The organism is Thalassospira mesophila (assembly GCF_002115755.1).
Lineage (GTDB): Bacteria > Pseudomonadota > Alphaproteobacteria > Rhodospirillales > Thalassospiraceae > Thalassospira > Thalassospira mesophila.
In genome coordinates this window covers 57,672-115,342 of the sequence record NZ_JFKA01000013.1, presented here as the reverse complement: position 1 = coordinate 115,342, position 57,671 = coordinate 57,672, and the positions used below count along the sequence as shown (strand labels likewise).

At 51.9% G+C, this 57,671-nt stretch carries 42 protein-coding genes and 1 pseudogene (2 of these 43 cut by a window edge); 19 read left to right on the top strand and 24 right to left on the bottom strand.

The window, feature by feature from the left end:
- The 4 genes and pseudogenes from TMES_RS19645 to TMES_RS19635 all read right to left on the bottom strand — a co-directional run.
- Nucleotides 1-8,258 carry the 5' portion of a non-ribosomal peptide synthetase gene (locus tag TMES_RS19645; RefSeq protein WP_085585741.1) on the bottom strand. 2,026 nt of this gene lie to the left of the window's left edge, so 8,258 of the gene's 10,284 nt are visible here — the first part of the coding sequence; it begins with the start codon at nucleotides 8,256-8,258; the stop codon falls past the left edge of the window.
- A 54-nt stretch (nucleotides 8,259-8,312) separates the two neighbouring features.
- Complete coding sequence (locus TMES_RS19640; RefSeq protein ID WP_085585739.1) at nucleotides 8,313-8,957, bottom strand: GNAT family N-acetyltransferase; 645 nt, start codon at nucleotides 8,955-8,957, stop codon at nucleotides 8,313-8,315.
- Nucleotides 8,958-9,022: 65 nt separating this feature from the next.
- Nucleotides 9,023-9,180 (bottom strand): annotated as a pseudogene (locus TMES_RS23505) (integrase core domain-containing protein); the annotation flags it as partial.
- Nucleotides 9,181-9,302: 122 nt separating this feature from the next.
- The gene (locus tag TMES_RS19635) at nucleotides 9,303-10,910 is read right to left on the bottom strand and encodes a pyridoxal phosphate-dependent decarboxylase family protein (RefSeq protein WP_085585737.1); all 1,608 of its coding nucleotides are present in this window, start codon (nucleotides 10,908-10,910) and stop codon (nucleotides 9,303-9,305) included.
- Between the two features lie 516 nt (nucleotides 10,911-11,426).
- Between TMES_RS19635 and TMES_RS19630 the strand changes: the two genes are divergently transcribed.
- Nucleotides 11,427-12,962, top strand: coding sequence for a phenylacetate--CoA ligase family protein (locus TMES_RS19630; protein WP_143589743.1), 1,536 nt, complete (start codon nucleotides 11,427-11,429; stop codon nucleotides 12,960-12,962).
- Between the two features lie 117 nt (nucleotides 12,963-13,079).
- Here the strand turns inward: TMES_RS19630 and TMES_RS19625 are convergent, their stop codons facing one another.
- The 4 genes from TMES_RS19625 to TMES_RS19610 form a co-directional block, all read right to left on the bottom strand.
- On the bottom strand, nucleotides 13,080-16,193 hold the full coding sequence (locus TMES_RS19625) for an efflux RND transporter permease subunit (RefSeq protein ID WP_085585733.1): 3,114 nt from the start codon (nucleotides 16,191-16,193) through the stop codon (nucleotides 13,080-13,082).
- Nucleotides 16,186-17,358, bottom strand: coding sequence for an efflux RND transporter periplasmic adaptor subunit (locus tag TMES_RS19620; protein ID WP_211275968.1), 1,173 nt, complete (start codon nucleotides 17,356-17,358; stop codon nucleotides 16,186-16,188). The genes TMES_RS19625 and TMES_RS19620 overlap by 8 nt, the downstream gene beginning before the upstream one ends.
- A 60-nt stretch (nucleotides 17,359-17,418) precedes the next feature.
- Nucleotides 17,419-17,808: a MarR family winged helix-turn-helix transcriptional regulator gene (locus TMES_RS19615; protein ID WP_158091279.1), complete on the bottom strand. Its 390-nt coding sequence runs from the start codon at nucleotides 17,806-17,808 to the stop codon at nucleotides 17,419-17,421.
- A 619-nt stretch (nucleotides 17,809-18,427) separates the two neighbouring features.
- Nucleotides 18,428-19,345 carry a LysR family transcriptional regulator gene (locus TMES_RS19610; RefSeq protein ID WP_158091278.1) on the bottom strand — a complete coding sequence of 306 codons (918 nt, stop codon included), beginning with the start codon at nucleotides 19,343-19,345 and terminating at the stop codon, nucleotides 18,428-18,430.
- Nucleotides 19,346-19,398: 53 nt separating this feature from the next.
- On the opposite strand from TMES_RS19610, the gene TMES_RS19605 reads away from it, so the two are divergent.
- From TMES_RS19605 to TMES_RS19580, 6 genes are all read left to right on the top strand, one after another.
- Nucleotides 19,399-20,835: an ABC transporter substrate-binding protein gene (locus TMES_RS19605; RefSeq protein WP_085585727.1), complete on the top strand. Its 1,437-nt coding sequence runs from the start codon at nucleotides 19,399-19,401 to the stop codon at nucleotides 20,833-20,835.
- Between the two features lie 72 nt (nucleotides 20,836-20,907).
- Nucleotides 20,908-22,485 carry an argininosuccinate lyase gene (gene argH, locus TMES_RS19600; RefSeq protein ID WP_085585725.1) on the top strand — a complete coding sequence of 526 codons (1,578 nt, stop codon included), beginning with the start codon at nucleotides 20,908-20,910 and terminating at the stop codon, nucleotides 22,483-22,485.
- Nucleotides 22,472-23,536 carry an ABC transporter ATP-binding protein gene (locus TMES_RS19595; protein ID WP_085585723.1) on the top strand — a complete coding sequence of 355 codons (1,065 nt, stop codon included), beginning with the start codon at nucleotides 22,472-22,474 and terminating at the stop codon, nucleotides 23,534-23,536. The genes argH and TMES_RS19595 overlap by 14 nt, the downstream gene beginning before the upstream one ends.
- Nucleotides 23,529-24,425 carry a carbohydrate ABC transporter permease gene (locus tag TMES_RS19590; protein WP_085585721.1) on the top strand — a complete coding sequence of 299 codons (897 nt, stop codon included), beginning with the start codon at nucleotides 23,529-23,531 and terminating at the stop codon, nucleotides 24,423-24,425. The genes TMES_RS19595 and TMES_RS19590 overlap by 8 nt, the downstream gene beginning before the upstream one ends.
- On the top strand, nucleotides 24,422-25,321 hold the full coding sequence (locus TMES_RS19585) for a carbohydrate ABC transporter permease (RefSeq protein ID WP_085585719.1): 900 nt from the start codon (nucleotides 24,422-24,424) through the stop codon (nucleotides 25,319-25,321). The genes TMES_RS19590 and TMES_RS19585 overlap by 4 nt, the downstream gene beginning before the upstream one ends.
- A gap of 31 nt (nucleotides 25,322-25,352) precedes the next feature.
- On the top strand, nucleotides 25,353-26,459 hold the full coding sequence (locus tag TMES_RS19580) for a mandelate racemase/muconate lactonizing enzyme family protein (RefSeq protein WP_085585717.1): 1,107 nt from the start codon (nucleotides 25,353-25,355) through the stop codon (nucleotides 26,457-26,459).
- 313 nt (nucleotides 26,460-26,772) lie between these two features.
- Here TMES_RS19580 and TMES_RS19575 read toward each other — a convergent pair whose 3' ends face one another.
- The 8 genes from TMES_RS19575 to TMES_RS19540 are packed head-to-tail and all read right to left on the bottom strand — an operon-like array spanning nucleotide 26,773 to nucleotide 37,680.
- Nucleotides 26,773-27,294, bottom strand: a complete 522-nt coding sequence (locus TMES_RS19575; RefSeq protein WP_085585715.1) for a DUF2478 domain-containing protein — start codon at nucleotides 27,292-27,294, stop codon at nucleotides 26,773-26,775.
- A gap of 25 nt (nucleotides 27,295-27,319) precedes the next feature.
- Entirely contained in the window at nucleotides 27,320-28,114 is a 795-nt protein-coding gene (locus TMES_RS19570) for a peptidylprolyl isomerase (RefSeq protein WP_085585713.1), read from the bottom strand.
- 4 nt (nucleotides 28,115-28,118) lie between these two features.
- Entirely contained in the window at nucleotides 28,119-28,865 is a 747-nt protein-coding gene (gene narI, locus TMES_RS19565; RefSeq protein WP_085585711.1) for a respiratory nitrate reductase subunit gamma, read from the bottom strand.
- Nucleotides 28,866-28,876: 11 nt separating this feature from the next.
- Nucleotides 28,877-29,584 (bottom strand): nitrate reductase molybdenum cofactor assembly chaperone, encoded by a 708-nt coding sequence (gene narJ, locus TMES_RS19560; RefSeq protein WP_085585709.1) that lies wholly within the window; start codon nucleotides 29,582-29,584, stop codon nucleotides 28,877-28,879.
- Complete coding sequence (gene narH / locus TMES_RS19555; protein ID WP_085585707.1) at nucleotides 29,584-31,110, bottom strand: nitrate reductase subunit beta; 1,527 nt, start codon at nucleotides 31,108-31,110, stop codon at nucleotides 29,584-29,586. The genes narJ and narH overlap by 1 nt, the downstream gene beginning before the upstream one ends.
- Nucleotides 31,107-34,844, bottom strand: coding sequence for a nitrate reductase subunit alpha (locus tag TMES_RS19550; RefSeq protein WP_085585705.1), 3,738 nt, complete (start codon nucleotides 34,842-34,844; stop codon nucleotides 31,107-31,109). Before TMES_RS19550 ends, narH begins: the two co-directional genes overlap by 4 nt.
- A 57-nt stretch (nucleotides 34,845-34,901) precedes the next feature.
- Nucleotides 34,902-36,287 (bottom strand): NarK family nitrate/nitrite MFS transporter, encoded by a 1,386-nt coding sequence (locus TMES_RS19545; protein WP_085585703.1) that lies wholly within the window; start codon nucleotides 36,285-36,287, stop codon nucleotides 34,902-34,904.
- 13 nt (nucleotides 36,288-36,300) lie between these two features.
- On the bottom strand, nucleotides 36,301-37,680 hold the full coding sequence (locus TMES_RS19540) for an MFS transporter (RefSeq protein ID WP_085585701.1): 1,380 nt from the start codon (nucleotides 37,678-37,680) through the stop codon (nucleotides 36,301-36,303).
- Between the two features lie 211 nt (nucleotides 37,681-37,891).
- Between TMES_RS19540 and TMES_RS19535 the strand changes: the two genes are divergently transcribed.
- The 11 genes from TMES_RS19535 to TMES_RS19485 all read left to right on the top strand — a co-directional run bounded on the left by TMES_RS19535 (nucleotide 37,892) and on the right by TMES_RS19485 (nucleotide 49,649).
- Complete coding sequence (locus tag TMES_RS19535; protein ID WP_342746323.1) at nucleotides 37,892-38,641, top strand: cyclic nucleotide-binding domain-containing protein; 750 nt, start codon at nucleotides 37,892-37,894, stop codon at nucleotides 38,639-38,641.
- A gap of 252 nt (nucleotides 38,642-38,893) precedes the next feature.
- Nucleotides 38,894-41,194: a NosR/NirI family protein gene (locus tag TMES_RS19530; RefSeq protein WP_143589742.1), complete on the top strand. Its 2,301-nt coding sequence runs from the start codon at nucleotides 38,894-38,896 to the stop codon at nucleotides 41,192-41,194.
- A 1-nt stretch (nucleotide 41,195) separates the two neighbouring features.
- Nucleotides 41,196-43,124 carry a TAT-dependent nitrous-oxide reductase gene (gene nosZ / locus TMES_RS19525; protein WP_085585697.1) on the top strand — a complete coding sequence of 643 codons (1,929 nt, stop codon included), beginning with the start codon at nucleotides 41,196-41,198 and terminating at the stop codon, nucleotides 43,122-43,124.
- A gap of 50 nt (nucleotides 43,125-43,174) precedes the next feature.
- The gene (locus TMES_RS19520) at nucleotides 43,175-44,437 is read left to right on the top strand and encodes a nitrous oxide reductase family maturation protein NosD (RefSeq protein WP_143589741.1); all 1,263 of its coding nucleotides are present in this window, start codon (nucleotides 43,175-43,177) and stop codon (nucleotides 44,435-44,437) included.
- Nucleotides 44,427-45,356: an ABC transporter ATP-binding protein gene (locus TMES_RS19515; RefSeq protein WP_085585693.1), complete on the top strand. Its 930-nt coding sequence runs from the start codon at nucleotides 44,427-44,429 to the stop codon at nucleotides 45,354-45,356. The genes TMES_RS19520 and TMES_RS19515 overlap by 11 nt, the downstream gene beginning before the upstream one ends.
- Nucleotides 45,353-46,177: an ABC transporter permease gene (locus TMES_RS19510; protein WP_085585691.1), complete on the top strand. Its 825-nt coding sequence runs from the start codon at nucleotides 45,353-45,355 to the stop codon at nucleotides 46,175-46,177. The genes TMES_RS19515 and TMES_RS19510 overlap by 4 nt, the downstream gene beginning before the upstream one ends.
- Nucleotides 46,174-46,758: a nitrous oxide reductase accessory protein NosL gene (locus TMES_RS19505; protein WP_085585689.1), complete on the top strand. Its 585-nt coding sequence runs from the start codon at nucleotides 46,174-46,176 to the stop codon at nucleotides 46,756-46,758. The genes TMES_RS19510 and TMES_RS19505 overlap by 4 nt, the downstream gene beginning before the upstream one ends.
- A complete protein-coding gene (locus TMES_RS19500; RefSeq protein ID WP_085585687.1) occupies nucleotides 46,755-47,834 on the top strand; it encodes an FAD:protein FMN transferase in 1,080 nt (359 codons plus the stop codon). The genes TMES_RS19505 and TMES_RS19500 overlap by 4 nt, the downstream gene beginning before the upstream one ends.
- Before the next feature lie 377 nt (nucleotides 47,835-48,211).
- Nucleotides 48,212-48,898, top strand: coding sequence for an iron-sulfur cluster repair di-iron protein (gene ric / locus TMES_RS19495; RefSeq protein WP_085585757.1), 687 nt, complete (start codon nucleotides 48,212-48,214; stop codon nucleotides 48,896-48,898).
- A gap of 148 nt (nucleotides 48,899-49,046) precedes the next feature.
- Entirely contained in the window at nucleotides 49,047-49,250 is a 204-nt protein-coding gene (locus TMES_RS19490) for a hypothetical protein (RefSeq protein WP_085585685.1), read from the top strand.
- On the top strand, nucleotides 49,251-49,649 hold the full coding sequence (locus TMES_RS19485; RefSeq protein ID WP_085585683.1) for a response regulator: 399 nt from the start codon (nucleotides 49,251-49,253) through the stop codon (nucleotides 49,647-49,649).
- A 146-nt stretch (nucleotides 49,650-49,795) separates the two neighbouring features.
- Here the strand turns inward: TMES_RS19485 and TMES_RS19480 are convergent, their stop codons facing one another.
- From TMES_RS19480 to TMES_RS19445, 8 genes are all read right to left on the bottom strand, one after another.
- A complete protein-coding gene (locus TMES_RS19480) occupies nucleotides 49,796-50,116 on the bottom strand; it encodes a hypothetical protein (protein WP_085585681.1) in 321 nt (106 codons plus the stop codon).
- Between the two features lie 15 nt (nucleotides 50,117-50,131).
- Entirely contained in the window at nucleotides 50,132-50,827 is a 696-nt protein-coding gene (locus TMES_RS19475) for an orotate phosphoribosyltransferase (RefSeq protein WP_085585679.1), read from the bottom strand.
- Between the two features lie 64 nt (nucleotides 50,828-50,891).
- Nucleotides 50,892-52,175: a Zn-dependent hydrolase gene (locus TMES_RS19470; protein ID WP_085585677.1), complete on the bottom strand. Its 1,284-nt coding sequence runs from the start codon at nucleotides 52,173-52,175 to the stop codon at nucleotides 50,892-50,894.
- The gene (locus tag TMES_RS19465; protein ID WP_085585675.1) at nucleotides 52,172-53,116 is read right to left on the bottom strand and encodes a dihydroorotate dehydrogenase; all 945 of its coding nucleotides are present in this window, start codon (nucleotides 53,114-53,116) and stop codon (nucleotides 52,172-52,174) included. Before TMES_RS19465 ends, TMES_RS19470 begins: the two co-directional genes overlap by 4 nt.
- On the bottom strand, nucleotides 53,110-53,955 hold the full coding sequence (locus tag TMES_RS19460) for a dihydroorotate dehydrogenase electron transfer subunit (RefSeq protein WP_085585673.1): 846 nt from the start codon (nucleotides 53,953-53,955) through the stop codon (nucleotides 53,110-53,112). The genes TMES_RS19465 and TMES_RS19460 overlap by 7 nt, the downstream gene beginning before the upstream one ends.
- 11 nt (nucleotides 53,956-53,966) lie before the next feature.
- Nucleotides 53,967-55,247: a TRAP transporter large permease gene (locus TMES_RS19455; RefSeq protein ID WP_085585672.1), complete on the bottom strand. Its 1,281-nt coding sequence runs from the start codon at nucleotides 55,245-55,247 to the stop codon at nucleotides 53,967-53,969.
- A complete protein-coding gene (locus TMES_RS19450) occupies nucleotides 55,247-55,774 on the bottom strand; it encodes a TRAP transporter small permease (protein ID WP_169718856.1) in 528 nt (175 codons plus the stop codon). The genes TMES_RS19455 and TMES_RS19450 overlap by 1 nt, the downstream gene beginning before the upstream one ends.
- Before the next feature lie 100 nt (nucleotides 55,775-55,874).
- Entirely contained in the window at nucleotides 55,875-56,897 is a 1,023-nt protein-coding gene (locus tag TMES_RS19445; RefSeq protein WP_085585670.1) for a TRAP transporter substrate-binding protein, read from the bottom strand.
- Between the two features lie 184 nt (nucleotides 56,898-57,081).
- On the opposite strand from TMES_RS19445, the gene TMES_RS19440 reads away from it, so the two are divergent.
- A protein-coding gene (locus TMES_RS19440; protein WP_085585668.1) for a helix-turn-helix domain-containing protein crosses the window boundary here: on the top strand, nucleotides 57,082-57,671 show its 5' portion. Its footprint extends 301 nt past the window's final position; 590 of the gene's 891 nt are visible here — the first part of the coding sequence; its start codon is at nucleotides 57,082-57,084; its stop codon lies beyond the right edge, outside the window.

Below are 57,671 nucleotides of genomic sequence, written 5' to 3'. Positions count from 1 at the left end.
AGGTGGCCATTAACCTCCAGCAGTACCGCTTGGTTAAAATGCCAAGGTGCCAGGCTGTCATAGTTGAAAAATGCTCTTTGAACGGGCGTAAGTGGCACACTCCCGCTGATAAGTCCTTGTTCGGCCAGTGGTGTTTTGGCAGAGCCTAAAACCAGAGCCAGTGCCGCAATGTTTTGGTAACGGTACAGATCGCGCGGTGCCATTGACAACCCGGCCTGTCGTACGGCGGCAACAATCTGGATCAATAAAATCGAATCACCACCGCGTTCGAAAAAACTGTCATAAATGCCTATATCTTGCTGCTTCAAGACGCGTTGCCAGATGGTGACCAAAGTCCGTTCGACCTCGGTTCCGGGTTCCGCGTACCCTTTTGAAACAGACATTTCGGGATCTGGCAAAGCGTCTCGATCTATTTTCCCGTTGGCGGTCTGCGGAAAGGTATCAAGAATGGTTATCACCCCGGGCATCATATAACCGGGTAGTTTGGTGGCCAGGTATGCGTGCAATATTTCAGTACTGATCCGGGACCGATCCGGCACGGTCACATAAGCGCCCAAACTTTGACTGGCCTGGGTGTCATAAAGCTTCACGACGGCTTCTTTGACGTGATGATGGGAAGCCAACAGGGCTTCGATCTCGCCGAGCTCTATTCTAAAGCCCCGCAGTTTGATTTGCCTGTCAATACGGCCAAGGAATTCAATGCCCTGCTCGCCCCAGCGCACCAGGTCCCCGGTTTTATACAATCGTTGAGGTGTGCCAAAAATATCGACTTCAACAAACCGGTCTGCGGTCATTTCTGGTTGGTTCAGGTATTGTCGCGCTAAACCTACGCCGCCGATATAGAGCTCACCAGGAATACCCAAAGGCTGGTGTTGCCGTTGAGGATTGAGAATATAGGTCGTGTAGTTAGCCACCGGCAGACCAATGGGAACCGAGCCGGCACGATGCCGTTTTGTGTCATTCAAACGGTAAGCCGTGGCTCCTATTGTCGCCTCCGTCGGACCATAACCATTGACGACCAATGCAGCTTCAAGAAGCTGTTCGACATTGTTTAACTGAAGTGCTTCGCCACCGCTAAAAATCAGCCTGAGATGGGGCAGTTTTTCAACCTTCAGCCGTGACAACAATGTCGGGGTGGCGCCAAAAATGCTTATTTGATGCTCGGCGACAAACCTGGCAAAAGCATCCGGGTCCAGAATGACATCTCTCGCGGGGAGGTACAAGCTGCCGCCACAACAGATGATTGGTAATAACTCGCCGACCGAAACATCAAAACAGAATGATGCTTGCTGTAATACCCGGTCTTGAGCCGTAACATGATAGGTGCGGTTAAAGCCCACAATCATGTTAACCACACTGCGCTGCTCAATCATCACCCCTTTGGGTTTGCCGGTTGAACCCGAGGTGTAAATTACATATGCAAGATTTTCCGGGCCATTACGACGCGCGGGATTAGCGCTGTCATAAAGATCGGCACTGCGGTTGTCTATTTCGACAACGTCAATGTCGCGACAGGAGAACTGATCTCGCAGGCGTGACTGCGTGACCAGCAGTGCAATCCCCGAATCCTGGATCATATACGCCAGTCGGTCTTGCGGATAATCCGGGTCCAGCGGCAAATAACCTGCGCCTGTCTTGAATACCGCCAACATTGCAACGACCATATCGAGCGAGCGATGGACGCAGATACCGACCAAAGATTCCGGTCCGGCACCTTTGACGATCAAAGCATGGGCCAGACGATTGGCAGCTTTGTTGAGTTCATCATAGCTCATGTAACGTTGACTGATACCGCAATACACTGCCGTATCATCTGGGGTTTCGCGGACTTGCTGCTCGAACAGCCCCGCCACAGTCTGTTGTTGTGGAAAGGGTTGCCCGGTTTGATTGTATTGAATGATTTTCTGACGCTCTTCGGCCGTCAGCAAGTCAATGTTCGCTAACGGCTGGTCCGGGTTGGCAACAATAAAACCAAGCAGCTTTTCAAAGTGCTCATGCATTCTTGCAATGGTTTCAGGATTAAACAGTTCGCTGCTGTATTCCCAATTGAGCAGAAATTCGTCGTCGCTGGCAACCACGCTCAAAGTCAGTTCAAACTTGGTCTTTATCGGCTTGTCGGCTGATTCTTGCCCCAGGGCTTCCATCGAAATATCGCGAATGCCCATCCCGGGCAGATTAAAATTATTCTTCTGTCCGGTTTCCTGCCTGCAACCAAACATCACTTGAAACAAGGGTGAATGGCTTAAATCCCGGCTGGGATTAAGCTTCTCTACCAACATTTCAAATGGCATATCTTGATAGCGCTGAGCCATCAAAGTGGTTGACCGGACCTCGCTTAGTAACTGTGAAAAACTTTGGCTTGCATCGACACTGGTGCGCAGCACCAACGTATTGACAAACAAGCCGACCATTTCCTCACATTGATGATGTACCCGGTTGGCGACGGGCGCGCCCACCACGATATCGTCTTGGCCACTATAGCGGCTTAGCAATACGTTGAACGCTGCCAGCAGCGTCATAAACAGGGTGCTTTGATGACTGCTTGCCAGTTGTTCAACGGCCTTCCCCAATGCCTCGTCCAACCGGGTTTGTAGAAATTTGCCATCATAATTCATAACTGCTGGCCGGGGATGATCGGTTGGCAAGCTGATGAGCGCAGGAATACCCTTTAGCTGTTCACGCCAATAACCCAATTGACTCTCGAGCACGTCACCTTGCAACCAGTCTCGTTGCCATTTGGCAAAGTCACTGTATTGGGTCTCTGGCAACGGTATTGGCAGCGACGGCCTGATTTGTTTGGCATTGAGGCCGGCGTTATGTGCAATAGAATAAAAATGTGCCAGATCTTTCAGGAGAACATCAATAGACCCGCCATCACTGATGATATGGTGGATGTTAAACACCAGTATAAATTTGCCATTTTCTATTTTAAGCAAGTTCAAGCGAAACAGAGGGCCACAGGCCAAATCAAATGGTTGCTCTATTTTCTCTGCGACCCAAATCAGGGGGTCCTTCTCGGTTACGGTGCTAATAGTCAACGGGTCGTAGGCAGGGTTGACTTGCAGTCTTGCTTCTCCGCCTTCAGTCGGAAAACACATGCGCAAGCTTTCATGGCGCTCTACTAACCATTGTAGCGATTGACGCAAAGCAGCAATATCCAAATCACCTTCCAGTGAAAGTACCGCAGGGATATGATAACTGCTTGAATCACCACTGATTTGTAAAAGTGCCCACATGCGCTGTTGTGCGAAGGACAGTACTTTGGGCATGTCGGCGGGCTGCGCTTCTATGGCCGCCAAAGGATGGATGCGTTGTCGTTGCGTTAGATGTTTAGCCAAATCTTGTAATACAGGGTATTCAAATATCGTCGCTACCCGCAGTTCAATGCCAAAGCTTTCCCGGATGCGAAAAGCCAACTGGCTGGCCAGCAATGAATGCCCGCCGACTTCAAAGAAATCGCTGCGAATATCACGGACAAAACGACCCAGTACGTTCGACCACAACTGGCACAGCAACTGTTCGGTTTCGGTTTTTGCGTTACTGGCAAGGGCGCTGTCGTCTTCTCCCCACGCGCGTATCGGCAAAGCGCCTTTATTCACGTTTCCGTTGGCGCGGACCTGTGGACTGTTCAGGGCAACCCGGTCTCCAAACTCCATAACACCATTGAGGCCCCGCCGCGCACGATCATCATTCGGCGCAAAATGCAGGGATGCAAGAGCCAAAGGCGCCTCTGTCTTTGCCGTCGCGGCAAACTGGCCAAGCACATCACACAGAACATCAATCCACCGCGCAACCGTCGCTGGTGCAAAAAGATCCCCGTCATATTCCAGTCCGCCTTGCAGGCTTCCATCCACCGCTGGTACCAACGACAAGGTCAGGTCAAATTTCGCCTGACCCGATGGAACATCAACGCCTGCCAGTTCAACACTTTCCAGCTCAAGCTCTCCAAGCCGAAGATTCCCGCCCTCCTGGCTTTGCCATGCAAACATCACCTGGAATACCGGACTGTGCGACAGCGACCGCTCAACGCCAACCCGCTTCACAACACGTTCAAACGGGGCCGCCTCGTTTTCAAGGCCCTCGCGCACAAGGGCGCCCACTGCCGTCAGATAGCTCCCCAGATCTTCCGATGCACCCGGCGCAACACGCAGCGCAAGCGTGTTTACAAAGAACCCTAGCAACGCCTCACTGCCAACCTGCACACGCCCCGCACTCGGGCTCCCGATCACCACCTCGTCCTGGTTAGAAAGACGGCTCAGAACCAACCCGAACCCGGCAAGCACAACACCATAAAGCGTCGTCCCATGTCGAAGGGCAAGTGCCTCAAGACCCGAGCGAACCTCGGCAGGCACCACAACATCATGATACCTTGCGCCGCGCGACCGATCCGTTCGCCGTTCGTAATCCGTTGGAAGGGTCAAAACGGGCGGCGCGCCCGCAAGATGCCTCTCCCAATATCCAAGCGCACCTTCAAGGCCCCCGGCATCAAGCCATCCCCGTTGCCAGGCCGCCCAATCCGCAAACTGCCAGCTCAGCGGCGCGAGCACTGTAGCGGGATCCATGCCAGCCCCCGAATGGATAGCGCTATAAACCGCAGAGATCTCGTCGAAAAATACCGGAACCGAACTGCCATCAAACGAGCTGTGATCTGCAACAAGGCCCAACAGCGCCTCATCTGTCCCAATATGAATCACCAGCGCTCGCAGTCGCAAATTCCGTTCAAGATCAAACGGCCGCTGCCCAAACGCCGCAAGGCGCGTTATTGCTTCCGCCTCGGCGTTCGGTCCAAACCCGCGCAGATCACTTTCTTCCAGAACAGACCCAAAAGACCCGGGCGGCAGCACACGACCCTGCGGCATCCCCTCAGGTGCCTCAATCACCGTTCGCAGTACGGCATGCCGCTCAACAAGCGTCTCAAACGCACGCCGCAAAGCACCAACATTCAGTTTGCCCCGAAGACGCAAGCCCATCGCCATGTTGTACTGACTGTTTGCCTCCGCCTCCAGCTGCGCTAAAAACCACAGGCGTTCCTGACCAAGAGACAGCACTGCTTTGCCGTCCCCCTCAAACCCGGAACCCGCAACGACCGGACCGAGGTTCTCGGCCTTGGCCATGGCGACCTCACGTGCCAGCCCCCGCACAGTGGGATGCGCAAACACCGATCGCAGCGGCAGCTCAACCCCGCGTTCCGCGCGCACCCGTGCCACAAGCTGCATCGCAAGAAGTGAATGCCCCCCAAGGACGAAGAAGCTATCTGCGACCGAGACATGGCTCGCGCCCGTCAGGTCGCCAAAGAGCCGGCAGAGCAAAGCCTCGTCGGGTGTATTGGGTGCTTCATAGCCGGCACTCCCTGTCACCTCAGGTGCAGGCAGCGCCCGACGGTCCAGCTTGCCATTCGGGGTAAGCGGTAGAGCATCCATAACAACAAAGGCAGACGGCACCATATAGTCAGGAATTTTATCCTGTAGCCACCCCCGTAGCGTAAGCCGTGTTAATTGCCGGCCTTCCTTCGTGGTGACGTAAGCGGCCAAACGTTTATCGTTGTTTTCCTCAACCACGACAACTGCAGCAGTCTCGACCAGGGGATGTTTACAAAGAACCGCTTCAATCTCGCCGAGCTCTATTCTAAAACCGCGCAGTTTAACTTGGTTGTCGATGCGGCCAAGATATTCCAGGTTGCCATCGTTTAGCCACCGTACTTTATCACCACTTTTATAGACGCGCTGTGGCTGACCGTTCACCACCAGTTCAACAAATTTTTCCGCTGTCAAATCGGGATTGTTCAGATATCCCCTGGCAACGCCAACCCCGCCTATGCACAGCTCACCAGGGGAGCCTATCGGCAACAACTGCATGTCATCATTTACGACATACATTTGATAATTTGGTACCGGTTTCCCAATGGGGACTGCCCCTTTAGGGAAATTGTTATCAGAACCCAGACGATAAGCTGTGGCACCTATGGTCGTTTCTGTCGGGCCGTAGCCGTTAACAAGCTGAGCACGGGCGAGCAGTTGCGCCACATTGTTGAGCGCCAGTGCTTCACCACCACTAAAAATCAACCGCAATTTGGGCATTTCGTCCAGCCGCAGCCTGGATAACACCGACGGCGTGCCACCAAATATCGTTATTTGATGCTCCGAAAGAAAATCGGCATAAAGGTCTGGATCCAGGATGACCGATTTGGTCGTCATCACCAAAGTGCCGCCGCGACAGATGATGGGGAATATTTCACCAACAGAAACATCAAAAGAAAATGACGCCTGCTGCAACACGCGATCAGATTCAGTGGTTTTGTATATGTGATTGAAAGCATGGATTGTGTTGACAACGCTGAATTGGTTGATCATCACACCCTTTGGTTTGCCTGTCGATCCGGATGTATAGATCACATAGGCCAAATGATCCGCTGTACTGGCAATTGCAGGATTATCCGCCAAACATTGATCAATGGCGTCTTGATTTTCCAAAAGGTCCAATACGCGACCATTAATCTGGACGTGCGGGCCTTTACAGATCAGCAACTCGATACCGGCATCCTGTATGATGTATTCCAGACGCGCCGGGGGATATTGCGGATCAAGTGGCACATAAGCGCCGCCAGCCTTGAGGACGGCCAACACGGCCACTAACTGTTCAACAGAACGGTCGAGGCAAATGCCCACCAAGGTATCTGGTTTGATGCCATAAGTTTGCAGATAATGCGCGAGTTGATTGGACCGGCAATTGAGTTCAGCATAGGTCAATGACCATTGCTTTTGTTGTTCGTCAACAAAGAGCACGGCTGGATTATGCGGCGTAATTGCCACTTGTTTTTCGAACAGTTTGGCCACTGTCGCGTGTTTGGGGAAATCAAGAAAGGTTTCGTTCCATTCCGCCAACTGTCGAATTTGGCTTTGATCTAACAGGTCAAATTCGCTGATCCGCTGGAAAGGATTTTCGAGCACCTGTTGCAAAACGCCGCAATATCCCGTTTGGATACGGTCGATTTGTGCAGCATCAAAATAATTCAAATTGTACACAAAATCGATATCAACAGCTTTGTCGGAATCAATCTCTCGAACATACAGCATCAAAGGCGTTTGTTCGCAACCATGCGACAACACATTGGGCTTAACCGGCAGGGCGCCAAAGGTTTGGTGTTTGCTCTGTTCAAAGGAAACGCCAATATCAAACAATCGCTCAAAACCGGGATATTGCAGAGCTAGTTGACGATTAAGGTAACTCACCGGAAAGCGTTGGTGACGGTAATCCTGCCTTAAAGTGCTGCTGATTTCTTTTAACAATTCGACAAAAGATAATTCTCGACCAAAACTGAAGCGCACCGCATTGACGCCGGCAAATAGGCCCGATGTGCGTTTAAATGCAGCGTTACCACGGTTAAGCACTGGTATTCCCAGCACGAGTTCCTGGCTAGACGTCGTTCTTGTGAAATACAGATAAATCGCAGAAAGTAGTAAATGAAAAATAGAAAACTTTTGATCGATGGCGAAAGATTCGAGCCGGTTATAAAGGTCCCGGGGCAGCTTTAATGTTTGTTTTTGACTGGGTTTTAATTCAGATATCAACCGGTCATTTGATTGTTGAGAAAGCTCTCGCGGAATGAATATCGGCTCTGGTGGTTGAATAAATTTGTCGGACCAGTACTTCTGGTCTTTATGATAACGATTACTCGATAAATATTGGGCATCATCTGCGATAAAATCGCTGTAGGAAGGAAAATGTTCATCGCCAACAACGTCATGCTGAGACTCAGTGCGCCCTAAAGCATCATATAAAACCCCCAGTTGCTTATGCAGGAGTCCGATGCTCCAGCCGTCAGCAATCAAGTGATGGTAAACAGCCAGAAACCCGAATTTTTCCGGTGCCTCTTTAATCAATACAAAGCGAAACAGCGGCCTTTTTTCAAAATCATTGGCCGCAAGATCAAAAGGTTCAACAAATTCTTTCTGCAATTCGAATGAAATGTCTGCATGTGCACTAAGATCAATTAGTTTAATATTTACAATTAATGATTCTGCAAAATATTGTAACGGCGTTAAACCATGTGCAATATGAATTTGAATCCGCAGCGCGTCATGCTGCTCTACAAGTTTATTAACCGCAGCAGTGAAACGAAGGTGATCGAGTACAGTATCGACCTGAGTATAGCCGCCGATATGATAAACAGGTTCATCAGGGTTGAGCATTTGATCAAACCAAATATCATGCTGCACGCTTGTCAGCGGCAGTAATTTGATTTTTTGTGGAATTTCCATTGATATTTGCCTGTGATTGTCTGTTTTTTATCGTATTAAACGTGCTGATCCGGCTCATCCAGACTTGGAGCAATCCCATTCTAAAACTGTGGCGCCGCCGAGATGGCCCAATTCTGAAAATGGCCGTTTGCCTTGATACTCAAAATCACAATAATTTATTTGACCAATTATCTCGTACCCCAGTTGCATAATGGGCCGTTGCGAAGCCGGGCTTGTCGTAATGGTTGTAATCCTGAGGTAACCATTCTGCCGAGCTTGCGCCTGAGAACGGCGAATTAATGTCTTAAGGATACCGCGGCGCTGATAGTCAGGACTGACGCAGGCAATAAAAACGTATAATAACTGGCCTGATCGCTGCGCAAGTGGTGCGACATGTTGCTGATATAGCGAGTTGATCATCGCACTGATCGGCAGATAATTTTCACAGGAAGGACAAGAAGAAGTTGCGGACGAACGCTCCGCACAAACATCATTGGCGATTAAGGTTGCGATTATGATGCCGTCCTGGTTCTGTACAACCTGACAAAATCCTTGAGACAGGATCGGCGTTATCTCAAATGAAACCATATCCCGGAAATCTTGATAACTGATCCCCGCAATAGCTTCCAAAGGCTCATTGCAGAAGGTGGCAGATAGTAGATCAAGCACAATGCTCAGATCGGATACTGCCATCGGCCGATAAGTGAAGGTTTCTTCCACTATGCTTTCAGTCCTGTCAATCTCTCGAAACAGCTTCGTGCTATCGAGAACTCGTTTTTACGGAGCTACGGTGAAATAGCGATTATCCCTGCACCGATACCCATACCGGGCCGTTGGTTGTTGTCGTCCAGAGCCATTGTGTGGCGAACTCTTGCACCTCTTCAATGTTTTCAATGATGTATTGGTCTCGCAATTCATGCTCGACAGTTCGGTTATATCGCTCGTTACCCCGCTATTTGGCGATCTAATCGTTCTCATCTTTTAGCAGGCGCTAGTAGCGATAGCAGGTTTCACAGAACCTGAAGCCGACATCTGGCTGACGCAGGATTGACAGGATGTGTGCCGCTAAATCTGCTCAGCTTCATTGGCACCATTTTTGATGTTATATTGAGTGCGCATCGCCACATTACGATCTTCTCGCCATTGGGTTGCAGTTTGGCGCAACTCATCCAGCAACATCGAAAAATGTACAAGCGTGGTTTCGTGGTTCATAAATACGACACGTAAAGCCGTAATGCCGTCAATATTAACTTTAGAGATGAAAAACTTACCAGCTGCTTTTATGTCGTTTCGCAACCTTAGTTGGAAATCCGATAATTCAGCATCTGTTACCTGACTTGGACAATATCGAAAACACAGAATATTCGCTTCGGGTCGATGCAAAGCAGTGAAATCCGGTTGTTGTTCCAAAAAGTGATATGCTGAGTCGGTCAGTTCGCACAACAAATCAATTTTTTTCTCAAACAGGGCCTTTCCGTACATTACCCAGCAAACCCACAAGTTCATAATCAGTGGCCGTTTTGTGCATTCAAAATTTCCTTGCGCACTATCATACTCGGTATAAATATCGTCTTCTTTTTCAAAGACATAGCTGGCCTCCTGGTTAAATGCCAGTCGGCGTTTGTTACCTTCTTTGTAGAACAACAACGTGCACATTGCCGGCATAAATAGCATTTTGTGTGCATCCCAGGCAAAAGAGTCTGCTTTCTCAATGCCTTTCAGTTTATGTTTTCGCTGCTCTGACAAAAGCAAACTGCCGCCGTGGGCCGCATCAACATGCAACCAAATATTGCGCTTCTGACAAACCTCGGCCAGCTCCTCAATCGGGTCGAAGGCACAAACAGAGGTGGTGCCGCTTGTGGCGACCAAACAAAACACATCAAGCCCACGGGCCTTTGCCGCATCCAGAGTTGCACCGACTTTGGACAGATCAATGCAGCCTTTACCGTCGATTGGCAATTTGACCAATTGCGCCTCGCCGATGCCCATTATTCCGGCAGCCCGGCTGACACTGTAATGAGAATCGCCACTAACAGCGATTGCTGGACGCTCCTGGTTTTTCGTAACCGGAGCACCTTCAGCCCAAAACTGGGGATACCGGCTGTTGCGCGCCGTTAGCAATGCGGTGAGATTGGCCAAGGAGGCACCTGAGGTCGTCACTAAAGCAAAGTTATCGTCGGGATAGCCAATAAATCGATTTAATTCGTTTGCCATAATGCGCTCGGCAACACTGGGTAATTGAGCAGCTTCGTAAAAAGACGAAGGTTGATTAATAATAGAATTAACCAGATCAACGATCCCGGCCATGGGGATCACCCCGGAAAACTGACGCCCCATGTAACCGGGTGAGTGAACCTGAATCCCGGTTTTAATGTATAACTCTAATATGGCTTTGAGCTTTTCCTGACGGGCAGCAGAATGGGGCTCACCCAGGTCGGAGGTCATCAATTGCCTTGCTTCATGCATGATATGTTGAGGCTCTGTTAGCGCCAAACCACGGAGTGTATCGTCTGCCAGATAGATGCTCAAAGAACCCAGTGCGACTTCCACAACTTGAAGGAACTCTTCAACAGAGAAGACCTCACTCAATTCTATTGTTTTCGGGTCCTCCACTTTTAGAGTATCGATAGTTTTCAATGCGTCATTGTCGTCTATCGAGTGCATCGCAAGCATCTATTCGTTTCCTGACTTTGATCGTTTTTCCAGCACTTTTTTACGTGCCGCTGTCGCCAACATCCGTGCCATAAGCCCACCTATGGAACCGTTCGACGGAGCAGGCGTTGTGCTCTGCCCTCCAACGTTGGGTCCCATAGCATAGCGCGGAAAACTCGAATTAAAAACGTTCCAATTTTTAACGAGCAGAGTATTGAACCAGGGGTCTCGTGTCATTTCATCCACAGTTTGCCGTTAAAGGCCCCGATGAAGCCATTAACCGTCGGTTTGCCCGGGGTGGGGCGGGGGAAGTCCCATGTGACGTGCCCCTTGATGTTCGCAAACACAAGTGAAAACGATCAACCTTTCGGGAAATAACTTTAGGTTTAACTGGCATGTCGTTCGAGTTCAGGTCAATAAGAGATGATCGGAGAAGCATGTCACAGTTCACTTTTCCGATTTTTCAATATGACGTATGAAGCGATCTGTACCTCTCGCTTTCACAAAACTTACAGCCACCGGCAAGAGAAATATAAAATGAACGCTGCTCAATTGGCCTGCTGGACGAAAACAGTGATTGACGACAGCGAAATGCAGCCCCAATCCATAGATGATGTGCTCTGCCTTCCTGATTTTATGAGCAAGATAAAAGCGAGTGAACAGCTTTTCGGGCGCGCATTCTCACAACTCGACGGCGCAATTCAGACCGCTCTCGTTCAGCGTCGCGCGATGCAATTGGTGCAAATACTTCGGGTCAACCCGTTGTGGCAGGAAAGATTATGCCAAGCCGGGATCAAGGGGAAACTTGAAAGTTTTGATGAATGGCAAAATTTGCCAATTATGGAGCGCGAAGACCTCGAAGAATTTTATATGGGCCAGCGTTCTGGCATGGTTGTCCCTTTACGTCATGGTCATTTTCAAATCATTGCAAGCGGTGGCACCAGCGGTGGACTGCCAATAGAGACTGTGTATTCTCTCTCCGAGTTGCGAGACACTTATGCCCTTGCGGGCAGTTTTTTCGACCGGCATATTCTGCCTGCTTATTTAACATCAGCAGATCCCAAATGGATGATCACCACGTTGAGTGATTATGAAATGTGGAGCAGTGGATCAATGTTGGGGGGAGTGTTGCAGAATATTCCCAGCGTCAACTTTATCCATGCCGGTCCAATGAGCCCGCCAATTTTTGATCATCTGATGAACTTTGCCGGGCCAAAGGCCATACTTGGTATGGCGCGTGAAATTTCAGGCTTGGTTGAACTGGGTAAACATCTTGGTGACGATGCTCGTGAGAGTTTTAAATTGGCGTTCTATGGCAGCGGTATTTTGCAACCAAAGCAGCAGGACAGGCTCAAGGAGTTTTATCCAAAGTTGCAAATCTTAAGCTATTTCGCTTCCAATCAGGCGGAAGCTATTGGTATCGAAATCAAACCAAACTCGCCTTTGGCCGCCGTTCCGGGCTTACATTTGATCGAAATTGTCGATCAACAGGGGCGGTGGGTCGCACAAGGTGAAGAAGGCGAACTCGTTATCACCCGTCTGCACGCCCAGCATGCCCCTATTCTGCGAATGAAATTAGGGGACAGAATGGTCCGCCGTGCACCGCTTGCCTGTGATGACCTGTCGGCTGAATGCTTTGATTTCGCGGGACGCAGTAGCGACATCATTCATTTGGGTGAATCCCATTATGCAGCGAAACTGGTTTTAAAAAATATTGGTGAAAAACTGATGAGCTACAGCGGTTGGTCGTTGCCGTTAAGTGCATATGAAATACAATTTCAAAATAATCGTAGAGATAAAGTACTTTCTCTAATTGTGAGTTCCGATGATCTCCCGGAAATTGCATTGCATAACAACAATAGCCAAATGCCAATGAGTAATGATGAAATCCGGGCCCTGTTTGTGACAGCACTACGTGCTGCTCTGTCATTATTTGATCAAACAGACCAACAATTTTCATCGCTGAAATCCAGTGATTATCAATTCAATATTGAAGTGGTGCCGCGAGGCTCGGACAAATTTTATCGCACCGGGGTAAACAAAACACCGTTAATCAAAGATTATTTCGGATGAGCCACCTGTTTTTCTATGCCGTTGATATGTAGCAATATTAATGAATTGATGTGTTTATTAAAAGCTGCTCTTAGCCCGATGGAAAAGGTCCACCGGGGCTTTGAGGTCTTTCAGATGTCAGATTTCTCGTCTACGAGATAAAAACGGAAAACGATCATTTCCACTTTTTCCGGGAGAGTTCCTGTCGTGCTTCACACCAAACCAGATGGCGTAAAGCGCAGGAAGAAAGAGAAGAATGAGGACGGTGCCGATCGCGGTGCCACCGATCAGAGTGTATGCCATCGAGCCCCAGAATACGGAATGTGTCAGGGGAATGAAGGCGAATACGGCGGCCAGAGCTGTCAGGATAACCGGGCGTGCCCGTTGGACTGTTGCTTCGACCAGCGCGTCGAAAGGTGACATGCCGGCCCTTTTATTGTCACTGATTTGTCCCATCAAAATGAGCGTATTCCGCATGAGGATACCGGCAAGGCCGATTAATCCCAGAATGGCGTTAAAGCCGAACGGTTGATGGAAAATCAGAAGTGCCGAAACAGCCCCTACCAAGCCAAGGGGGGCAGTCAGAATAACCATCAACATGCCCGGGATCGAGCGGACCTGAAAAATAGTCACGATAAGCATTAGTATAATCATAATCGGGAAAATGGCGGATAGCGCCTTGTTGGCTTTGACCGAATTCTCGATCGATCCGCCAAGCTCGATATGATAGCCCGCCGGTAGATCGGTAATGATGGGTTGCAAAGCCTTTAGCACGGCAAGAGAAACTTCTGGAGGTTGTGTGGTTTTGGAAATGTCCCCGCGAACCGTAATGGTTGGTATGCGGTCGCGACGCCGCATTACCGGATCTTCCATTTGTATTGTGGCATGGCCGATCTGATCAAGGGGAATGATCTTGCCGCTCTTGCTGGTCAGGGTGAAATCGGAAAGTTTGCTTGGGTCGAGGCGATCAGGGCCTGAACTTCGGGCAACGACATCGACGGTTCGAATGTTTTCACGCACCTGCGTGACGGTAATCCCCGACAACAGAAATTGTAATTGCCTGGCGGCGTCGTTTGGAGAAAGCCCAATTTGACGCAAGCGGTCCTGGTCAAAGGAGAAATGCACGGTTGGGGCACGCTGTCCCCAATCCTGATTAATCAAGCGCATATCGGAATTGCTGCGCATTGTGCGCTCCACCTTGTTGGCGAGGGCATGCAGAACGGTTAAATCCGGTCCCGAGACGCGGAATTCAACCGGAAACTGTGCATACGGACCAAAAACAAGCTGGGTGACGCGCAGACGTGCCTCGGGGGCAAGCCCGTTGGCAATTACCTCTTGCAGATTGTGTTTCAGGTGATCCCGAGCCTCGGCATTCGGCGTTAAAATGACGATTTTAGCAAAAGACGGGTCTGGTAGCTCAGGGTTATAAGACAGGAAAAAGCGTGGCGCGCCCTGACCTATGTAGCTTGTGACGATGTCCGCTTCGGGTTGCTTCTTTAGCCATTTTTCAACTTTGGCAGTTGCGGTACTCGTCGCTTTGATTGAGGTTCCTTCAGGCAGCTGAACATCGACAAAAAGTTCGGGACGGTCCGATGTCGGGAAGAATTGCTTTTTAACAAAACCCATGCCGACCCCGGAGGCAATGAAGATTGCGAGTGTCAGCGTTGCGACCAGAAATTTATGCCGGACTGCCCATTGCACTACTGCGCGCAAACGGCGGTAATTCTTCGTGTCATATATTGCGGCATGTCCGCCTTCGACAGTTTTGATCTTTGGTAGCAATTTTACGCCAAGATAGGGCGTGAACGTCACGGCGACCAACCAGGAAACAATCAGGGAAAATCCGACGATCCAGAAAATATTCCCGGCATATTCCCCCGCTGTGGAACGGGCGAATCCCACCGGCATCAATCCGATAATCGTCAGTAATGTTCCCGAAAGCATGGGGCCGGCTGTGTGGCTCCAGGCATAGGCCGCAGCGTGCACGCGCTCCATACCTTCTTCCATTTTCACCACCATCATTTCAATCGCGATAATGGCGTCGTCAACCAGAAGGCCCAGCGATAGAATTAGGGCCCCCAATGTGACTCTGTCGAAAAACCTGTCCGTCGCAAGCATGACAACGAAAACGCCCGCCAGTGTAAGTGGGACGGCTGCGGCAACAATGATGCCGACGCGCAACCCAAGGCTCAGCAGGCTGACCACCAGAACGACGAGCAGGGCGGCAAAGAATTTAATCATAAATTCGTCGACGGACGACGAGATATTGACCGATTGATCGGTGATTTTCGAAAGCGCAATACCGGCGGGCAATCCGTCAGAAATATTGGTGGTTTTGTTTTGCAGGGCGGTGCCAAGATCAAGGCCGTTCCAGCCTTCTTTCATAACGATGCCCAAAACCAGAGACGGCTGCCCCTGATGGCGGATTTCAAAGGTGGCGGGGTCTTGGTATCCCCGATGAACCGATGCAATGTCCGACAGTTTCAGCGTTCTGCCATTGGCTTCGATCGGGGTGTCCGAGATTTTATCGAGATCATTATAAGCGCCGTCAAGACGCAGGAAAATTTGCGGGCCGTTGCTGTCGATCGACCCGGCGGGGGTGACGGTGTTTTGCACCTGCAGGGCACTGAAAATGTTTTCAGGGGAAATTCCCAAATTGGCAAGTCGCGCCTGCGATAGCTCGATGAAAATGCGTTCAGGTTGCTCGCCAAGAATATTGACTTTTTTCACGCCGGGAACATGCAACATTTCCTGACGAACTTTTTCGGCCTCTCTTACCAGGAAACGATGTGGCAAGCCGGGTGCTTTAAGGGCATAAAGTGCGAAAATTACATCTGAATATTCATCGTTAATGAAGGGTCCCATTACGCCGGTGGGGAGGTTCCTTGCTTCGTCCCCCAGTTTCTTGCGGGCCTGATAAAATTGGTTCTCGACATCTCGTGGCGGCATGTTGTCCTTAAGGCTCAATCGCATAAAGGCGACGCCCGGACGTGCGATGGTTTCGACGTGATCGTACCAGCGCAGTTCTTGCATCCTTTTTTCCAGTGGCTCTGCCACCAGGTCCTGCATCTCCTTCGCGGTCGCGCCGGGCCAGGCGGTTGTTACCGTCAGAACCTTGACTGTAAAGGTTGGATCTTCCGCGCGGCCGAGCTTTAGAAAGGCAACTGTTCCCGAGACGATAATCGCCACAATCAGAAAAAGGGTTACCGCGCGTTCGCGGACAGCCAGCGCAGACAAATTGAGATTAGTCATTCGCGGCAACCTTTTCCTGATTGAAACGAATTGTTTCGCCTTCATGAAGGGTGTGTGCTCCAAGGGCGACAATCATAGTTCCGTTGGCAAGGCCGGTGACAAAGGCGTCCTCTGCGCCAAGCCCTTGCAAAATAATGTTTTTAAATGATATCTTCATGGATTTCTTGTCGATGATCCAGACGCCGGTTCTTTCACCATCGTCGTAAATTGCCCCCAAGGGAATCTTCGAGACAGGCTGACTTGAAGTATTTTTAAGCCAGACCCTGATCGTCGCCCCAAGCGGTGCGGTTGACGTATCACCGCTTAGTACGTAACGGGCTTCGTAGGTTCGGCTGATGGGGTCTGCCGCGTCCGAAAGCTGTCGTAGCTTGACCTGAATTGTGGTTTGGCTCCCATAAAGTTGTGCCATAGCCATGGACCCAATGTCTGGCCGCAAGGTTTCTGGCAAATGCAGAAGGGCCTCCCTTGGGCCACGTTCGGCCAACTCAATAACCGTTTGTCCCGCGGTAACAACTTGTCCCGGCTCGGCGAGAGTATTTACAACGGTTCCGTCGACATCGGCATGCAGAACGGAGTAATTTACCTCGTTTTGGGATACGGCGGCTTCGGCTTCGGCAGCCGAGAGTTTGGCATTGGCGGAATCAAGCTGAGCGACAATTTGGTCGTATTTTTGCTGGGTAGCCCAGCCATCTTTTGCCAGTTTACGGTATCGCACCTCGTCCGCTCTGGCCTGAACAGCGAGAGCCCTGGCTGCTGCGACGGTTTTTTGTTTGGCGACAAGTTGTAATTTCAGGTCTTTTGCGTCGAGCTGCATCATGGCTTGGCCGCGGGTGACTTTTTCACCAGCGTCGACAAAACGTTTGACGATCTTGCCCGATACGCGAAAGCCCAGATTGCTTTGGACACGAGCAGCAACGAGGCCGGTAAACCCTCGCGCCGCAGTTTCGGCCGGCGTGACAACTGCTGTTCGGACCAGCGTTGATTCTACGTGCGAGCTTTCCGGCCCCGCAGCCGACGCACGGTTGCAAAACAACACCGCGGCAACAGCGGTTGCTATCAAAAAGCGTGATATTTTTTTCATAAAGGGAATTCTCATCTGTCGGCGGTAAAAAAGAGGAAGATACTTTTTCTGTAATGCACCATGAGTAGGCCGTGATGATTTCATCGGTGCTTCGGTCCCCTCCCGCCAAATACATTGATATCAATGTATTTGGCGGGACAAGAACTAGCCCGAGGCGAGTTTCTCCAGTTCCTGATGCAGGTTTTCACCGCGAAAATCGCTCATACGAGTATTAATCTTTCGGTTAAGCTTGCGCCAGTGTGGCAGGGCCTCTACAACTAAATCTCTGCCCTGCTTAGTCAGGCCGACCAGTTTGACGCGGCGATCCGTGTTGCTGCGTTGGACTTGAAGGAATTCCCGACGTTCAAGCAGCTTGAGATTTGACGATAATGTCGTTTGGTCAATATCGAGTAGTTCAGCCAGCGCACCAATTGCTTTTGGCTCGGAATGTCCTACCGCTACAAGCAGCGAAAATTGCCAGTTGTTAATCCCAAGGTCGCGGAAGGCCTCGTCGAACTGACGGGCGACGACACGCGCCGCGCGCTGTACTGCCATACAAATACAGGTCGATCCTATTTCTTCTGCGATATCTCGAAGGTAAGGGTCAATGTTTTCCATACAGGATTAATATTGATATCAATGTATTTTGTCAACCCCATTTTGGATGAAACACAAGATGGCAGGTTTGCTATCAGCGAAGATGGGCCTGAAGGCTGCGCATACCACGACCAGTTCGCTGGCCCAAAAGAGTACCCAACGTGGCACCCTCAATGTAGTCCACTTCGGCGGCTGCGGAATTGAAGTCCAGCCCGCCCTGCAGGAGAGACAGGGCTGTGTTCAACACGCAAGTTCTGGGAGTAAAAGAGCGGCGACCTCCCCAATATTGCCTGGCACCAACGCTACAGTGAACGCGCACTCGTGCTCAAAGCAGCGTGTAGCGAAAAGCCTTCCTTCAGGTGTTCATGTGTTCTTCGCTCGAACCGCAATACAAGCGGGTCAGCCTGCGCGAGATGATTGGGAATGACATATTGTGCTCCGCCATACCAATGATCGATGATTTTTTGTTTAGTGTAGAGAAATATTGGAGATATTTTATATCGGTTCTGTTTAAAAAATTGTGATTCACATTAATATAAAATAATAAAAAGTAATATTTACGTGATGTTTTCCGAGGTTAGGGTTTCTTGTTTCGGGGGGAAATGGCGGGGAGTTGGCGTAATATTTTAGTGAGTCGTACCGCGACTTCTCGACCTGCCCGATTTAGGGGCTTTTCTCGCCCGGTGACCAGCACGACATGGCGGTTTATAAAAGGGTTGCGAATCACACTGCTACAAAATAAGCCTTGTTGCTGTTCAGCGGCAATCGTATGTGGTGCTTTGATCATGAAACATCCGCACCGTGCTGCCAGTTCCTTTTGGACGATTGTAGAATCAGCGTTTGCAATGACATTTAATCGGACTTTCATTCGACGCGCGATATTGTCGACGATGACGCGCAACCCATTGGTATGTGCAGGTAGGACAAGAGAGAATTCAGATAATTGTTCAAAATCTATTTCTTCGGGAAGGTTCCAGTCTTTTGATAAACCTGCCAGAACTAACTGTGACTCAAGTAAGAATTCCGTCTTGTCGTATAAACCCTCACGATATTTACTATAAATTCCAATATCGATAGTGCCTTCTGCTAACCATCTCTCAATTTGATCGCTAAATCCTTCGTAGATTTGTAGTTTGATACCAGGAAGGTCGGTCCTTAATTCATTGACAAGTTCGGAGACTGTTGGACCCACTATTGAAGGGGGTAAACCGACAGCGACATCTCCGCTTGGAAGGCGGCTGTGCGCTTTGATATCTTCGGTAATTTGTTCGGCTTCACGTAAAAGAAATCGTGCACGGGAAACGGCTTCCGTCCCCAGCTCCGACAAGGTAACACCCCGGCCGGTTCTGTAGAATAAGGAGCCGTCCCACTCCGCTTCGAGTTCACCAATGATGCGACTAACTGTAGGTTGCGTTAGCCCGAGGGACACTGCTGCTTTGCTGAAGCTCCTCATATCTGATGCGCGGACAAATACCCGCAATGCTGCGAGATCCATTATTTTCCTATTCGTGAAATGAATATCCGATATATATAACATATACTGGACGAATGACGGAAGAGCGGATTAGGATTTTATCTGCCGCACTTCGCGAAAGTCCTCCGCAAGAGAGGAAGTTGGGCGGCGACCAATTTCATTGGGAGGAAAACCAAATGTTTCTACGAAAAATACCTTGCGCCACCATTGTTGCTGGCGTTGCAGTGTGCCTGCTTTCATTGCCAGCCATGGCCCAAGTTAAAACAGTTCGTTTTTTGCATAACGAGACTGACCCACCCAGCATCGAATTTTACAATAAAGCGATCAACGAATTCGAGGCTCAAAACCCCGACATTAAAATCGCGATGGAGGCCGTTAGCACCGACGGCCGTCTGCAAAAGGTCCTGGCGGCTGTCAACAGCAAAACGATGCCGGAAATTTTCAAGATTCTGCCAGAAGAACGCTTTTTGTTTGCCAATAAGGGGTATCTGGTACCGCTTGATGACATGATTGATGAAATCGGGCGTGATGACTATCTCCCGGGTTCCCTGGTGCCGGTGGACGGCAAAGTCTATGACGTTCCCTATTCTCTAGGGAATTTCAGTGTTCTTTGGCAACGTGATGACTTGTTGAAAGCTAAGGGGTTATCGACCCCGAAAAACTGGACCGATCTGGAAGCGGATGCAAAAGCCTTAACGGGAGATGGTAATTACGGTTTTATTTTCCCGGCCGGGAAAAACCGGATGACCAGTATTTTCCTTTCACATCTGATATGGAGCGCCGGGGGAACCTATTTTGACAAGGATCTGAACGTTACCTTCGATAATCCCGGTACGATCAAGGCCTTGGCCTTTCTTAAAAGGATGGCACAATATTCCCCTAAAGGCATTGGTTCGTATTCCTATGGCGATATGATCAATGTCTATATGACCGGTAAAGTCGGGCTCGATATTTATGCATCCCGCCTGATAGCCAACGCGGCATTAACCACACCAAAGTTGTTTGACGAAACCAGTGCTGCTGCACTGCCAGCCGGGCCCAGTGGTGTTGGCGTCAAATTCGTTAATGCCAATAGCTTTGCGCTTTCTTCCGAGGCCGTAGGGGCGAAAAACATTGACGCGGCGCGCAAATTTCTAAAATTCATCGTTTCAGGTGATCGTTTGAAAGAGTTTTCACTAACGGTTCACCCGCATCTGATCCCGCCTCTTAAAGACGTACAGGAAGAGGTCATAAAAGACGGTGCGGCCAGCTTGAAGGGGCGCGAAGAAATTGCCCGTATCGCCTTTGATACGTCAAATTCGCTAGATTTTGAATCTGAAGCAGGTGCGCAGTTTAAGGATGGTAAAGTTATTCGGTCGGGTGTGATCAATCCCTATATCGGATCAATTGTTGCCCGTGGCATTCCGGCCGAAGTTGTTCAGCGCGTCGTTTTCCAGGACGAGACCCCGGAAGACGCCGCTGCGTGGGGCCAGAAACGCATGCAAGATATTGTAGATAATCTCAAAAAATAAAATGCAACGATACCAGTCCGCGTGCGCACAGGCGTATGTCTGTCCACGCGGACTTTTCTTCAGGAGAGGTTTATGTCCAAGGAACAACCGGCATCCCCGGTCGTGTCGATCCGCGAGCGCGTCAAGTCGCCCCCGGCCCAGGCTATGGTGGATTCTTATTTCCGTCCTTCGGTTGAGGCAGGGATCCGCTACCAGTTCGAAGCTGAAATGCGCATTCATGCCGCTCATGCGGTGATGTTGGCCGAATGCGGGATCGTTGATCGGCAAAGTATAGCTCGTATTCTTGCGGTTTTATGTGAGCTGAAGAAAACGGGTGTAACAGCCCTGAAAATTGATGATCAGCAGGAAGATCTTTATTCTTATATCGAACGTTATCTCGTTGAACAGCTTGGTCCTGAGATCGGTGGACGGCTCCATACCGGACGTAGTCGTAATGATCTTCATACGACCTCATGGCGACTGGCTCTTCGGGCCTATGTTTTAGAACTTCTTGATATTGTGGGGCAATTGCGTGCGACGCTGATTGATGTAGCCGCCCGGCATATTTATACGGTGATGCCCGGCTATACCCATACCCAACATGCCCAACCGATTTCATTCGGGTATTATTTACTGTCGGCAAGCGATTTGATCGGTCGTGATTTTCACCGCCTAAGTGAAGCTTTATCTTGCTGTGACAGAAGTCCGCTTGGATCAGGAGCATTATCGACAACCGGGTTTCCGATTGACCGAGAGAGGACAGCAAATTTGCTGGGCTTTGCCCAACTGGTTGAAATCGCCTATGACGGTGTATCCATTCGCGACGATTTGCACGAAGTTAACGCGGCCCTGGCGATTATGATGACTGGGGTCTCTCGGATGGCAACCGATTTACAAAACTGGAATACGATGGAGTTCGGTTTTATTGAACTGGATGATGCCTATTCCAGCGTGAGCAGCATTATGCCGCAAAAGAAAAATCCTCAAGCTTTGGAACACGTAAAAGCCGTGGCGGCTATGACCATTGGGACGCTGAATATGGCATTAGCTGCGTCAAAAAACACTGCCCTTGCAGATGTCAATGATGGGGTCACGGCTGCCAATGCACCGACCATGGATATCGTCGGCCGGACAACGCGTGCCTTGCGGGTTTTGGATGGGGCGATTCAGACTCTTACTGTAAAGGCGGAAGCCATGCGTCGGTCCGCCGAAATAGGTTTCGGCACAGCGACGGAGCTTGCCGACATTATCGTGCGGGAAACGGGTATGTCGTTTCGAATGGCACATAATGTCGTTGGCCGGGTGGTACGTGAAACCATCGAAGCCGGTCGCATTGCCACGGATATTTCATCGACCAACCTTGATGACGCGTGTGAGGCTTTGTTTGGCCATAAACTTTCCATTGCTGAAGTGGAAATTCGCAAGGCCCTTAATCCAATGGAAAATTTAAAAAGTCGCACGGTTACGGGTGGTCCTGCGCCGGTGAGGATGGAGGAAATGATCCTTCATCGTAAAGCGGCATTGAATGCGGATTTGACCGGAATTGGTTCCGTTCGAAAACGGATTTCAGATGCTCAGGAAAAGCTCAACGCAGAGGTCGAAAAGATTTTGACTGCGAGCGGCTTGAATGTTCTACCTCATTCGACAAGAGAGAATCATGGCGCGAGTTGAAATCAAAGATATCGGCAAGGTGTTTGCCGATCATACCGCCGTTTCCAATATTAATCTGACTGTTGAAGATGGCGAGTTTCTGGTTCTCCTTGGCCCGTCAGGCTGTGGGAAAAGTACGCTATTGCGGATGATCGCGGGGTTGGAACTTCCCACTTATGGCGATGTTTTTATTGGTGAGCGCAAGGCAACCCGGCTTCAACCCAAGGAACGCAATATTGCGATGGTGTTCCAGAATTATGCGCTTTATCCGCATTTGACGGTTTATGAAAACATCGCCTTTCCACTACGAGTGCGATCAGTTGAAAAAAAGTTAATTGATGAAAAAGTGAGAAGTGCAGCCGAACTGGTTGGCTTGACGCGGATGCTAAATCGCAAGCCTCGGCAGATGTCAGGCGGAGAACGACAACGGACCGCGTTGGCGCGCTCGCTGGTGCGTGATCCGGATGTCTTCTTGCTAGATGAACCTTTGTCGAACCTTGACGCGAAATTGCGTCATTCCGCGCGGGAGGAACTGCGGCAGTTCCAGGACCGGATTGGCGTTACCTCAATTTACGTAACCCATGACCAGGTCGAAGCAATGGGCTTGGGGGATCGCATCGTCGTCATGCATGCCGGTACTGTACGCCAGGTGGGCACGCCAGAGGAGGTTTATCTGTATCCAGCCGACACTTTCGTTGCCACTTTTATGGGGTCTCCTCCGATGAACCTGGTTAGTGTCGGCAATGTTACCTTGGGATTCCGCCCTGAAACGTTTCTGCCGGAAACTAATTTCCAGACTGATATTGCGACGACCCGTATTTCCTTTTTGGTGCATCGTGTCGAATATCTGGGGGGCGATCAACTGTTGTACGGGACCGTGGGGGGCACTTTACCTGAAACCGCAGCGATTGCCCGTATTCCGTCAAGTGTTCATTACTCGCCCACTGTCGGTACCGAGGCCAAATTTGCTGTGGCGAATGTTGATTTGCGTTATTTCGACAGCGGTAGTGGCAAGGCCCTGATTCCTACGGACGAAGAAGGTATCATGGCGAGGAGAGCAGCTCATGGCTGAGTCACACAACTCCCTCTCCGGGGATCGCTTTCTGGCTTATGCAACGCTCACACCGAGTGCCTTCGTTCTGTTTTTGTTGGCCGGCGTCCCTACTGTGACGGTGTTTCTGACCTCGATGCAAGATATCGGCATGGGTGAGACATCTGGTCCGTTTATCGGTCTGGACAATTTTATCTGGGCACTGAGCGACCCAACATTTTATTCAGCCCTTTGGCACACTTTCGTCTGGGTATTTGGTAGCGTGTCTATCGAGATGGTACTTGGGTTGGGCCTGGCATTATTGCTCAATAGAACTTTTGTGTTTCGCGGGGCGGCTCGCGCAATAATTTTGGCACCCTATCTGGTTCCCACCGTGGTTGCTGTAATGACATGGCGATATATGTTTCATGACATTGTAGGCATTATCAATGCTGTATTGATTGACGTTGGAATTATTGATGGGCCATTGCTGTGGCTTAGTAGTCAGTCTCTCGCGATGTTCTCGGTGATTATGGTTGGTGTTTGGAAATTCTTTCCTTTCGCCGTGATTGCTCTTTTGGGCATTTTGCAGTCGATCCCTCAAGAACAGTATGAAGCCGCCAGAATTGACGGGGCATCACCGTTTCAGCAGTTTATGAGAATTACCCTGCCTTATGTGATGCCGGTCTTTCTGTTAACAGCTTTGCTGCGTACGATTTGGAGTTTCCATAAATTCGAGATCATCTATTTGATGACCGGAGGCGGCCCACTGGACTCAACCACCACCTTGCCCATTCTCGTCTATCTTAAAGCCTTTTCCGATTTCGAATTCGGACGCGCTGCTGCTGTTGCGATTCTGACCTTTGGCATTCTGTGCATATTGCTTGGCGGATATTTCATTCTGATCAAACGCGCGGAGGCCCGCCAATGACTACAACGTTTACTGCCTCAACTACTGATGCGGCACCGCGTCGCAATCGTGAAATGGCGGATGTTCAATATCTGGCAACCCGCGCAATGACATATCTTTTGGTCCTTACTGCGGTTTCGGTAATCGGTTTCCCGTTGTTCTGGATGCTTTTGTGTTCATTTAAGCCAGGCGGCGAACTTTATGCTGTCCCCCCAACTTTTTTGCCCCAGATATGGACGTTACAGAATTACAGAGACCTGTTTGTTCAAACCAACTTCCTGACCTATTTCGCGAACAGTTTGATCGTGGCTGGGGGGGCGACTTTCGCGTCACTGGTGATCGGTGGGTTGGGGGCTTATAGCCTTAGCCGGTTTAAATTTTTCGGGATCGGAGCATTTTCCAATATCGCTCTGGTTTGCTACATGCTGCCAGAAGTATTGATCGTGCTACCGCTGTACATATACGTCGTAAAGCTTGGTCTGGCGGATACGCTGTTTTCTCTCATTGTCGCAAATACTGCATTCACCTTGCCGTTGGCATTGTGGTTCATGCGGTCTTATTTCAATGCAATCCCGGTCAGTCTTGAAGAAAGCGCCATGATCGATGGCTGTACCCGGCTCCAGGCCATGATGAAGATTACGGTTCCGTTGGCTTTGCCAGGGATCGTTTCGGTTGGTGTCTTCAGCTTCAATCACGCCTGGAACGAGTTTCTCTTTGCTCTCGTTTTCACGTCCTCCGAAACAAAAAAGACTCTGCCGCTCGGTTTGGCGACCTGGATCGGCCAGGACAATATCTATTCCTGGGGCATGCTTTTGGCGGGAGCCGTTCTGGTAACGATACCAGTGGTCCTTTTTTATCTTTTGGTACAGCGCAAGCTTGTCGTCGGCCTTTCGGAAGGTGGCACCAAGGGCGAATAATTCAATTATCTTATTTGACAGGGAGGATCTCGTGAAGATCACAAATGTAACCGTTATCGCCGTCGAAATCCCGCTTTCGCGCAATTTTGGGGGCAGTAAATATAACGTCACCAAACGGTGTACCATCATCACGCGGATGGAAACTGATACGGGCCTGATTAGCGAAGTTTACAATGGCGACAATCGCGATCATATGAGAGAGGTCGTTGATATCATAGAAAATGAATTGACGCAGCTGGTCGTTGGACAGGACGTTTTTGCCGTCGAGAATTTGTGGGAAAAAATGTTCAAAGTGGCCGAGTGGAATCGTGACCGCAAGTTAGTTATGGAAGCTATCGCCTGTATTGATAGCGCAATCTGGGATCTAATGGGGAAGGCGGCAGGTCTAAATGTATGTCGTCTGCTCGGCGGATACCGCCAGGAATTGCCCATTATTTGTATCGGTGGTTATTACGAAGAAGGTAAAACCTTGTCCGATTTGGGCGAGGAAATGGCGCGGCTTCGAGATTCAGGGCTTGCTGGCTGCAAGGTTAAAGTTGGTGGTTTAAGCGCAGAGGAGGACGCCAAGCGTGTAGAAGCGGCCCGAAAGGGCGCCGGGGATGATTTTTGGATTGCTGTGGACGCTAATCGTGGCTGGCCTGTTTCAGAGGCAATTCGGTTTGCTCGTTTGATCGAGAAATATAATATTTCCTGGTTCGAGGAACCGTGCCATTGGTATGACGATGCGCGTGCAATGGCACAGGTTCGTCGCTCGACTATGATACCGATTAATGCAGGACAAAGCGAGGTTTCCAGCGCAGGAGTGCGTCGACTGGTGGCAGCTGACGCGGTAGATATTGTTAACTTTGATGCCTCTGAAGCAGGCGGTATTACTGACTGGCGTCGTGCAGCCGCGTTGTGCACCTTGCATGATATCCGTGTGGGCCATCATGAAGAATCACAGATTGCCATGCAGATGATTGCTGCCATCCCGAACGGGCTGTGTGTCGAGTGCTTCGAGCCGGCACGTGATCCGATCTGGGCTGGAATGATCGCTAATCGCCCTGATCCTAAAGACGGTATCATTCAAATTCCGCAGGGTCCCGGGTTTGGCCTGGAACTTAATTGGGACATGGTCACACGCTATCGGGTTAACTAATGAATTTCTTGCTGAAATAGAAATTTAAGTGCAGCCCGTCAGAATTCTGGCCGTGAAAAAGATGTGACCAACGCGCCCGTGTGCTTAAGGCAGGGACGTGTTTCCATCGTTTGGACTTTTGGGAATAACGATGAAGAATGACGGGCTGTACTTTTCGAAAAAAATTCAAACTTACCAAGAAATTTTATCTCAGAGCAAGCAATGAACTGTAAACACTATAAATTCGTGTGGGTGGCGGAACTGTATTTGTTGAGATTTGTTGGTTAAGACACACTTTGTTTGTTCGGCTTAGGATGCTTTGGTGTTTGTCATTTCAGCCTGCTACCAATGCCCGCTTGTTTAGGCACCAGTCGAGAATATCATTCACATCATTCGCTAGTGGCTGGGCAATACCGTCGGTGAAGGTGTTAAAAGCGGCGCGGTTAAGTGTATTTACGCCGATTAATACCGGAATGCCGCGCATCATGGCTTCGCCGATCAGGGTCCGAAAACCCCGCCCTTCGGCTTCGTGCTTGCCAAATTTGTTGAGGATCAGAAAATCAATCGGCGATCCGTCATCGAACATGGTTTCAACACAGGCCACGGCCGTTTCCAAAGCATTGGGATCAAGGCGACACCCTTGCGATTCCGCACCAAGATTTTGCGAAATGCGAACGACCGGACCTTGGGGCAGGATACGGACATCCATGTCGCAATGGTGGGTGCCGGGTCGGTCAAAGTTGGTTTGAACAACGCCCGCCAGCCGGAAGCCCTGTTTTTCTAGCCGCGTGGCAACTTTGGCCAATAAACGGTCGGTGCCGCCGCGTTCGCTGGAACTTATGAATGCGATTTCCATAATATCATCCCTTTCCTGTGCCTGATTATTCCGGGCGCATGTCGATGCCCGAAATATCGGCATGGTTGACAAGGTCGGTGACAAAATCATTTGCCGCACGGGTCCATGCCGCTTTTTCGGTTGCTTCGGCAATGCGGGGTTTGGCATTTTCAAACGGCAATATTTCGCCTTGTGCGCGGGCATCAAGGCGCAATATGTGAAAACCGAACCGGGTTTCAATCGGCTCTGGTGCGATGGTGCCGGGGTCTAGCCGGTCAAGCATCTGATCAAATGCTTCAACAGTTTCCCCGCGGCTGATTTGCCCCAGGCGGCCATCTGACTGGCGCGAGGAACAGTCGCTTTCATTGCGGGCAAGGGTACGAAACTTCTCGGGGTCACGCTTGAGAATGCCAAGTGCAGCCAAGGCCCTAAGCCGGGCTTTTTCACGTGCCGCTGGAGTGTGGTCTGCCGTAAACAGAATATGCGAGGCCTCGTACAAGGAAGGTGCGCGAAACCGTTCCGGGTTGGCGTCGTAATAGGCGCGCAAGGTTGTTTCGTCGGGTGTGGTTTCGGGCAAGGCCTGTTCAAGCAAGGTCCGGATCAGCGCTTCGTCCCCGGTCTCGTTTTTACCGGGGCCGATATCGTGGGTGCTTGCGTCAAGATCGCGCTTTTTTGCTTCTTGTAGCAGCAAGGTGCGAATAGCAAGGGCGCGCGCGGCCCGACGCCATGCCAGGGCCTGTTTGCCCTCTGGGACGTTGTGGTTTTGCAGTTCGGCCGATACCTCACTTGTCGGAATCGTATCGCCATTGACCACGATGTCGGGGAAAAATGCGTCGCTCATGATTTTACTCCGCCGGTTTGGTCAGATTGGAACGCGAAGGCCGGGGTGCGGTCGCGCGGCGAGGCGGCAGGGGTGTTTGGCGACGCGACCGAACTACCTGATAACCGGGACGCCACAAAAACCGCACCGGCACCGATAGCATGTGCACCAGCCGGGTGAAGGGGAACAAAACAAAGATCGTCAGCCCCAGCACCAGATGAATTTTAAAGATCCACGCGACATCGGTAATATGGCTGGCCGCATCGGATTGCAGGGTGAAAATACCTTGTGCCCAAGCCATGAACTTGGTCATTTCATGGCCATCAAGATGTTGCAACGACACGAAAATCGTGCTGACCCCCAACACAAGCTGGGCTAGTAAAATGACCAGAATTCCCGTATCGGCAAAACTTGATGTCGCGCGAATGCGCGGGTCGGTCAGGCGGCGATGCAGCAGCATGGCGCCGCCGCTTAGCGCCATAATCCCGGCAATACCGCCTGCGGCAACCGCCAGGATTTGTTTGGCGCCATGACTGATCCCCAAGGCATCAAACAGGGCAATCGGGGTGAGCAAACCAACAAGATGGCCGGCAAAAATCGTCAGAACACCGACGTGAAACAGGATTGACCCGGCAATCAGTTGTTTGCGGCGCAATAACTGGCTGGAGGATGATTTCCAGGTGAAGGGATCACGTTCATACCGCGCAATGGAACCCACGATCAGCACGGTTAACGCGATGTAGGGATAAACACCAAAAAGAAAGTTGTGCATTGTGTTTTCCTTTACTTAAAACCGGTTGTCGCGGCCTGTGGCGAAGCGCGATCATCCATACGGTTCAATATGTCGCGGACCTGGGGGCAATCCCCGTTGGGATCCGGCCCAAAAACGACCTCGCTTTCTTCCCAAACCGCATCAAGGGCAGCCAGATCGTCAGGGTCGTCTTCGGCGACGGCTAAAAGTTCGGCAAGAGCGGTTTTGTTGGTTTCGCCCAGCGCCAATTCGCCAAGGGCTGCGAAAACCCCCGCATAGGTGCTGTCGCGCCGGGCAAGACGATCGCGCAGGGCCTCAAGGATATGGGCCGCATCGGCCAGGGTTTCGCGCCCTTCATTTAGCGGGCGGGTTGCCAGAAATTCCAGTAATACCGGCAAATGGTCGGGCAGCTCGGTGGTGGCGGGTTCAAACCCGCCCGCCCGATAGGTTTCAAGCAAATTGACCATCGCGCCACCACGGTCACGGCTTTCGCCGTGCACATGCTCAAACAGGTTAAGCGACAGCGTGCGGGAACGATCAAACAGGGTCACAAAACGTTCCTGCAGGTCATAGATATCTGATGTCGCAAGCTCGGCTAGCAGCGGCTCGATCTGGCTTATGGTTGCTGGCGACAGCAGTTTTTCAGTGCGCAAAACAGGCACAATTTCTGCGCATGCTTCCTGAAGCTCCTGACCGGGATATGTTAAAAGTGCTGATAGGACCTTGAATGTCATGATCATCAGAATGCCTCCGAGGGAAGAGTCATCGTTTTCTTTTTGCCGCCACCAAACAACGACGCTTCGCTGATCCCGCCCGAACATCCGTTGCCGTCGGTAAAGCCGCAGCCGCCGCGCAGGTCATAGGCTTCTTCAACAACTTCGCGATGGGTGGTTGGAATAACAAAACGGTCTTCGTAATTGGCCAAAGCCATGATTTTATACATGTCTTCGATCATTGCGGGGCTAAGGCCAACACGTTCGGCAACACCGGTATTAATAACGCCGTCAATGGTTTTGGACCGCATATAGGCCCGCATTGCCAGCATGCGTTCAAGGGCCGAAACAACCGGGGCCTCGTCGCCCGCGGTGAGCATATTGGCAAGGTAACGCACCGGAATACGCAGGCTGCGCACATCGGGCATTTCGCCGTCATGGCCAATCTGGCCGGCTTCAGCAGCATTTTGAATGGGAGAGAGCGGCGGAATATACCAAACCATCGGCAAGGTCCGGTATTCGGGATGAAGCGGGAAAGCAACTTTCCAGTCCATTGCCATTTTCCAGACTGGCGAGTTTTTGGCGGCTTCTACCCATGAAGCAGGGACGCCGTCGGCAATGGCCTGCTTTTGTACTTCGGGGTCATTCGGATCAAGGAAAATATCAAGCTGGGCCTGATACAGGTCCTTTTCGTTTTCGGTGTTTGCGGCCTGTTCAATGGCGTCGGCATCATAAAGCATGACGCCAAGATAGCGGATACGCCCGACACAGGTTTCCGAGCAAACAGTGGGATTGCCACTTTCAATGCGCGGATAACAAAAGGTGCATTTTTCAGACTTGCCCGTCGACCAGTTATAATAAACCTTTTTATAAGGGCAACCCGAAACGCACATGCGCCAGCCCCGGCATTTTTCCTGATCAATCAGGACAATGCCATCTTCTTCGCGTTTGTAAATGGCGCCAGAAGGGCATGATGCCGCGCAGGTGGGATTAAGGCAATGTTCGCACAACCGGGGTAGATACATCATGAAGGTATTTTCGTATTGCCCGTAGATTTCCTTCTGAATGCCTTCGAAATTGTAATCCTCCGACCGTTTGGAAAATTCGCCGCCAAGAAGTTCTTCCCAGTTCGGGCCTGCCGTAATTTTTTCCATCCGTTCGCCGGTGATTTTCGAACGCGGGCGTGCGGTTGGAAAGGCTTGCATTTCCGGGGCGGATTTCAAATGATCGTAGTCAAAATCAAACGGTTCATAATAATCGTCAATTTCGGGAAGCGAGGGATTGGCGAAAATATTGGCAAGGATGCGCCATTTTGCCCCCTGTTTGGGCTGAAGTTTGCCAGATTTTGTTCGTTCCCAGCCGCCGTTCCAGCGCTTCTGGTTTTCCCAGTCATGCGGGTAGCCCAGCCCAGGTTTGGTTTCAACATTGTTGAACCATGCGTATTCAACGCCGTCGCGGCTGGTCCAGACATTTTTACAGGTAACCGAACAGGTATGGCAGCCGATGCATTTATCAAGGTTCAGCACCATACCGATTTGTGCGCGAATTCTCATTGTGCTGCCTCCTCGGCGGCGGCGGGCTGGTCGAGCCAGTCCACGCGGTTCATTTTGCGAACGATTACAAATTCGTCGCGGTTCGAACCAACGGTGCCGTAATAGTTAAAACCGTAACTTTGATGGGCATAAGCGCCGATCATGTGGGTGGGTTTAAGTGTGGTGCGCGTCACTGAATTATGAATGCCGCCGCGCTTGCCGGTTTTTTCCGAACCTGGTGTGTTCACAATTTTTTCCTGGGCGTGATACATGAACAACGTGCCGTCCTTGATCCGCTGTGACACCACGGCACGGGCCGTTAGCGCCCCGTTGATATTGTAAACTTCCACCCAGTCATTATCGACAATACCGGCAATTGCGGCGTCGGTTTCACTGATCCAGACAACAGGGCCACCCCGGTTCAGGGTTAGCATCAGAAGGTTGTCGGAATAGGTTGAATGGATGCCCCATTTCTGGTGCGGGGTAATAAAGTTAAGCACCACATGGGGTTGCCCGTCGCGTGCGTCGGAATTCACTTCTTTGGTGACGCTCATGAGGTCGACCGGGGGGCGATAACAACAAAAACCTTCGCCAAATGCCCGCATCCATAAATGATCCTGATAAAGCTGCTGACGGCCCGTCAGGGTGCGCCACGGGATAAATTCATGAACATTGGTGTAACCGGCATTATAACAAACTTCTTCGCTTTCGATCCCCGACCAGGTGGGCGACGAAATAATTTTACGCGGCTGGGCGGCAATATCGCGGAAACGTATTTTTTCGTCTTCCTTGGCGCGTGCCAGATGGGTGTGATCGCGTCCGGTAAATTTACCCAGGGCTTCCCACGCCTTGATGGCAACTTCACCATTGGTTTCCGGGGCCAGCATCAGGATGACTTCGGTTGCGTCAATATCTGTGACGATTTTCGGGCACCCTTTGGCCGGGCCATCGGCCCATTCACCGTTCAGTTCGCGCAGGTGCTGTATTTCGGTTTTGGTGGGCCACGAAATACCTTTGCCACCATTCCCCAGTTTATCGAGCAACGGACCAACGGCAACGAACTGGTCGTAAAGGGCGGGGTAATTGCGTTCGACGGCAATATAATTGGGGGCTGTTTTGCCCGGGATGAGCTCGCACTCGCCTTTTTTCCAGTCACGAACCTGGTCCTGTGCAATTTCGGCCGGGGTATCGTGCAGGATCGGCAGGGCAACGACATCGTCCTCCACGCCGAGAATTTCCGGGGCAACTTCGGAAAACTTTTTGGCGATGGATTTAAAAATTTCCCAGTCCGATTTTGACTCATATGCCGGATCAACCGCTGCCTGAAGCGGATGGATAAACGGGTGCATATCCGATGTATTAAGGTCGTTCTTTTCGTACCAGCTGGCTGTCGGCAGGACGATATCGGAATAAACAGCGGTGGTGGACATGCGAAAGTCAATGCAGACCAGAAGGTCAAGTTTGCCTTCCGGGGCTTTGTCGTGCCAAATGGCTTCTTTGGTTTCAACCTCGCCTTCTCGTCCCAAATCCTTGCCCAGAACACCATGATCGGTGCCCAACAGGTGCTTGAGGAAATATTCGTGGCCCTTGCCCGACGACCCCAACAGGTTCGAGCGCCAGACAAACAGGTTGCGCGGCCAGTTTTCAGGGGCATCAGGGTCTTCGCATGACATTTGCAAATCGCCTGATTTCAGTTTTTTGACGATATAGTCTTTCACATCAACCCCGGCAGCCTTGGCCGATTTTGCGACGTCAAGCGGGTTGGTGCGCAATTGCGGGGCCGAGGGCAGCCATCCCATGCGTTCGGCACGGATGTTATAGTCAATCAGGCTAACATCCCAATCACCGGCAGGGGCGGTTGGCGACAGGATTTTGTCAGCTTTTAGGGTTTCATAACGCCACTGGTCGGTATGGGCATACCAGGCCGAGGTTGCGTTCATATGACGCGGTGGACGGGACCAGTCCAGCCCAAAGGCCAGCGGTTGCCAGCCGGTTTGCGGGCGCAGTTTTTCCTGGCCGACATAGTGGCTCCAGCCGCCGCCGGACTGCCCGACACAACCACACATCACCAACATGTTGATAATGCCGCGATAGTTCATATCCATGTGGTACCAGTGGTTCAGACCAGCCCCCAGAATGACCATCGATTTGCCACGGGTTTTTTCCGCATTCAGGGCAAATTCGCGAGCGACCATGGTGATTTTTGCTGCTGGAACCCCGGTAATTTTTTCGGCCCAGGCCGGGGTATAGGGCACATCGTCGTCATAGCTTTTGGCAACCCAGTTGCCGCCCAGACCACGATCCAGACCGTAATTGGCGCAAAACAGATCAAACACCGTGGTGACCTTGGCCGTGCCATCGGCAAGCGCAATGTTTTTGATCGGAATATTGCGCGTCAAAATGTCGGGATGTTCGCATTTGACAAAGCTGTCACTGGCAGCCCCGCCAAAATAGGGGAAATCAACCGCAACAACCTCGTCATGATCCTGTTCGAGGATCAACGACATTTTCAATTCGGTTTCGCGGCTGTCAGCCTTGTTTTCCAGGTTCCAGTTGCCGTCTTCGCCCCAGCGAAACCCGACCGAGCCATTGGGAGCAACAATGTTGCCCGACAGCTGGTCAATCGCCAGGGTTTTCCATTCCGGGTTATTGGTGGTGCCGGCTTTGTTGCCCAAATCATCGGCCCGTAAAAAGCGCCCGGCAACCAGTTTGCCGTCTTTTTCTTCAAGACGCACCAGCATCGGCATGTCGCTATAGCGGCGGCAGTAATCTTCAAAATATTCGGCTTGGCGATCGAGATGAAATTCGCGCAAAATCACATGGCCCATCGCCATGGCCAAGGCACTGTCGGTTCCCTGTTTTGGTGCCAGCCAGATATCACCAAATTTGGCAGCTTCGGAATAATCCGGGCAAATAACGGCCGATTTGGCACCGCGATAGCGGGCTTCGGTATAGAAATGGGCATCGGGTGTGCGGGTTTGCGGAACGTTTGATCCCCACAACAGCAAAAAGCCGGCATTGTACCAATCGGCACTTTCGGGAACGTCGGTTTGTTCGCCCCAGGTCATCGGGCTGGCGGGGGGAAGGTCGCAATACCAGTCATAAAAGCTCATGCAGACGCCGCCTAACAGCGACAAATAACGCGACCCTGCCGCATAGGATACCATCGACATGGCCGGGATGGGCGAAAAGCCGAATACGCGGTCCGGGCCATATTTTTTGGTGGTATAGGCGTTGGCCGCGGCGATGATTTCGGTGGATTCGTCCCACGTAGCGCGTACCAGCCCGCCTTTGCCGCGCATTTTAACATAAGATGCGCGCAAGATTGGATCGTTCTGTAATGCCGCCCATGCGTCGGTGGCATTCATGGTCTGGCGCATTTTACGCCAGGCGCGCAACAACCTGCTGCGAATAAGCGGATGTTTCACCCGGTTGGCCGAATACAGATACCAGCTATAGCTGGCACCGCGCGCACACCCGCGCGGTTCATGGTTGGGAAGGTCGGGGCGTGTCCGGGGATAATCTGTTTGCTGGGTTTCCCAGGTAACAATGCCGGATTTGACATAAATTTTCCACGAACACGACCCGGTGCAATTCACCCCGTGGGTCGAACGGACGATTTTGTCGTGGCGCCAGCGATTACGGTATGTGTCTTCCCAGTCGCGGTTTTCGCGGGTGACCTGGCCGTGACCATTGGCAAATGTTTCTAGTTGTTTGGACTGAAAAAAATTCAGCCTGTCGAGCAGATGGCTCATTTCTCTCTCCTGAAGGCGGGTGTGCGCAGTAAGGCGGGACTTACCGGGGTGCGGGAACTAGCAAGGCACAGGCGCACCCTTGCGTGCATAAAAGGCCCAGGTGATGACCACGCAAACGGCATAAAAGGCGGCAAAGAACCAAAGGGCTGCTTCGGGGCCGCCGGTCAGCCCGATCGAGGTGCCATAGGCTTTGGGAATGAAAAACGCCCCGTAGGCGGCAATGGCCGAGGTAAAGGCGATGATGGCGGCACTTTCGCGTTCTGCCTGTTTTAAGGTTGCTGCACCGTTAAGGGTGGGCATCAAACGCGGGATTTCCTGGCGCATGATCGACGGGATCATCTGGAATGTTGACGCGTTGCCAACACCGGTCAGAAAAAACAGCGCCATAAAGCTTGCAAAAAATCCCCAGAAGTCGCCCGGGACATTGCCCGATGGCAAATAGTGCAAAACACCGACAACAGCGACGATCATGCCAAGAAAGGTCCAGAAGGTGACACGTCCGCCGCCAAAACGGTCCGAGATCCAGCCGGTTGCCGCGCGCGACAATGCGCCGACAAGCGGGCCAAGAAAGGCAAAGGCGAGAACATCAACGCCGGGGAACTGGGTTTTCATCAGCAACGGGAAACCGGCGGAATAACCGATGAACGAGCCAAATGTGCCGGTATAAAGGATGCACATGATCCAGTTATGACGGCGTTTGAGGATAACCGATTGTTCCTGAAAGCTGGCTTTGGCATCGGCAATGTCATTCATGCCAAACCAGGCCGCGATGGAACCGATAATCAGAAATGGCACCCAGATAAAACCGGCATTTTGCATCCATAACTGTCCGCCTTCGGAAAGCGTTTGGCCTTCGCCGCCCAGCACACCAAAAACGCTGGTGGTAATGGCCATCGGCACAGCAAACTGCATGACCGATACGCCCAGATTGCCCAGCCCGGCATTTAAGGCCAAAGCGTTGCCTTTGCTTTTTTTCGGATAGAAAAAGGCGATATTGGCCATGGACGAGGCAAAGTTACCGCCCCCCAACCCGCAAAGCAGGGCCAGGATCAGAAAGATGTAATAAGGCGTGTCGGGTGTTTGCACGGCAAAGCCGATACCAATAGCTGGCAGCAACAGCGACGCGGTTGATAAGGCTGTCCACAAGCGGCCACCCAGAATGGGCACCATGAAACTGTAAAAAATGCGCAGCGTCGCACCCGACAAACCGGGCAGGGCAGCCAGCCAGAAAAGCTCGCCTGTGGTGTAGGTAAACCCGATGGCAGGCAATTTTGCCACCACCACCGACCAGACCATCCAGACCGAAAAGGCCAAAAGCAGGCAAGGAATAGAAATCCAGAGGTTGCGGGTGGCAACAGAGGCCCCGGTGGCCTGCCAGAAACTGCTATCTTCGGGACGCCAGTCGTTCAGGACATAGCGGCTTTGACTGGGTTGTGTTTCCATGATGATTTTCCTTTTAGCGCGCGGTTGAGCGCCCGGTGGCAGCACCGGTTGTGGCAGGCTTTGTCCCGGCAACAGATGCCGGGGCGTCCAGGGGATGTTCGGGCAGATCGGACAGGTATATTTCGTCGGCAAGGTCCGGATGGCGGCGATGTTCCATTTTGCGGATCACGACATGCATCCACACCGTTGAAATCGCGACGATGGCAAATAACAGCATGAAAGGCGTGGTCCAGACCCCGGTCGCGTCAAGCAACATGCCGAAGGCCACCGGCAGGAAAAACCCGCCCAACCCGCCGATCATGCCGACCAGACCGCCAACCGCACCCACATGGTGGGGGTAATAAACCGGGATATGTTTGTAAACTGCCGCCTTGCCGAGGCTCATGACGAAACCAAGCACAACAGTAAGGGCGACAAACATGGTAAGCGAAACGCCGAAATTAAATGAAATTGGCCCGTCAATACCCGAAACTGTGTAAGCTGTGGTCGGATAGCTCATGAAAAACAGGCAGACCAGCGAGACGATAAAGGTGAGATACATCACCGCCCTGGCACCCCATTTATCTGACATCCAGCCGCCAAGTGCGCGAAAGATGGAGCCCGGCAGGGAATAAAGACCGGCAAATACGCCTGCTGTTGTCAGTTCGAGGCCATATGCTCCGACATAATAGCGAGGCAAAAACGATGCCAGTGCGACAAAGCCGCCAAAGACAAAGAAGTAATAAATTGAAAAACGCCAGACCTGGATATTTTTAAGCGGCGCAAGCTGCGCGCTGGTTGATACAGGGCCTTCGCCGGTGCGCTTGCGTTCCTGATATACCGGGTCGGATTTGGAAAGCAGGAAAAACAGAACCGCAACAATGGCCAGGACAATGGCATATATTCGTGCTGTTCCTTGCCAACCTAAGGCAACAACAAGGAAAGGGGCGGCAAAATTGGTAACGGCGGCACCGACATTACCTGCGCCAAAAATGCCCAGCGCGGTTCCCTGTCGTTCTTTTTCAAACCAGCGCGAGACGTAGGCAACGCCAACAATGAATGACCCGCCTGCCAGACCGAGCCCCAGGGCGGCCAACAGAAATATCGGATAGCTGTGAACGGATGTTAACAACCACACAGCAACGGCGGTTATCAGCATTTGCAGCGGGAAAATGATCCGGCCGCCAAATTGTTCGGTCCAGATGCCCAGAAAAATGCGGCTGATGGAACCGGTCAGGATCGGCGTTGCCACCAGCAAACCAAACTGGGTATCGGTGAGGCCAAGTTCGCCTTTGATCTTGACGCCAATAATGGAGAAAATGGTCCAGACAGCAAAACATGTGGTGAATGCAAAGGTGCTTAGCCCCAGGGCACGCGCCTGATCGGTTCGGGTTACTCCGTCGAGAGTATGCATTTTCGTCCCTCTCTTTTCCGTTGGCGCGATGACCGTGCGCCGTTCGGAATGCAGTAATGCGGCAGAGAGAGGTGAAAAACTTGATCAGCATCAATTAATCATTTTGCTTTTGTAAAATAATTGTCGATATGAAACATGATATGTCAAAGTAATTATAGTGTCATTTACTGATAAAAATACTTTGTGTACTTGATTGAGTTATTTGTTATTTATGCTTGATAATTATCAAGTGATATGGAGAACGAACACCATGCGCCCCTCGGATGTACCTGATTTACGCGATCTGGAGTTATTTCGGGAGATGCCCGGGGAACGATTCGACGAATTGATGCGCGGGGCCTATGTGCAAACATTTCCCCCGATGGTCGATTTGATTACCGAGGGCGACATGAGCGACTTTTTGCATGTGGTTCTGGAAGGCCGGGTTGAATTGTTTGCATCCTGGAATGGCCGCGAAACCACCATTGCGACGGTAGAACCGATTTCGACCTTTATTCTGGCAGCCACGGTTAAGGATGCGCCTTATCTTATGTCGGCGCGGACATTGGAAAAATCGCGGTTGATCCTGTTGCCATCCTCGGATGTTCGCAAGGTGTTTGATGCGGACGGGGCCTTTGCCCGCAGTGTGGTCAGTGAATTATCCGCCCGTTACCGGGCGGTGGTCAAAAATACAAAAAATCTGAAATTGCGCAGTTCGATCGAAAGACTGGCGAATTATGTTGTGCATCAATATGAAATCGGGGGGCAGAACCCGGAATTTGATTTGCCGATTGAAAAACGCAAGATTGCCTCGTTTCTGGGGATGACCCCGGAAAACCTGTCGCGCGCTATTCGCGGGTTAAGATCCTATGGTGTCGAATTCGATGCCCAGCATGTCACCATTTCCGACCTTGACGCCCTGCGGGGCCTGGCAAAACCCAGCCCGCTGATTGATGATGCAGATTTGCCCTCGGTGTTTTAACGGTCATTGTGTTTGCCTTGCGCCAATGTCGCGCCCCTATGCCTCGAAACAGGCATCTGCGGGGTTCCGGCACTGTCATTTTTTCGCAACTTCGTGCGGCGACGCCATTGTTCTGGATTGTCTTTTAGACAGGCTCCAGTCTGCATGGGAAAAATGACCAAAATCAAGTGAGCCCCCCTCTCGAAGGGATAGGTTTCTCGCACATTGGTCGCGGTTTTATTGGAAACCGCCGGTGCGCGAGGAATAACGAAAGTGCCTGGAGATCGAAGAACAGAGTGGGGACGGGGGGCGCTGGCGCTTCTGGTGGGGGCGGTACTGATACTAGGCAGTGTCAGCGCACATGCGGAACGCCTGTCGGCCTATCTCGATAAAATAAGTATTACGGATTTTTTCCCCGGGGCTGACCATGTGGGTGCCATCCGGACAGATTTCCCTGTCGCGCCGGTTTTTCAGGGGGAGCGCCAGCTTGGCTATCTTTTTCTGAACAGCGACTGGGCCAACTCGATCGGTTATTCGGGTAAGCCAATTGACATTGTTCTTGGTATTACCGATGACGGCGTTCTTGCGGGCGGGCGCATGGTTGCGCACAAGGAACCGATCATTCTGGTTGGTATTCCCGAAAGCAAAATTACCCATTATATCGATGGCTACAAAGGTTTCGACGTCGCAGGTTATGCCAAAAGCGACACACAGGATGTGTTGCCGTCCGATATTGTGAGCGGGGCCACGGTTACCATTATGGTGATCGATGATTCAATGCGTCGTTCGGCAATCAAGGTTGCCCGTGCCTTGCAGTTGGGGGGCTTGCGTGTTTCAGGTGCCATTGCCGATCAGTACGTGGTTGATACCGCCAAAAGCAGCATTGTCGACTGGCAAACGCTGGTCGGTGACGGGTCAGTACGCCGCCTTGACGTTACGCGCGACGATATCAATCAGGCATTTTCCGGCAATGGTGATCCGCGCGCGGCCAGCAAGGTGCTGCCACCTCCGGGCGATACCACTTTTATTGATCTTTATGCCGCCCTTGTGTCCATCCCGACAATCGGACGCAGCCTGCTGGGCGATGCGGAATATGCCAACCTGCAAAAAATGTTGCAGCCCGATCAGCAAGCGATCCTGATTGCCGCGAACGGAGAATATTCCTTTAAAGGATCGGGTTATGTGCGCGGCGGGGTGTTTGATCGTATTCAGGTTACCCAGGGCGACAGCAGCATTCGGTTTCGCGATCGTCACCATAAACGCCTGGGCGACATCGCCGCAGCGGGTGCGCCCAGATTTAGCGAAGTATCTCTGTTTGTTGTGCCGCGTGACATAAAACTGGACCCTGCAGCCCCGTGGCATTTCCAGTTGCTGGTGCAACGTCGTCTGGGCGCGCTGGACAAAATTTTTACCACCGTCGGGCTCGATTACACGCCACCGGTCAAATATCTGCGCAAGCTGCCCACACCCGAACCTGTTCCGGGGGCGAGTGCCGCACCGGCAACGGGTGGCAATGCCGCCATGGCCGACGACGACAGTGGCCGTGATGCCCTGTGGATGCGGGTCTGGAAAAGCCGGATGGTCGATATTGCGGTGCTGGCAACGGCAATGCTGCTTTTGACAGGGTTGTTCTTTTTCCAGGATTGGTTCGTCCGCCGTCGCAAGCTGACAGAACGCATTCGTATCGGCTTTTTGCTGTTTACCGTGGTCTGGATTGGCTATTACGCCCACGCCCAGCTTTCTGTGGTTAATGTTTTAACAGTGGCAACATCGTTCGGGTCCGGTTTCGACTGGGGCTATTTCCTGATGGACCCGCTGATATTCATTCTGTGGTTTGCGGTGGCTGCGGCAATGATTTTCTGGGGGCGTGGGGCTTATTGCGGCTGGTTGTGCCCGTTTGGTGCCTTGCAGGAACTGCTGAACAAACTTGCCAAAGCCGTGCGCATTCCGCAATTGACCATTCCGTTTGCTGTCCATCAACGGCTGTGGCCGCTTAAATATATCGGGTTTCTGGTGCTGTTTGGCGTGGCGTTTCACGACTTTGACCAAGCCGAACGTATTGCCGAGATAGAACCGTTTAAAACCGCGATTATTTTGGGTTTTGTCCGTGAATGGCCCTTTGTTCTGTACGCCTTTGTGTTGCTGGGGATCGGGCTTTTCGTCGAACGGTTTTTTTGTCGTTATCTTTGCCCGCTGGGTGCGGCCCTGGCCATTCCGGGGCGGATGCGCATCAATGACTGGTTAAAACGCTATCGCGATTGCGGTTCGCCCTGCCAGCGCTGCTCGGTTGAATGCATGGTTCAGGCCATCCATCCCGACGGGCATATCGACCCGAATGAATGTCTTTATTGTCTGCATTGCCAGGAACTCTACTACGACGCGCATGACTGCCCGGTCGTCATTAAAAAGATGGCCCGCCTTGAACGCAGGCTGGCACTGCAAACCAATAGCCCATCTTCCCTAACGCACAAGAATCCGGCCGTTGAAAACGTTGACGGCGCCGGGGGGACTGAAACTGGTTCCGATCCAGTTCCTGGACGCGGAACACTATATAAGCACCATCAGGAGTTTTAAGATGTCCAACCATGACGAAAACATGAAAATGACCCGCAGGAGCCTGTTGGGGGGGACTGCAAAGGTTGCCGGGCTGGCCGGTATTGCTTCGGCAACGGGGGCGGCTGGTCTGGCAGGGGGTTCGGTATTGCTGGGCGACAGCCGCTCGGCCCATGCCGCAGATGCCCATAATAATGCAGAAGTTGCACCGGGTGATCTTGACGAATATTACGGTTTCTGGAGCAGCGGACAGGCTGGTGAAGTTCGCATCATGGGCGTGCCTTCGATGCGCGAACTGATGCGCATTCCGGTTTTTAACCGTTGCAGTGCGACGGGTTGGGGCCAGACCAATGAAAGCCGCAAGATTTTAACCGAAGGCCTGACCGACGACACCAAAAAGTTTCTGGCTGACAAAGGTGGCAGCTGGGTCAATGGCGACTTGCATCACCCGCATATGTCTTTCACCGATGGTACTTATGACGGGCGCTATCTGTTCGTTAACGACAAGGCCAATACCCGTGTCGGTCGTATCCGTTGCGATGTTATGAAATGCGACAAAATTGTCGAAGTTCCCAATGCAGCCGATATTCATGGTTTGCGTCCGCAGAAATACCCGCGGACCGGTTATGTGTTTGCCAATGGTGAACATCGGGTGCCGATGCCCAATGACGGTTCAATTTTGGATGAGCCGAAAAAATACCATGCCATCTTTACCGCCATTGACGGCGACAGCATGGAAGTTGCCTGGCAGGTTATTGTCGACGGTAACCTTGATAACTGCGATGCTGATTATCAGGGCAAATACGCGATTTCGACCTGCTATAACTCGGAAGAAGGCACAACCCTGGCCGAAATGACCTCGAGCGAGCAAGATTGGGCTGTCATTTTCTCGATCGAACGGATCGAACAGGCCGTTCGTGATGGCAAGTTCAAGATCATGAATGGTGTCAAGGTTCTTGATGGTCGTCATGGGTCGCCCCTGACCCGTTATGTCCCGGTATCAAACAGCCCGCACGGCTGTAATACCGCGCCGGATGGCCGCCATATCGTGATCAATGGCAAGCTGTCGCCGACCGTTACCATTCTTGACGTTACCCTGTTTGAAGATTGCTTTAACGACAAGATCAAACCGCGCGGTGTTGTTGTTGCCGAACCCGAACTGGGCCTTGGCCCGCTTCATACTGCGTTTGACGGACAGGGAAATGCCTTTACCACCCTGTTTATCGACAGCCAGATTTGCAAATGGAACATCGACAAAGCCCTGCGTAAATTCAAGGGCGAAGAAGTTGATCCTATTCTTGCCAAGGTCGATGTCGAATATCAGCCGGGCCACAACCATACCTCGATGGGTGAAACCAAAGAAGCCGATGGGAAATGGTTGGTCAGCCTGAACAAATTCTCCAAGGACCGGTTTATCAATGTCGGGCCGTTAAAACCCGAAAATGACCAGTTGATCGATATTACCGGTGATACCCCGGTTATTGTTCATGATGGCCCGACCTTTGCCGAACCGCATGACTGTATCATTGTCAAACGGTCGATTGTGAACCCGCTTCGGGTTTGGGACCGCAATGATCCCATGTGGGCCGATGCCCGTGAATGGGCGAAAAAAGACGGGGTCGACCTTGAATCCGCCGAGGATGTGATCCGCGATGGCAACAAAGTGCGCGTCTATATGTATTCCAGCGCACCGATGTACAGCCTGGAAAAATTCGAGGTCAATCAGGGCGATGAAGTTACCGTTTTCATCACCAATATCGATGACGTTGATGATCTGACCCACGGCTTCACCATTGCAAACTATGGTGTCGCCATGGAGGTTGCACCGCAGGCGACTGCTTCTGTCACCTTTAAGGCAGATCGTCCGGGTGTCCACTGGTTCTATTGCCAGTGGTTCTGCCATGCGCTGCACATGGAAATGCGCGGACGTATGCTGGTTAAACCGGCCTGATCGGAGCAATTACAATGTTATCGGTTGTTAACCGGTTCAAATTGGGAGGAATGACCAGCTTCGTGCTGGTCATTCTAACCTTGATGACCCGTGCTGCACCAGCGGCAGAAATTGCCGTTGCCGCCATTCCGGGGGGCCTTGTTCTGGCGCTGAGCCAGGCGCAGGACGGGGACCGCCTTGTCCTTGCCCCCGGCATTCATGCAGGGCCGATAATTATTGCGCACGCAATCGACCTTGCCGGCATGCCCGGTGCCGTTATCAAAGGGGACGGGAAGGGCACTGTCGTTACCATTGATGCCCCGGATGTTACTGTGCAGGGGATAACCGTAACGGGATCAGGGTTAACGCTGGCAACGCAGGATTCCGGTATTTTTGTTACCCCGAACGGCGACCGCGCCGTAGTTGAACATAACCATATCGACGATAACCTGATTGGTATTTACCTGTCGGGCCCCGACGATGCGGTGGTGCGCGATAATGATGTTACCGGGCGTCAGGATTTGCGCGTTAACGAACGTGGCAACGGCATTCAGCTTTGGAATACGCCGGGGTCTCAGGTTATTGGCAACCGGGTATCGCAGGGGCGCGACGGCATTTTTGTGACCACCAGCCGCGAAAACCTGTTTGCAGACAACGTGTTTCGCAATGTCCGTTTTGCCATTCATTACATGTATACAAATTACAGCGAAATTCGCGGCAATCGGTCTTATGACAATACAGTGGGCTACGCCCTTATGTATTCGGACCATTTGCGCGTGACCGACAATTTATCGTCGGGCGACCAGCAACACGGCATCATGTTAAATTACGCCAATGCATCCGAATTTATCGGAAATGCGGTGGAAAATGGCGGTGCCAAATGTGTGTTTATCTATAATTCCAATAAAAACGATTTTCGCGGCAACCGTTTTGAAGGCTGCGATATTGGCGTGCATTTTACCGCAGGTTCGGAACGCAACGTAATCGTTGATAATGCGTTTGTCGGTAACAGAACCCAGGTCAAATATGTTGGGACGCGCTGGCTTGAATGGTCGGAAAATGGCCGGGGAAATTACTGGAGCGATAACGCCGCCTTTGACCTTGATGGCAACGGCATTGGCGACCGCCCTTATCGTCCCAACGATATGCTTGACCAGGTCGTCTGGGCCCATCCATCGGCCAGGTTGCTGATCAGTTCACCTGCATTCCAGATTCTGAAATGGGCACAATCGCGGTTTCCGGCCCTGCATCCTGGTGGTGTGGTGGATAGTGCGCCGCTGATGACGCCGCCAGATCTAAGCATCTTTCACGGAGAAATACAGCATGCCGGATAAACAGACGGTTTGCGTGCAGGGTGTTACAAAAACATTTGATACCCAGCATGCGCTTGAAAATCTTACTTTATCGGTTGGCGCAGGCGAAAGCCTTGCGTTGCTGGGCCATAATGGGGCAGGTAAAACCACGCTGATGAAGCTGGTTTTGGGCTTGATCCGACCCGATGCCGGAAAGGTTCGTATTCTGGGTGTGGACCCGGCGGGGAGCGGGGCCACCGAAATTCGTCAAAATCTGGGATATCTTCCCGAAAATATCGCGTTTTATCCGGCATTAAGCGGGGCGGAAACCCTTGCTTTTTATGCACGCTTAAAACGCCAGCCGGTGGCAGATTGCGCCCGCCTTCTTGATCGTGTCGGGCTGGGCGATGCCGCGCGGAAAAAAGTCGGTGCCTATTCCAAGGGCATGCGCCAGCGGCTGGGGCTGGCGCAAGCGTTAATCGGCAATCCACGGGTATTGTTGCTTGACGAGCCAACAACCGGGCTGGACCCGGAATTGCGCCACAGTTTTTATAACATTGTTCGTGAACTTGAAGACGATGGCGTTAGCGTCATTTTATCATCGCACGCCTTGACGGAACTTGAAGCCCACACCCGTAAAATTGCCATTCTACGCAAAGGCCATCTGATTGCGGCGGGCACCTTGGGCGAATTGCGCGATCAGGCCAATTTACCGATTCATATCAGACTAAACAGCCATCAAGCAGCCGGGTTTTCAGATATTGCATCGTCGCTGCCAGCGGGCATTACCCAAAGGCCGATTAACGGGCACGCCATCGAACTGGCCCTGCCGCCCACGCGCAAGGTCGAGATGTTGCGCTATCTTGTTGGTAACGTGCCCGAATTTGACGATCTTGATATTACGCAACCGACCCTTGCCGATTTGTATTTGCATTTCCAGAACCGGAGCACGCCGTCATGAAAGCCATTGCTATTCTGGCCAGCAAGGAATTTTGCGACGGGATCCGTAATCGCTGGTTTTTGGGGGCTGCCGGTGCGCTGATGATTTTTGCACTGGGGCTGACCTTTGTCGGCAGTGCGCCTTCGGGGTCGGTCGGGGTGGACCGGTTGGCGGTTACAACGGTCAGTTTGACCAGCCTTGCCGTTTTTCTGCTGCCGTTGATGGCGTTGTTATTGTCCTATGACGCGCTGGTGGGCGAAATAGAACGCGGTACCATGTCCTTGTTGCTGACCTATCCGGTCGCGCGCTGGCAGGTGGTGGTGGGCAAATTTATTGGCCAGACATTCGGCCTGGGGGCGGCAACCATTACCGGGTTTGGTGTGGCGGGCTTGTTTTTGCTTTGGCTGGCCCCCGATAGCGCCAATTGGCATGGTTATCTGCTGTTGGTTGGCAGTTCAGTGTGGTTAGGGGCGGTTTTTGTTGCCATTGGTCTGGTGATTAGCGGTTTGCCCCAACAACGCGGTGCTGCGGCGGCACTGGCATTTATCGTCTGGCTGGTTTTTGTTGTCATGTATGACATGGCCCTGCTGGGCGGGCTGGTGGCCGATCAGGCGGCGATTATCGGGCCGTCTGTGTTTAATTTTCTGCTGCTGTTTAATCCGGCGGATGCCTTTCGCATGTTTAACCTAGCCGGGGTCGAAGATATCCGGGCCGCCGCCGGTTTGCTGGGTGCGGACATGGCAGGGGGGCTTGCGTTATCGGGCGCGTTAATGTCGCTGTTCTTCTGGACCACGCTGCCATTGGGCTTGGCTGTGTTTATTTTTCACAGGAAGTCGCTATGAAAATCCGGTTGCCAGCCCTTGCCATAATGCTGGCGCTGCTTGCCGGGTGTGATGGTGAAAAGACGGTTGAATTACCGCCACCCGCCACGCTTTCGCGCGATGCACAGGGCTTTTTTTGCGGCATGATTGTGGAAGACCACCCCGGGCCAAAAGCACAGGTTTTTCATCGTACCGATAAAACGCCGTTCTGGTTTCCATCAGTACGCGATGCCATCGCCTATAGCCTGTTTCCCGACGAAGCGGGCAATATTGCGATCATCTATGTTTCGGACATGACGGGCTATACCGATTGGAATAACCCGCCCCAAAACTGGATCCCGGCCCAGTCTGCCTTTTTTGTACTGCATAGCGATCAGACAAGCGGCATGGCAGCCCAGCTTGGCGCCGGGGTGCCGGGTAGCGCAGGCCGGGCAAGCGGTGGCGGGAATCTGGCTTATCAGGTGGGCGAGGCGGTACCGTTTTCGACCCGTGAAGCGGCCGAAGGGTATGTGAAAAATCATGGCGGCAATATCGTGCGATACGATGAAATTCCCCAAAGTTATGTCCTTGATAGCGGTGAACCGCCGGAGACAAAATTATGACTGATCTAAAAAAAAGACGGACCTTAACCCTGCTTGCCTGTGCAGGTAGCGCTGCCGCTGTGGCAGGTTTTCCCTTTGCGGGTCTGGCAAGCACGTTGCGGTCGGCATCCGTGCATCGCTGGCACGGAACGGCGCTGGGTGCGCAGGCAACAATCTTGCTTGATGGCACGGACAAGGAACATGCCGATCAGGTGTTGGCCGATATCGTGGTTGAAATTGATCGTCTGGAAAATATCTTCAGCCTGTATCGCCCGGCCTCGACACTTAGCCGGTTAAACACCCAAGGCGAGGTTGGCGACCCCGAACAGGAATTTATTGACCTGATGGCGCGCGCGACCGGTTTTGCCGCGCTGACAAATGGTGCCTTTGACCCGACAATCCAGCCGGTGTGGCAGGCCCTGGCCGGGCTTTCACTGCACAAAACAACTGATCGCGGGCAAATCGATGCGGTGGTTGCCCACAGTTTGCAAGCTGTGGGTTATCGCGATCTTGTGGTGGAAGAAGGCCGTGTCAGTTTTGCCCGGCGCGGCATGGCGGTGACGCTTAACGGGATTGCGCAGGGATATATTACCGACCGCATTGCGGCCTTGTTGCGTCAGCGCGGGTTTAACCACGTTCTTGTCGATTTGGGGGAACAACGTGCGGTCGGCCCGCAAGCCGACGGGGCAAACTGGCGCGTGCGCATCAAGGCACCGATCAGCGGGCAGCCCGCGCGCGAAGCGGTAGATCTGGGAACGGACGCATTGGCAACCTCGGGAACATATGGCTTTCGCTTCGATCTTCCGGGTCAAAGGTTTCATTTGATTGACCCCAAAAACGGGACATCACCCGCATTGTGGAGCAGCCTTTCGGTGCAAGCGCCCAGTGCGACAACCGCTGATGCCCTGTCGACAGCGTTTTCGATGATGTCAGAACATGAAATTCGCAAGGTTTTGCCATTGACCGATGTGTCACTGGTTATTGGGTTTCCGCATGCTGCTACCGATGCAGCCAATGCTACCAATGTACTGACCGGCGCGGGGGTGATGCCGAGGCGGATTGTGGGCGCGGGCAGGCGCGACCCGTCACAAATTTGATCGCCGTCAATTCCGTTCGCTAAGGTGCGTTTTAAAACGAACACATGCTGTCATCCGGCGTCGCCGGAATGTGAGACGCATCAATGTGAAGCTTTAAAGCATGTTTCTTTTAATAAGATCCATTTTGCCGATGCAGTCTACCGCCTGGCAAGGAGAAGTCCGCAGAGCGTAATGGGTTTACGGACAAGGATTTCGACGCGGCCAGGCGGTAGACTGCACCGGCCCGCAGGGTTTGTTTTTGGCGGTGTTTGGCGGCGTTACACCGCTCGCCCGATGCGCCGCATCGCGCAGCGCGCTGTGCCTTGCCAAACGACACGCCAAAAACAAACAAAATGGGTCTTATTAAAAGAAATATGCTTTATGTGAATGGAACTGATATGTGTGATGAAATCGCCCAGACCAGCGGCATAACTGAAATGGCGAACCGGCCGGTCGCCGAACTGGTGGCGTTAATACCCGGCGCAACACGGGTTTTTCGTCATCACCGGATCAATTTTTGTTGCCACGGCGATGCGATCCTGAAAAACGCGGTTTTAAAACGCGGCGCAGATATTGCCACAGTTGAAGCCGAACTTCGCCAGCTTGCGGGTGCGAACCCGCTGTCGCTACCGGTCGCGGAAGATGATGTTACCCTGATTGCGTTTATTCTGGACCGTTATCACGAGGCCCACCGGGCCGAGCTCCCCGATATGATTGCTTTGGCCCGCAAGGTTGAAACAGTGCATGGCGATCACCCCGATTGTCCGCTTGGTCTGGCGGTGGCACTGGAAGAAATGGCTATTGAACTTGACGACCATATGGCCAAGGAAGAAACAGTCCTGTTTCCCGCCATGTATAAAAAAAGTACCATGCTTTTGGGACCGATCCTGCAAATGCGGGTGGAACACGAAACCCAGGGTGAATATTTGCACCGCCTTGAAGCGCTGACCAATCATTTAACATTGCCAGACGGGGCATGCCGCTCGTGGCAGCGTCTTTATCGCAGTGTCGAAAAACTGATCGAGGATCTGGTCGCGCATATTTATCTGGAAAACAGGGTTTTGTTTCCCCGGTTTGAAAGTTAACTCCGATTATTTCCCGATTTTGCCCCTTCAGCCTCAGGTGGCAAAATGCTTGCCAGCCCCGCTTAACATCATCATGTTTGCGCACCGTAAAAATTAAAATTTGGTGCTATGATTTTTTGCAACCTGTGATTATATCAAGTCGGAGTTGTTGCGTGCGGGTATTGTGCAACTGTCGTTGTCGATCTTTTTTGACGAAGATGCAAACCCGTATTACAAGATTAACCCTGTGTTCGAGACAGAGTTTGTCGGGCGTGATGGTATGCTGCCGGTTCTGCCCGGTATCACGGTTCTGGCTGGTTTTGTTGCGGGGAAACGGATGAAGCCGGTATCGGGTTTTGCATGTTGGGGCTGAATGGAACAAATACCTGAACTCAAATCCATCTATGTTGTGGATGATGATCCTTTTATGAGCCAGATCATTCAGGTTGCATTAACAGAACTTGATAATTTCAAGGTGACGATTTTTCCTGATGGCGCGAGCTTTTTCGAGGAACTGAAAGTTTCACAGCCGCAGCTTGTGATGCTGGACGATGTTTTGCCCGGCATCAGTGGCCGTGACATTGCGCTTAGACTGCGCGATGATCCTGCTACTTGCCATATTCCGTTTATCTTTTCCACCAGCCACGATAGCGCCGAAGATTTAAAAATATTCGCAGAAATCGGCTGTGCAGGGGTTATCCCCAAACCGTGGGATTTGCGCAAGGTACCCCAGAGTATCCGCCAGATATGGGCAAGTTCATTTTCTAAATAATGCCCCGAACACTGACCTGTGCTTTGGGGCATTTCGGCGGGTGGATAATGAACCACGGTGTGGCCGAATATGCCGCCCACACCGCTTATCCCCCGGTGAAAGGGGATTTTAATGTTATCTTGCCACCAGAAACAGCACAGAAAATATCAAAGATTTTCAGTGTTGATGGCATATGCGGTGTCGTTAAGCACCTTGATGCGATCTGCGTCTGATCCGCCTTCAAAGGCTTCGCGAAAGGCCGTGCAAAGCGCGATATAGCTTTTTGCCTGGTCTTCGGCAATTTTGCGCGACAGCGGCTGGTCACGATAGGCGTCGATAAAGCGGCTGGCGATCATGCCCAGCAGCAAAAACGGGGCCGCGGCTTCGGGCTGGTCACGAATGGCTTTTTCGGCAATGCGCGCACATTCTTCATAGGCCTGAACGCCAAGGGCATCGCCCTGCATCACAGTGATCAATTTATCATACATGTTCTGTTTCCTCGGTTAGATCGAAATTTCGGTTGCGCCGCCATGCTCGCCCGACCATTTCGTCGGGTTGGTGAGAAAGGCTTCAACTTCATCAAGGGTTTTGGGGTCGAAATAATTCTGGGCTTTGCACACAGCGAGAACATCCCACCAAGTTGCCAGCCAATGCAGTTCAAGGCCGTGTTCTTTCAGTTTTTCCCGGGTCTGGGGAAAAATATCGTAATAAAAAATCACCAGCGTATCGGTGACATTGGCACCGGCCCGGCGCAATGCCTCGCAAAAATTAATTTTGCTGCCGCCATCGGTGGTCAGGTCTTCAACCAGTAAAACATTCGCACCTTCGACAATGTCCCCCTCGATCTGGGCATCGCGGCCAAACCCCTTGGGGCGTTTGCGCACATATTGCATGGGCAAAACAAGTTTATCGGCCAGCCACGCGGCAAAGGGAATACCGGCGGTCTCCCCACCGGCAACCGCCTGAAATTTCTGAAATCCGGCATCGCGTAAAATCAGCGATGCGGCGAAATCCATCAAAGTCATGCGAATCCCGGGATAGGAAATAAGCTTGCGACAATCAATATAAACCGGGCTGGCCAGCCCCGATGTAAAGGTAAACGGTTTGTCGGCCCGAAAATGCACGGCACCAATTTCCAGCAGCATTTTTGCGGTCATTTCCGCCATCAAGGCACGTTCGGGAAAAGCGTTGGAGAACATTTTTTATCCTTACAATGGGTTGGCAGCCACGCCTTGCGACAATAACCGGGTCGGTTCCCTGTGCTTATGCAACCGGATGCAGAAGATAGTCAAAAAGAACTGAACTGGCTGCCATGAAATCATCAATTTCCATCGCTTCGTAAGGGTTATGCGATCCGTTCTGGTTGCGTATAAAAATCATGCCCGTCGGAACACCGTTATTGGCAAACACGGCGGCATCATGGCCCGCCCCGCTGGGCATGACATAGTCTTCAAAGCCCAGTCGGCGCATGGCCGCCGAAATGCCGGCCACCACATCGTCATCACAAATTGCGGGGGTAACCCACAGTTCATCGTCGCATTCAAAGCGAACTTTCCGGTTCCGTTCAACAATGCCCATATGCGCGCTTAAAAGATCGCGCATGGCATCCAATGTAGAACTGTCCTGGCTCCGAACATCAAGGCTGAACGAAATACTGTCGGGAATACGGGCAATGGCATGTATGGACGGGTCGGTGCCAACCACGCCACTGGTCAAAACCAGATCGTCGCCTTTTTGTAAAATGGTGTCCCAATCGTCATCAAGGCGGGTGAACAGCTCGGCCATGGCCAACACAGGGTCGCGGCGATAGGCGCGGGGCACTGCGCCCGAATGGCCGGCTTCGCCAATACAGGTAATTTTTTTATGGCGGAAATTGCCGCGAATGCCCGAAACATTGGCAATCGGCAGGTCTTTTTTCACCAGCAACGGGCCCTGTTCGATATGTATTTCGACATAACCAAGCAGTTTGTCGGGATCAAACAATTTCTGACCAGCCTTTACGGCGGGCATATCAATGCCAATGTCGGCCATATGGTCGGCCAGGGTGCGATGATCGCCGGTGTGGCGGGCATTTAATTCCGTCTCGCCCAATAACCCGAACAGGGCCTTGGACCCGATATAACACGGGCCGTACCAGGCACTTTCTTCGCCGCGCAAGGCAATAACCTTGACCGGGCGGGCAAACGAACGCTGTTCCGTTTTGGCACGCACCAGGCATATTAACCCGGCAAGGATACCGGCAAGCCCATCAAAGTTGCCACCATTAGGCACGCTATCTGCGTGTGAACCCACCAGAAAATAACGTTCGGCATCGCTGTCTTCGGGCAGCGAGAACAGCACGTTATGAGCCGCATCCCAGCTAACATGCAGGCCGTTTTGGCTGGCATAATCGATCAGATAATTCAGGGTTTGGGTTTCGACATCCGAATATGCCGGGCGGCTGACACCGGCACCGTCCGCTGTGCGCAGCGCAATTTCGTCAAACAGCTTGGCAACCTGTTCGCGGTGTTTGTCACTAAATGTTGAAACGGGGACACTGCTGTTCATGGGGCTGTCTCCATGAAGACAACGGTGTCGGCGGCTTCTTCGTCGCGAACACTGTTGATGATGTCGGTCATTTTCGAAAAATTGTACGCGACCATATAGGCTTCAAGTTCGGCAATGATGCGGATCATGGCAGTAGGATTGATGAAGGTCGCCGTGCCAACCTGTACCGCACTTGCCCCGGCGATCAGATATTCCAGCACATCTTCGGTGGTGGAAATGCCGCCACAGCCAATAACGGGAATATCAACCGCCTTGGCGCACTGATAGGCCATGCGCAAGGCAATCGGTTTTAACGACGGGCCGGAAAGCCCGCCCATGAGGTTGCCCAAACGGGGTTTGCGCGACTGCACATCAATCGACATTGCCAGCATGGTATTGCACACCACAAGGGCATCGGCCCCGCCTTCTTGTGCGGCGCGGGCAACGTCGGATGTTTCGCCGGTATTGGGGGTTAATTTGGCCCAAAGCGGCAGGTCGGTGGCGGCGCGTAATTTGCGCATGACGTCCAGCGTGGAGCTGGGGCGCATGGCAAATGCCTTGCCGTCCTCTTCGATGTTGGGGCACGAAATATTCACTTCGATGGCGGCAACGCCGGGCACACTGACGGCTTCGCACAATTGGGCGAACTCGTCGGTGGTATTGCCCGAAATGCTGACCACCAGCGGGCTGTCATAGGCCTGGTAATACGGCACCGTGACATTGCGAAAATAATCGACACCCTTGCTGGGAATGCCAATGGAATTTAGCATCGATCCGGCAACTTCGCACACGCGCGGGGTCGGGTTACCCTGACGAATGCCGTGGGTAATGGTTTTGGTTACCAGCGCGCCCAACGTGTTGATATCGAGCATGGTGGCAAGGTCTTCGGAAAACGTGCCTGATGCGGGCATGATCGGGTTTTTCAGGCGCAAATCGCCAATCTGTACCGAAAGATCTACCATCCCATGGCCTCCTGCAGGTCAAATACCGGCCCTTCTTTGCAAACCCGTTTATGAACAATGCCGGTTGGCGACTGAAACGATCTGACACAGCACTGGCACATCCCAAGGCCACAGGCCATTTGCTGTTCAAGCGCAATTTGGCCGGAGATATTATGGCGCGCGCCCAGTGTTTGCAGCAATTTCAGCAACCGGTTGGAGCCACAGGTATAAAATGCATCAATGCCGTTTGTGGCGATCAGCCCTTCAATCAGCTTTTCCAGATTTTCAAGACCGGATGTTTCTTCGCTGTCGGTAACGGTAATGATATTGGCACCCAGATCACGAAAATAGTCGATCGACATCAGCATTTCGGGCGAGCGGGCACTGCAAATAGCCGTAAGGGTCTTGCCGCGTTTGTGGGCTTCAAGGGCCAAAGGCGCAAGCGTAGCGAGGCCAACACCGCGCGCCAGCAATAACAGGTTTTGCCAGTCATCGCGAATATCAAAGCCCTGGCCAAGCGGGCCGACAACGTTTAGCGGTTCGCCCGGTGCCAGGGTGGCAAGGGCAGCGGTACCTGTACCGGCAATTTTATAAAGAAACTGCAGCTCGCCCTTTTCGGGGAAATAGCCATAGATGCTCATCGGGCGGCGCAAATAGGGTTGCAAACCTTCGCGCACCGGGCATTGCAGGTGAAAAAACTGGCCCGGCGTGCAGTTCAGAATTTCCGCCGGGGCGGCAAGTACAAGCAATCGGTAGTCATTATTGACAGGAGAATTGCTTATGACTTGGCATTCGGTTTCGAACACCTGTTCGTTCGCCGGAACAATCCCCGGCGTGACATCAACAACAGCGACAGTCATGGGACGTTTCCTTACCTAAACAGCAGGTGGGGAATGAAAAGTGATATTTGCGGCACATAGGTCACAATTGTCAGCGCGATCAGATTGGCGACAACAAACGGCCAGACCCCGGCGATAATGCGGGTGACCGGTTTGTTTAGCGTTGACGATGCCACAAACAGGTCCAGCCCGAACGGCGGGGTGATCATACCCAGACTGATATTAAGGGTGACGATCATGCCCAGATGAACCGGGTCAATGCCAAGGCTGGTGGCAACCGGAAATAACGGCGGCACCAAAATAAGTAATGCCGAATTGGGATCAATGAACATGCCCGCAATAAGAAAGCAGACGTTCAGGATCAGCAAAAATAGCACCGGTCCGGCATGAATGGCGGCCAGAAAACCGGAAATGGCCGTGGGAACCTGTGCCAGCGTGACAAAAAACGACAACACCCCGCCAAAGGCAAGCAGTGCAAAGATTACGGCTGTTGAAATGGCACTGGCTTCACAAATATCGACCAGACGGGTGAAGGTCAGTTCGCGGTATACAATGCCTTCAACAAAGATGGCATAAACCACGCTGACGGCTGCGGCCTCGGTCGGGGTGAAAACCCCGGAATAGATGCCGCCCAGAATAATAGCGGGCATGCCCAATGCCCAGCCAGCAGCGCGCAAGGCATCAAGGCGCTGCGGCCACGGCACGCGCGGGGCGGCAGTAACCTTCTGGCGCGAGGCATGGACCATGACCAGCACGGCAAAGGTCAGGGCCAGAACAACGCCAATCGCAAGTCCACCGGCAAAAAGTTTGGCAACCGAGGTGCCCGTCATCCAGCCATAAACGATAAAAGTGATGGAAGGCGGGATCAAAAGGGCGGTTTCAGCACTTGAGACAATCAGACCAAGGCTGAATTTTTCGGAATAACCGCTTTTGCGCAATTCGGGATAAACCATGCCGCCAAGGGCCGCCACCGTGGCCGGGGCCGAACCCGAAACAGAGCCAAAGGCCATCGACCCGCCAATGGCCGTATGACCAATGCCACCCCTTGTGTGGCCTACAAAGGTCCGCACCAGATCCATCAGGCGTCGGGTAATCTGGCCCGATGCCATTAACTGGGCTGCAAACAGAAAAAACGGAATTGCCAGCAGGGTTGAATGGTCGATCCCGCCCAGCAATTTTTGTACAAAAACCACGTCGGGCAGGCGGTGAAAGAACACTTCCTTGATCGCCAGTGTGGGAATGCCCAGGACCAGCAGCATTTCAAAACCCAGCAGCATCAAGGCAAGGGTGGCGCCAATGATTACAAACAACATTATGCTGCCCCTTCTTCGTATGCATGCTCGGCCGATGCCGGGTCGGGTGAAAAGCGGTCAATAACCCCGGCCAGACTAAGGGCATAGCGCAAGGCTAACAGGGCAAAGCCAATGGTCGGGGCAATATAAATCCAACCCATGGGGATGTTCAGGGTTGCACTGCGCTGACCCGATGCCAGTACGAATTGGACCATCTGAACGCCAAGGGTGACAAGATAAATTGAAAAAAGAAGGCCAATACTATCGATCAGGCGAAAGACGATTTTACGTTTTTTAATCGAAAGGGCGTCGCGAAATGTGGTGACGCCAACATGGCGTTTGCGTTCAAGGGCCAGCCCCAGTGCGCAAAAAACCAGAAACAGATTAAGCATCTGAACGACTTCTTCGATCCAGGCAAAGTCACTGGCATGTTGTGGCGAAAACTCACGCACGGCCACTCCAAGGGTAAACAAACCAACCATCAGCAAAAAGATGGTCACCAGAAAGATGCGTTCTGTGGTTCTGAGAATGTGCAGGAGCATCGCCATAGAAATTCTCCTCGGCAAGGGAATAATTGCCGACTGATTTGGGTCATGAAAAAAGAAAAATGGCGGCCAGTCCGAATTTCAGACGGGCCGCCAGACAGAATTATTGTGCAGAAACTTTGGCGTAGGCCTGTTCGTACAGATCAACCAGCTTTTTGCCTTCATCGCCTGCGCGTTCGATATAGGCGGCTTTGGTTTCAGGATAAATGGCGGCGCGCAGGGTTTCGCGTTCTTCCGGGGTCGCAACACGTACATTCATGCCGTTTTTCTTGATTGTTTCAAGAGCGGCAGCAACGCGTTCGGCCTTGTCCTTGACCAGGTCCGGGATAACTTCATGGAAGGTATCGACGATAATTTTGCGGTAGTTTTCCGGCATGGAATTCCAGAAAGTCGGGTTGAACAAAATAACGTCTTCCATGGCACCGTGATCGGAAATCACAAGGTTCTTCTGGACTTCATAATATTTCATCCGTTCGATGGTATCGAGCGGATTTTCCTGGCCATCGACCACACCCATTTGCAGGGCTGAATACAATTCACCAAATGACAGCGAAATCGCCGAAGCATCCATCGCCTTGAACTGTTCGATCAGGATGTTTGAATCCATAACGCGGAATTTCTGGCCGGTGAATTCTTTCCAGGTGTCGATCGGTTTATTGGAAGTAAATTCCTTAAAGCCGTTCGGCCACAGGCCAATGGCAACAACACCTTTGGCCGAAAATGACGCCAGCAATTCCTTGCCAAAGGCGCTATCGCGAATAGCCTGCGCCTGTTTGGTGTCTTGCGGCATCAGATAGGGAATATCAAGAACGGAAACAGCCGGGTTAAAGCCGCCCAAAAAAGCAGCCGGTGAAACCGTTGCTTCAAGCACACCAAGCTGGGTGCCTTCTGTCATCTGGCGCTGGTTGCCCAACTGGCCCTGCGGATAAATATCAAATTCGACATTGCCATCGGTGCGTTCATTGACCAGCTTCGCAACTTTTTCAAGATAGATGTTCCGGCTTTGCGCTGCGGATTCAAGATGGCCGATTTTGGCGACGAATTCTGCTGCCTGTGCCGATACTGTGCTCAACCCCGAGATACACAGTGCTGCAACGAGGATTTTGGATGTTGCGGTAAATTTCATTATTTGCCCCCTGATGAAGTGACTATTAATCGTAAAGGACCATCTTTGCGGCTTTATCGCATAAGTCAATAATTTTCTCAAAAACGAGAAAATTTTCTCAAAATCTTAAAAATTGAGACTTTTGCAAATTTTGCGCTATAGTAATGCTGATCGGCAATGCGGAAACAAGTGCGGCCACAGATAAATGACAGCAGAAATCGAAGCAGGGGATATTGGCCAGCGTATCAAGGCTTTCCGTATGGGAAAAAGCATGACGCCCGAAGAACTCGCTGCGCGCATCGGGGTCTCGCGGGCCGCTATTTACCGGTATGAAGGTGGCCATCCGCCAAAACTTGATACCTTGGGCAAAATTGCCGAGGGATTGGGGGTTTCTTTGCCCAATTTGCTGGGTGTTGGTGTTGAATATATCGGCTCTGCCGTCAGTTTTTTCGAGCGTATGCGCCAGCTTGAGGAAAACGCTGATCACATCAGCATGTTGTTTGACCCGGTATCCTATTTACTGACAACCGGCAGCTTTGACGAATTACTGCCTACGGTTCTGGCCGAAAGCATTCCCGATGATGCATCCGACAGGGCAGCCGCCCTGCGAGATATCGATACGCTTTTGAAAATACTGTCACAGCGCAAAAAAAATTTCCGCGAGCGTATGCCCAATACTGTCAGTCTGGTCTGTGCGGCAGAGCTGGCGCAATTCATGCGGACAGGATTTGTCGGCACGTTCGAGCCTTCTCGCGCCGATCAGGAATTTCGCCGCGATGTCGCCCGTCGGGAAAT

What these genes read in the sequence shown, in the direction of transcription:
- TMES_RS19635 (WP_085585737.1), bottom strand. Translation starts at nt 10,910, where the DNA reads ATGCTTGCGATGCACTCGATAGACGACAATGACGCATTGAAAACTATC.
- TMES_RS19630 (WP_143589743.1), top strand. Translation starts at nt 11,427, where the DNA reads ATGAACGCTGCTCAATTGGCCTGCTGGACGAAAACAGTGATTGACGAC.
- TMES_RS19625 (WP_085585733.1), bottom strand. Translation starts at nt 16,193, where the DNA reads ATGACTAATCTCAATTTGTCTGCGCTGGCTGTCCGCGAACGCGCGGTA.
- TMES_RS19620 (WP_211275968.1), bottom strand. Translation starts at nt 17,358, where the DNA reads ATGAAATCATCACGGCCTACTCATGGTGCATTACAGAAAAAGTATCTT.
- TMES_RS19615 (WP_158091279.1), bottom strand. Translation starts at nt 17,808, where the DNA reads ATGGCAGTACAGCGCGCGGCGCGTGTCGTCGCCCGTCAGTTCGACGAG.
- TMES_RS19610 (WP_158091278.1), bottom strand. Translation starts at nt 19,345, where the DNA reads ATGGATCTCGCAGCATTGCGGGTATTTGTCCGCGCATCAGATATGAGG.
- TMES_RS19605 (WP_085585727.1), top strand. Translation starts at nt 19,399, where the DNA reads ATGACGGAAGAGCGGATTAGGATTTTATCTGCCGCACTTCGCGAAAGT.
- argH (WP_085585725.1), top strand. Translation starts at nt 20,908, where the DNA reads ATGTCCAAGGAACAACCGGCATCCCCGGTCGTGTCGATCCGCGAGCGC.
- TMES_RS19595 (WP_085585723.1), top strand. Translation starts at nt 22,472, where the DNA reads ATGGCGCGAGTTGAAATCAAAGATATCGGCAAGGTGTTTGCCGATCAT.
- TMES_RS19590 (WP_085585721.1), top strand. Translation starts at nt 23,529, where the DNA reads ATGGCTGAGTCACACAACTCCCTCTCCGGGGATCGCTTTCTGGCTTAT.
- TMES_RS19585 (WP_085585719.1), top strand. Translation starts at nt 24,422, where the DNA reads ATGACTACAACGTTTACTGCCTCAACTACTGATGCGGCACCGCGTCGC.
- TMES_RS19575 (WP_085585715.1), bottom strand. Translation starts at nt 27,294, where the DNA reads ATGGAAATCGCATTCATAAGTTCCAGCGAACGCGGCGGCACCGACCGT.
- TMES_RS19570 (WP_085585713.1), bottom strand. Translation starts at nt 28,114, where the DNA reads ATGAGCGACGCATTTTTCCCCGACATCGTGGTCAATGGCGATACGATT.
- narI (WP_085585711.1), bottom strand. Translation starts at nt 28,865, where the DNA reads ATGCACAACTTTCTTTTTGGTGTTTATCCCTACATCGCGTTAACCGTG.
- narJ (WP_085585709.1), bottom strand. Translation starts at nt 29,584, where the DNA reads ATGATCATGACATTCAAGGTCCTATCAGCACTTTTAACATATCCCGGT.
- narH (WP_085585707.1), bottom strand. Translation starts at nt 31,110, where the DNA reads ATGAGAATTCGCGCACAAATCGGTATGGTGCTGAACCTTGATAAATGC.
- TMES_RS19550 (WP_085585705.1), bottom strand. Translation starts at nt 34,844, where the DNA reads ATGAGCCATCTGCTCGACAGGCTGAATTTTTTTCAGTCCAAACAACTA.
- TMES_RS19545 (WP_085585703.1), bottom strand. Translation starts at nt 36,287, where the DNA reads ATGGAAACACAACCCAGTCAAAGCCGCTATGTCCTGAACGACTGGCGT.
- TMES_RS19540 (WP_085585701.1), bottom strand. Translation starts at nt 37,680, where the DNA reads ATGCATACTCTCGACGGAGTAACCCGAACCGATCAGGCGCGTGCCCTG.
- TMES_RS19535 (WP_342746323.1), top strand. Translation starts at nt 37,892, where the DNA reads ATGCTTGATAATTATCAAGTGATATGGAGAACGAACACCATGCGCCCC.
- nosZ (WP_085585697.1), top strand. Translation starts at nt 41,196, where the DNA reads ATGTCCAACCATGACGAAAACATGAAAATGACCCGCAGGAGCCTGTTG.
- TMES_RS19520 (WP_143589741.1), top strand. Translation starts at nt 43,175, where the DNA reads ATGACCAGCTTCGTGCTGGTCATTCTAACCTTGATGACCCGTGCTGCA.
- TMES_RS19515 (WP_085585693.1), top strand. Translation starts at nt 44,427, where the DNA reads ATGCCGGATAAACAGACGGTTTGCGTGCAGGGTGTTACAAAAACATTT.
- TMES_RS19510 (WP_085585691.1), top strand. Translation starts at nt 45,353, where the DNA reads ATGAAAGCCATTGCTATTCTGGCCAGCAAGGAATTTTGCGACGGGATC.
- TMES_RS19505 (WP_085585689.1), top strand. Translation starts at nt 46,174, where the DNA reads ATGAAAATCCGGTTGCCAGCCCTTGCCATAATGCTGGCGCTGCTTGCC.
- TMES_RS19500 (WP_085585687.1), top strand. Translation starts at nt 46,755, where the DNA reads ATGACTGATCTAAAAAAAAGACGGACCTTAACCCTGCTTGCCTGTGCA.
- ric (WP_085585757.1), top strand. Translation starts at nt 48,212, where the DNA reads ATGTGTGATGAAATCGCCCAGACCAGCGGCATAACTGAAATGGCGAAC.
- TMES_RS19485 (WP_085585683.1), top strand. Translation starts at nt 49,251, where the DNA reads ATGGAACAAATACCTGAACTCAAATCCATCTATGTTGTGGATGATGAT.
- TMES_RS19480 (WP_085585681.1), bottom strand. Translation starts at nt 50,116, where the DNA reads ATGTATGATAAATTGATCACTGTGATGCAGGGCGATGCCCTTGGCGTT.
- TMES_RS19475 (WP_085585679.1), bottom strand. Translation starts at nt 50,827, where the DNA reads ATGTTCTCCAACGCTTTTCCCGAACGTGCCTTGATGGCGGAAATGACC.
- TMES_RS19470 (WP_085585677.1), bottom strand. Translation starts at nt 52,175, where the DNA reads ATGAACAGCAGTGTCCCCGTTTCAACATTTAGTGACAAACACCGCGAA.
- TMES_RS19465 (WP_085585675.1), bottom strand. Translation starts at nt 53,116, where the DNA reads ATGGTAGATCTTTCGGTACAGATTGGCGATTTGCGCCTGAAAAACCCG.
- TMES_RS19460 (WP_085585673.1), bottom strand. Translation starts at nt 53,955, where the DNA reads ATGACTGTCGCTGTTGTTGATGTCACGCCGGGGATTGTTCCGGCGAAC.
- TMES_RS19455 (WP_085585672.1), bottom strand. Translation starts at nt 55,247, where the DNA reads ATGTTGTTTGTAATCATTGGCGCCACCCTTGCCTTGATGCTGCTGGGT.
- TMES_RS19450 (WP_169718856.1), bottom strand. Translation starts at nt 55,774, where the DNA reads ATGGCGATGCTCCTGCACATTCTCAGAACCACAGAACGCATCTTTCTG.
- TMES_RS19445 (WP_085585670.1), bottom strand. Translation starts at nt 56,897, where the DNA reads ATGAAATTTACCGCAACATCCAAAATCCTCGTTGCAGCACTGTGTATC.